This window comes from Methanolacinia paynteri, assembly GCF_000784355.1.
GTDB lineage: Archaea > Halobacteriota > Methanomicrobia > Methanomicrobiales > Methanomicrobiaceae > Methanolacinia > Methanolacinia paynteri.
Genome location: NZ_KN360928.1, coordinates 298,033 through 355,703 on the forward strand (window position 1 = coordinate 298,033; position 57,671 = coordinate 355,703).

A 57,671-nucleotide genomic window follows, 5' to 3' on the forward strand; every position below is an offset into this window, starting at 1 on the left:
ATGAGGGAGAACCTCGAGAGTTTCTTCAACGAGATCAACGATTATCTCTTTATAACGGATACCTCCGGCATCATTCTCATGACGAACTCATCGCTCCGGAAATATACGGGTTACGGGGAGAAAGATCTTCATGGGCAGCATATCTCCATGATCCACCCTCCCGAATTCAGGGATGAGACCGGGATCATCCTCAACGGGATTACGGAAGGAAACCTCGGATCGCATTTCATTCCCGTCATGACAAAGGAAGGAGAGATTATCCCTGCTGAGACAAGGGTAACATCGGGTACAATAGGCGGAAATAGAGTAATATTAGGAGTTTCAAGAAATATTTCAGCGCTAAAAGAGGCTCATGACAGGACTCTTGAGAGCGAAAGGCGAATGAGAGCGGTTTTTGACCAGTCCTTCCAGCTTGCAGGCATTCTCGACAGAAAAGGAAGGCTCTTAAATGTCAACAGGACCGCTATGAAGTATGTCGAAGGAGAACCTGAGGACTTTATCGGCAGATACATATGGGAAACCGACTGGTGGACAGAACGGCCGGACCTGCAGGACAAGATCAAAGATGCGGTGAGTATGGCCTCCGGGGGGGTAACGGTAAAATCCGAAACCGAAATCATAGACAGGGACGGATTTATGAAACTTCTCGACTTTTCCATAAGACCTGTAAGGGATGAAAACGGAGAGATCATCTACCTGGTCCCGGAGGCGGCCGATATTACCAGGAGGAAGAAGGCTGAAGATGCCCTGATTCAGGCCAACCACAAACTCCTGCTGTTGAACAGTATTACAAGACACGACATACTCAACAGGGTTACCCCGGTTCTCGGATTCCTCGAGATTGTAAAGGACAATGCATCAGATCCCGATCAGTCCGACATCCTTGAGAAACTGAAGTCCCAGGTTAAGGACATTGAAAATCTCATCAAATTTACAGGTTTGTACGATGAACTCGGGGCATCGGAGCCTTCGTGGCAGAATCCTGCCAGGATACTGAATTCACTGAATGTACCGAAAGAAATTGCAGTAAAGAACTCTCTGCCGGAGATTGAGGTCTATGCAGACACCATGCTTGAAAAAGTCTTCTCAAATCTTCTCGGCAACTCTCAAATGCACGGAAAGAGGGTATCGGAGATCTCCGTTTCGTGCAGAAGAACGGACAAAGGCACATCCATACTCTGGAAGGATAACGGGTGCGGAATTCCGGAATGCAACAAAGAAAAGATATTCCTCCGTGGTTTTGGTGATAATTCCGGCCTTGGTCTCTTCCTCTCAAAAGAGATACTATCCATTACAAACATCAGAATACGGGAATGCGGAAAAGAAGGGGAAGGTGCCGTTTTTGAAATAATCATACCGCCTGACGGCTGCAGATCCGTTAATAATCCGGAGGAAGAAAATATCGAATATCTTTAGATTTTAGTCCTCAATTCCTTCGATGTATTTCCAGGCTTCGTCAATTGCGGATATATCGAAGTACTTTTCACCAAAGAGAAGCCCGTCAGCCTTTACCAGTATCTCTTCGGCCTTCGTCTCTCCGACTATCGCCATCCTGTCGAAGTGCTTCAGATTTTTTAACAGCCAGGAAATGTCCTCGTAAAATGCCCGGACCGTCTCATACCTGCCGGTTTTGATTACAAAAAGCCAGCTGATTTTCCCGTATCTTTCTATAAGTTCGTCGAGCTGCGGGGTTATCTCACTGATATCGTTCTCACTAATCTCGCCTGAAGCTTCAATCCCGATAAAATTTCCATGGCTTCTTTCAAGAATTTTCAGCATAAAGGTCCCTCCGGAGAAAGATTATAGAGACGTATGATATAAAACCGTTTTGAGATGTTCAAAGATTGATTGCAGGATGCAATAATTGAAGCATAATACCGCATGATATTCAGTTTTTCTCTGTTTTATGCCCTTTATCTGTTTCCGGGTTGGGATCATGAATACGGCAGAATGATTAATTGAAAACTACAATGAATCATTACGCAGATCCCGATAATTGTCCTTGCAGCCGTACTTGTCCTTATCGCCGTGAGGAATGTGCTGCCGGTGCGGCTGAAAATATGGCAGATCATGGCCGGAGGAGCGCTGGCAGTGCTTTTTACAGGCGGGATCTCCCCGGTGGCAGCTTTAGCGTCGATTAACCCCGACGTGATGATCTTTTTATTCGGCACTTTCGTGGTCGGAGAATCCCTTTCCGAAAGCGGCGTGCTCGTCAGGGCCTCGGATAAAATATTCAGGAACACGGAAAACCCTTCTGCGATCGTCCTCCTCCTGGTATTCTGTGCCGGAATCCTCTCGGCGCTGATGATGAACGATACCGTTGCGATCATCGGAACGCCGTTCATCCTCTCGCTGGCGTTCAGGACACGGCTTTCGCCCGAGATGCTCCTTATGGCCCTTGCTTTTTCGGTCACCACCGGGAGTGTAATGAGCCCGGTCGGAAATCCACAGAACCTGCTTATTGCGATGGAATCGGGGATCGATAACCCTTTCATGGTCTTCGCCGCATATTTGGCGCTGCCTACGGTGATCTCACTCTTCCTGGCTTTTGCAGCAATAAGGATCTTCTTCAGGGACGAATTCGGTAAATCCTGCTCTTTTAAGGTTGACGAATGCTCCATTGACAAACCACAGGAAAGAATCGCCCTGCTCGGGTTCTTAACCCTTACAGGGCTTATCATGATCCGTATCGCCGCCGGCTTCCTTGGCTCCGGATCGCTCTTTCCTCTGACTACAATCGCACTTGCGGCTGCAATCCCGGTGATCGTTCTTTCGAAGAAGAGGGTGGAAATTCTGAAGAAGATCGACTGGCAGACCCTCGTCTTCTTTGCGGCTATGTTCGTCCTGATGCAGAGCGTATGGGACACCGGGATACCTGCAGACCTTGCTGAAGGTGCACCGGGGATCTTCTCGTCGGTGCCGCTCGTAATGTCGCTCGGGATTCTGGCATCCCAGCTGATATCGAACGTTCCGTTCACCGCCCTCTTCCTCCCGATGATTACGGCTACAGGGGCCCCGGAGAACGTCATGATGGCCCTTGCCGCCGGGAGCACGCTTGCCGGAAACCTGCTCATCTTCGGGGCGGCGAGCAATATAATAATCATACAAAACGCCGAGAAGACAGGACATACGATCGGTTTTCTGAAGTTCGCCGCCGTCGGTGTCCCCCTGACGATCGTGCAGACGGCGGTTTATCTCGTTTTTCTCGGGGGATTTTAAGACCGGATATCGACGGTCTCCCACCCACACCACTACAATTATCCTCATGGCAAGCCAAATTATAACGAATGGACTCATTCGAGCTTGCAATAAGAAATACAGTAGAGGTCGTAACCGAAGACGAACTCCGGGCAGTGATGGCACAGCCCGAAAGAAGTGTCTATGCCGGATACGAGCCCTCGGGCGAGATCCACCTCGGCCATCTCGTCACAATAAACAAACTAATGGACCTGAGGGATGCCGGGTTCAAGGTCGTCGTTCTCCTCGCAAATCTCCATGCATTTTTGAACCAGAAGGGGACGATGGACGAGGTCAGGGAGCTTTCCGACTACAACCGCCGGTGCTTCGAGGCAGTCGGTCTCAAGGGAAAGGGGGTCGAATTCGTCCTCGGGACCGACGTTCAGCTCACGCCCGAATACGAGCTTAACGTCCTCAGGCTTTCGCAGGCGATAACGCTCAATCGTGCGAAGAGGAGCATGGACGAGGTCGGAAGGAACATGGACGCACCCCGCGTCTCCCAGATGGTATACCCGATCATGCAGATGGTCGATATCCACACGCTCGGAGTCGATATGGCGCTCGGCGGAATCGACCAGAGAAAGATCCACATGCTCGCAAGGGAGTATCTCCCCACGATCGGCGCAAAGGCTCCGCTCTGCATGCACACACCTATCCTGAACGGTCTTAACGGGAAGAAGATGTCGTCGTCCGAAGGAAACTACATCTCTGTCGCCGACTCCGAGGATGAGATCAGGAAGAAGATGAAGAAGGCGTTCTGCCCGCCGGAGATCGAGGAGAACCCCGTGCTCCAGACTCTCAAATACCATGTCTTCCCGAGGATGGGCACAGTCACCCTGACGAGACCGGAGAAGTTCGGAGGCGACCGTGAGTTCGCATCGTACGAGGAGTGCGAAGCCGCATATGCCGCAGGAGAGATCCACCCCGCCGACCTCAAGGGCATGACGACAGAAGGTCTCATCGAGGTCCTCGCCCCCGCAAGGGAATACATGAACGAATGAATATAATCCTGTAAAACAATCCCTTTTTTAATAAACCGAGGCATTACGAATGAAGATCCTTGCAATAAACGGAAGCCCGAAGACAATCGGCAGTACGACGAGAAAGCTTGCAAAGATGGTGCTCGACGGAGCGGAAGAGGCCGGCGCCGAAACAGAGATAATCGACATCTGCGACTTCCAGGTAACACCTTGCACGGCCTGCGACGGGTGCACCCTCTCGGGAGAGTGCGTCTACAACGATGATGTCCCGTCCGTAATCGAAAGGATGAAGGAGGCCGACGGAATCATATTAGCATCCCCCGTCTATATCGACAACGTATCCGGGCAGATGAAGGTCTTCTTCGACCGCCTTGCCGATGCGATACACTACCAGGTCCTTGACGGAAAGTTCGGGTGTTCGGTCGTGACAACCCATACGTCCGGCGGGGAAGAGGTAGTTTCGTACCTGAACCACGTCCTCAACTACCTCGGCGTAATCTCGGTCGGCGGGATCAGCGTCGCAACCGGTGGAGATGCGGGGGAGCTCTACAATAAAGAGGACGAAGCCGCTTCTCTCGGGAAAAAGCTGGCCGAAGCGATAGCATCAGGATACTCCGATCCCGCACAGGAGGCCGAAATCTCCGAAAACCGCGAGTTCTTCAGGGATATCGTTATCGAAAACGGCGATTTCCGTACCGAAGATTACGAACGGTGGGTCAAAAAAGGCTGGATAGAATAAATATAATATCATTTTTGCCGTCCGGGAACCGGAGGGAAGAGAAAAATCTCTTCCGCGATCTAATCCGGCTTTAACTTACCTTAAAAATAAATTTCTAATCAGGCTTTGAGTTTCCTGATGGTATTGGCGATGAACTGGGCCTCTGCCGGAGATATGAACTGCACTGCATTCTTCTCCACGTGAGAGGCAAAATTCTCGATATTTCCCGGAGAAATCTCCGTGAATTTCGTCCCGGTCTTTCTCGCCATATCGTCCGCAAAGTCGCCGGCAGCCGGGCCGAGCTTCCTTGCAAGCGTGTTTATTATCATCTTCTGGTACCTGTTGTAGTCCGGCATCTCTCAGCTCACTCCCCGGTTATTCCTCGTCACGGTCCGAATCACGGTTCGCTTTCGACATGTAGTACTTCATGCTCACGATCATCCTCTGGAAGGACTCCGCAAGATCCCCGATCTCGTCCTCGTTTGCGATTTCGATCTCCGTATCCTCCATATCGCCCATGCTCACCCTGTCCGCCACGTCACGAAGCCTGTGAAGCGGTTTTGTAATCGAGGCGGCAAAGACAAACGAGATTGCTGTAACAATCAGGATCGTCAGGATCGTGATTATCAGGACCGTATTCTGGGTCGACATCTCCGAAGTCTTCACCGAGATCTTACCCTCGGCTTCGTCCAGCTTCTCCTGGATCTTCTCTTCGGTCTGCTTCGAAGGCTCGGAGAACTCATCCGTGTAGACGGTAGCTCCGATTCTCAAAAAGACGTTGTCTGCCGTCGGAGCCTGTGCAACAACGAAATACCCGTATTTGTCCCTAACATTGCCGTTTTCGTCGGTCCATGTATAATACCCGGAGGTATCGATATATCCCCAGCCGCTCTGCAGGAGCTTGTAGTATTCAGGGTTCGTATCCTTTTTATCGTGAAGATCGATCCCCTCGTCGGCGGTGTTCCTGTGGAACAGGATTACAAGGGTATCCGCATCCATGCCTGTAGTAAACCCGGTCTCTCCCACATCCTGAACTACAATCGACCTGAATTCCGTGTCGTTCCGCAGGTCGGCGATCGTCATGTCCGGGTGCTCTTTAATATATATCTCGACCTGTTTCGCAACGTCCTCCGCCTTAACCTTCATCAGTTCGGCACCAAGAGCCGTCAGTGCATCCGTGCTCTCTTCAATAGAGATCTCACCGATGCTCCTGGCTTCTCCGGCAATCTCTTTGCTCAGGTTGTTCGAGTCCTGGAGGGATATCATCCCGAGAACCCCAAGCGGCACTACCGAAAGAACAAGCATCACCGCGAGGAGTTTATACTTTATTGAAATTTTCATTAAACCACCAGTTCCGAATCTGCCACGAATTGATCGAAAAACCCCTTAATCACAAAACAGGCACGAATCAGTACTGAAAAATAATTTCCAGATTTAAAAAATATACTTTGCCAATGTAGAATATATTTTCTATGTTAACACCAGTAAAAAATAATTGAGAAACTTATTTTATTCAGTCGGGTTTTCTAAAATGATGAAGCTTGTACGAGACTTATCTTCATGGAATTATATATGATGATAGAGTCAATTCGTAAACAGGAACATCAGGACCGGTGAAGAATCTGGACAGGGATAAATTACTCGAGAAATTCGACCGCGAGGTCGAAAAGCTCGGCATCAGGCTGAAGGAGGCAGACGAGTTCAAGGTTATGGAGAACGTCTTCGACGACGTGACCCTTCTTGCGCTATACAAGCTCGTCAACAAGAAACATATCTCTCTTATCGGAGGCTCGATCTCGACCGGAAAGGAGGCAAACGTATTCTACGGCGAGGACTGGGAGGGGAAGCCAGTCGCGATCAAGATCTACAGGATACAGTCGGCAAGCTTCAAGACTATGAGCGAATACATCGCCGGAGATCCACGTTTTTCATCAGTTCGAAAATCAAGGAAGGAGATCATCTTCACCTGGACGAAGAAGGAGTACTCGAATCTCATGAGGGCGTACGAAGCCGGAATCAGGTGCCCGAAACCGCTCTATTTCGACAGGAACATCCTCATCATGGAGCTCATGGGCGAAGGTGAGACCCCATACCCGCAGCTGAGAGCCGTCGATCACGATGAGATCGACATGCAGGCAGTCTACGACGAGGTAATGGAATCGATCGACACGCTCTTCAACAAGGCGAATCTAGTCCATGCCGACCTCTCTGAGTTCAATATCCTCTTCGACGGGGAGCACCCGGTTATAATCGATATGGGGCAGGCAGTCACCCCCGATCACCCGAAGGCTATTAAATTCCTTGTCCGCGACATCCGCAATATAAACCGGTTCTTTAAGAGATTCTGTAATATAAAAGACGAAGAGGAATTCTTCAAAAAGGTCGTCGGCGAGCACAGGATGACGCCCTGAGCCTGCACCCGCCTGTACCGGAACGGGTCAGTCCCCGGCCCGCCTCCACGATCCCGGCGGAATGCCGATTTCGAATACCGCCCCTTCCCCTTCGATCCCGCATTCCCTGATCGTGATATCGGTAATCCCGAAAATTTCAGAGACAAGGAAGAGGCCGTAACCGTGAATTCTGCCGTAACCCGGTTTGAATATCAGTACTTTTTTATCCGTAGGGACACCGGAACCATTGTCTGCTATACGGATGACGAAATCGTTATCCGACTGCTCCCCGGAGATTTCCAGCCGGGTCATTCCTTCGGCATGGATGTAGGCATTAGAGATTATATTGCAGAACGCCTTTCCAAGCATAGGGTCCCCTAAAATCTGGATAGGAGGGAGATTTACAAAGACTTCAACCCCGGCCGGATAGTCCCTCACCGAGAAGCATTCAGAGATCAGCGGGGCAAGGCTCTGCCATGCAGGCGGTGAAACGCCCATCTCCTGGTAGTCGCGTGTAAACTCTATCTGCCTCTTTATCTGGTCCACCGCTTTAATTGCAGGGGAGAGCTGATCTTTTAATTCAAGATAGTCCTCCATTGCGACCTCGAGATGATAATTGGCGATCATTATCTGGTTGAGTATGTCGTGCCTCGTGATGCTCGACAGAAGAACGAGTTTTTTAATAGCCTTAGAAAGAGCCTCTTCCGCCTTCTTCCTGAGTTCAATCTCATCGTCCCTTTCTTTCAGGGCCACCTCGAGAGCGGAATAATTCCTTGCGTTCCTGATCGCAAGGCCGCATAACGGAAGAAAGAGACGGATGGTGCTCAGGTAGCCCTCGCAGTCTGACGGGGTGTCCAGTCCTTCAACCGAAAGAACTCCGACGATCTCACCCCATACGGATACGGGAAGGACAAACCCGTTCCTTGAGATCTTTTCCGATATCTCCGGCAGCTCTGCCCCGCGGAGTATATCCAGTCCCGACTCAGTTCCAACCCCCGGCTTAAGCTTCGATACCGATGTAACGATGCCTTCCGCAACTGCAACGTAGACTACCTGTTCAGGTGAGAACATCGTCGAAATCAACTCTATGGTAGCTTCAATTACGTTTTCTTCGTCTTTCAGCCCGACGAGAAGTCCGAGCATATCCATAGCCACAAGGGAATCGGAATACTTCCTGTCAAGTTCGTTCTTTTCGGCTTCGGATCTCTCTACCGTCTTTTCCATCGTCCTGTAGGCGGATTCGTACAGCCTGGATGCAAGATAGTTTTCAAAGAAATCGAGGCCCGTCCTGGAGATCTTTACCGGAAGACCGGTTATCTTTTCAACCTTATGAACGAACTCAGGATCAACCGCACCCGAGCCTGTGTCCGGGACGACTATACTGGTTATTTTCCCGTCTTTCATGCAGTAATCCCTGGCAGAAGAGAGATATTCCTCATTATCCAAAGATCCGGACGGAAGTACAGGGCAGCTGTCTCCTTCACCTGAACCGGAAAAAAGACCGGAGGGAGCCAGAAGACTCATACCCTGTTTTGTCTCAATCAGCCTTCCGTCGAGATCGTTCCCGGGAAAAGAATTCTCCTGGCATGAACATGTAAGAATGCAGAAAGAACCGTACTTTTCAAAGAGTCTTCCAGTCGAATTCCTGAAGACCGGACCACTGCAACATCCGGTGCCGCATTGCTGTGGAAAAACCTCTACGGGGAATGGAGAAAAGATCTCTTTCAGTAAAGCAGGTTCCACGGATTCATAGAGCCTTTCACAGATAAATATGCCCGTAGGCCGGATAATGCCCCCTTCATCAGTCTGCCTCATCCGGTTTCACTAGTTATATGATATTTTTAATTATTATCGACAATAAGATTTACTGCCGTGAAATCCTACTCTGATAAAAGAATGGATTTTTCAGGATTTCTGACCTTCACCCGGAAGTTTCGTTTGATTCGATTCCGGGAATTATAACCGGTCCGGGTCCCATGTAACGCCCGGTTGTGTTCACAGCACTTCAGAGGAAATCCTGGAGGTTGTTCTCAGAACTGCGGCGAAGGTTCTCGTAGACAAATATCAGGTCTTCCTTGTCCGTAGCCGCCATCACGTCATCGCGTCATCGAGACTCTTTATCTGCATCTCCTCAACGGTTATGGAATTGTTCAGGGCGTCCTGCGCCGTTGCAGAGCCGGAAGACGCCCGCAGGTTATTATGAGAGCGATTGTGAAAAAAAGCGGGATGATGAACTTTATTCTATTGATATTCACAGCTTTCATTTTACCTCTCATCCTGATCATTAATTTTAGTGAACATATTGGTTGCGGCACTATTTCCACTGAAAATATACAGAAAAACAGAAGGGATTTTATGAGCCGGTAATCCTGTCAAACTCCTCCTGCGGCAGAAGAACGGGGCCCGGTTCAAGTGCCGGCTGGAGAACACCAAGGTTCCTGATAAATGCACGAAGGTGGTTTTCAGATCCGTTTCTCAGGTTGCTGTACACAAGTACAAGATCCTGTTTGTCAGTCCCCGCGATCGCTTTGTCAAGATCCGTGATATCCAGCTCTTCGATATAGGCCGAATTAGTCAGGGCGTCGATCTCTGAAACCGAGCCTGAATTTACAAGATCGTTATATGCCGCCTGCAGGCTGGAGTTCGTAAAAACACCCCTTTCACCGGTCACAGGATCTTCCAAGCCGTATCTTTCTGTTAACAGCGCCATTGAATCCATATGTGTCTGTTCGGAGTTGGCGATGTTTGAAAAGACCTGAGACCCCCACTTGTCGTAATAGTACAGGTAGGCATCCCTTGCAAGCTTCTCTTCCTCGGCCATATAGAGAATCCACTCCTTCTCTTCGGCTGTCAGGCTGGTGAGAGGATAGGATGCAAGCTCCTGCGCGAGATATCCCGTATTCACCTGCCCGTAACCGCTTACGTTCTGTCCACCCTGACCCCCCTGGCCATACCCGTAGCCTCCGTAGCCCGCTGTCCCGGCGTTATCCGAATTCCCTGTCCCGTACTGCATACAGCCGCATGATCCGATAAGCGCTACTAGGACGAATACCATGAACGCCATTTTTGCATTTTTAAATCCCTTAGACATCTCGATCAATCCGATAGAGACGGCAGAGACTATATTATTTTTGCAGTCACCTGGATCATATTTCAGAATATTCAGAAATATCGGAATATTCATATTATCTCAATGCATAGATCATCATGATAGAGATGACAGGATATTCTGATTCATGCGAATGCTGCAATGAAAATGAACGATGCTGCATAGAGGCCGTGGTTTCGGTCGATTCAAGAGGACAGATTGTCCTCCCGAAAGAGATTAGAGACCGTGCAGGGATTGAAACCGGCGACCGTCTTGTCCTTATCGGATGGGAGAAGGACGGCGAAGTCTGCTGCCTCTCGCTAGTAAAGACAGATAAGATCACCGGAATGGTTGCCGATTACCTGGAACCCATGATGAAGAATGTCACCGGAAGAAAAAATGAGGACTAAGACAATATGACCGAAAAAGAAATAAAAAACCTGGTTCGCGAGAACTATGGAAAAGTTGCCCGGCAGGAGAAGAACAGCTGCGGGTGCAGCCCGTGCTGCTGCGGGGCGACGCAGTCGGCCGAAGAGTTGAGCATGAAAGCAGGCTACTCGGGAGACGAAATCTCCGAAGTCCCGGATGGTGCTAATCTCGGCCTCGGGTGCGGAAACCCGGTCGCGATCGCATCCCTGAAAGAGGGTGAGACGATCCTCGACCTCGGCTCCGGGCCGGGATTCGACTGCTTCCTTGCCGCAAACAGGGTCGGGAAGGGCGGCCGTGTTATCGGGGTCGATATGACACCGGACATGCTGAAGCGTGCCCGAGAAAACGCTGAGAAGGGCGGATATACGAATTTAGAGTTCAGGCAGGGCGAGATCGAAGATCTCCCGCTCGAAGACTGCTCTGTCGACGTGATAATATCCAACTGCGTAATCAACCTGTCGCCAGACAAACAGGCGGTATTCAACGAGGCGTTCAGGGTACTTTCTCCCGGGGGAAGAATCAACGTATCCGATATCGTCGTCACAGAGAGGCTTCCTGATTTCATCAGGGAATCCGGGACCGGATATACCGGGTGCATTGCAGGGGCCCTCCTGAAAGATGAGTACCTAGGGTGCATTGAAAAAGCGGGTTTCAGGGATATTGAGATCGTATCCGAAGCTGTCTTTCCTCTTGATCAGTTCACGAGCGATCCTGTCGTACAGGATATTCTCAAAGATGAAGGTATTACAAAAGAACGGCTCGCAGAGATAGAAAAGACAGTTCTGTCGGTTAAGGTTCGGGCCTATAAAAAATAACAGGACCTTTTTTGGAAATAATAAAATTTATCTTCTGAAATCAAATTTCCGTCTTTTGTTGAGATCAAGGGGATATCTATTTATTTGCGGATGATAATTTCATTTTCTGGTGTTTATGAGCGGATTATCAGGCAGATCCGGAATTCACATTGCAGGATCATCTGCAATTGTTATTATTATTCTTCTGGCATTTCAGGTGGCTACCGTTGCCGCGGGTGAAGCGGGGGATATCCAAATATCGCCCGACGGGCTCGGATACAGGTTCGAGCAGGACGGCTGGACTTATCTTCATACCGAAGGGTCTCCGTACGAAAGAGGTTTCCAGCACGGCTACCTCATGGCGCCCGAGATCGAAGAGATCATGAGCAGTCTCCGTTACCTGACATATTATAATACGGGAATGGAGTTCGACTTCTTCGCAGAAAGTGCAGTTGAGATGTATCTCCCCACTATCGATGAGGAGTATATCCTGGAGATGCAGGGGATAGCTGACGGGGCGAACGCAGCGGGCACGAACGTTACGTTCCAGGACATACTCGGCTGGAACTCCTACAAGGAGACGGTCGGATACTGGTGGCCGATTGTTAAATCGGGCGTTTATGCCGGGATGGAGGACGAGATGGACGGGTGCAGTGCATTCATCGCAACCGGGTCGGCCACCGAAGACGGGGACATCGTAATCGCACATACCACATGGACCCCGTATGAGCGTGCGAGATTCTTCCATGTAATCTCCGACTTAAACCCTGATACCGGAAACTCCATCCTGATGCAGACCGCACCCGGGCTCATAGACAGTTCCACTGATTTCCTCGTAACCGGCGCCGGACTGATGATAACGGAGACTACGATCAGCGGCTTCAACAAATACGAGACAAATAAAACACCCTCTTTCATGAGGCTCAGGAAGGCCGCCCAGTACGCGGACGATCTCGATTCGTTCGTAACGATTATGAACACGAACAGGAGCGGCGGGTTTGCAAACAGCTGGCTGGTCGGCGACGCGAAGACCGGCGAGATAATGAGATTCGAACAGGGCCTCAAATTCTTCAACGTCTCGAAGACGACGGACGGGTACTTTGTAGGGGCGAATTTTGTCGAAGACTCAAGGATCAGAAATTTCGAATGCTCCGGGCTCGACCCGTCAGAGATCAGGGGCAGCGTAGGTTCGAGAATGGTCCGCTTTCCGGAGCTGATGGAGGAGTATGCAGGGGAGATCAATACTGAGAATGCAAAGACGATACTCTCGGATCATTACGACTTCTGGCAGGAGGAAGAAATACCGTCATCAAGAACGATCGAGGGCCACTATGAACTCGACCCCATCCCGGCATACAACCGCGAACCCTACAAGCCTTCAGGCTCCTACGACGGAAAAACGGCCAACAGCAGCATGGCGATGAATATGTCGTTTATCGCCCGGTGGGGTGCACCTTCGGGAATTGCCTTCGATGCGGATACCTACCTCGAAGAACACTCGCAGTTCGGCTACCTTGAAGGGTACCTGGACTCCTTCCCGGTTTATTCGTGGGATGTCTTTGAGGCCGGGGAGAAAATTTAAACCTTTTTGAAAAAAATTTCCAAGCCCGATCAAAAAAAATAATAATGTAAAGCAGGATTATTAAACATGAAACAAAATTCTGGAATTTTGGTATTCAGTGCTTTTTTGGTGATTCTGGCGGCAGCATTCGTGCTTTCGGCAGGATGCACCGGAACATCCGATGAAGGTGCACAGGAAACAGTGGTTCAGACAACGGAGCAGACGGTCGTCCCGACCGAAACTGCAACCGCAGAAGCAACACCTGAAGAAGCAAGTGAACTCTCCGGAACAGGCAGCGGACAGGTCAGCACGGACCTTGACGCAGGAGTCCACCTTCTCGTATTCAGGCAGAGCACTCCCGAATCAGGCCACATAGAGATTTCAACTGAAAAAGACTTCATCTCACTGCCCTTCGGCTTCAACGAATCCGTAACTGGCATGGCAATGGAGGGCGGCATGTACGTCTGGAGCCAGGAGTTCATGATCGACGACAATGCAACTACTGAATTCAATGTAACTGCTCCTTCAGACTGCTCATGGGAGATCGAGGTATCCTTCCCGCAGGCGATAAACGGAATCGTGCCCCAGACATTTACAGGAGCAGGCAACCAGGCAACTCCGTTCTTCCAGATCAACGCAGGAACGTACAATGTCTCGATTACAACCGGAAACAACACGTATGTCGCTGTTCACCTGATCGACTTCTTCGGAAACCCGCTCATGGAAGATGAGATCGAGTACCCGCTCGCTTACCACGAGGGTACATATGACGGCTCGGTAATTGTCGGAGTCTCAAACGACAACAACTATCTCTTCAATGTGGTCTGCGACGGGGAATGGACAGTCACAATCGAAGAGGCAGCGTCTGAACTTTAGGTACTAAATAAAACCCTTTTTTTGGTAAAGATCAACTTTCTCCGGCTTTGTCTTAAGTTACTTCATTATACCGGAGTGATCCCCTAATAAAACATAACCGGGTATTTCGAACTTATCAATCCGGCGAAAAAAATGCAGGACTAAAAAGGAAAATTATCAGAATCCTGCAACCGGCTCCCCGTCGGTGCTGTAGTCTGTCCGGATATCCTTCACTGCAAACATAAGCACAAGACCGAGAATCTCCACGACCATAAGGAAGAAGAATGCCACATCAAAGGCCCCGGCCATATCCTGCAGCGGAAGCGTATGTGCGGACACCTCCGCCATCTTCGGCCCGACGGCGGCGGTTACGACAAGCATGACAAGGGCGACACCGAGCGAAGACCCGAGGTTCGTCATCATCTTGATCAGTCCCGATGTCGAACCGCGTGACTCGGGCGGGGATATTCCCATTACCGCACTGTTGAGGGGAGCATAGGCAAAACCCGTTCCTGCCCCGAGGAGGAAGAGGTAGATCTCTGCGTGGCCGACGTTCGAATTGGCGCCCAGTGTCGATATCAGAAGCAGGGCAACTGCCGCGACAGCGATTCCGAGAATAATGGGCTTCTTCGTCCCGATGACATCCGAGATTCTTCCTGCAATCGGAGAAGTAAGGATCATCCCGATCGGGAGTGCAAGAAGGATCATTCCGGCATTGTCGGTCGGTATTCCCTTGACAAGTTCGAGATAGAAAGGCATCAGCAGCATTACACCGGCCATACAGAGCTGGACGATCATTATGTCTATGTTCTGGATTGAGAATGCCCGACTGGAAAAGAGCCTGAAATCGATCAGGGGCTCCGGTGCACGGCGCTCCCTGATATAGAACAATGCCCAGAAGATGATGGAAACTACGAGAGCCCCTGTTGCCGCTGTAGCCGTTGCCCCCTGTAGAGCGGTCAGGCCGAATACCAGTGTCCCGAGTGCTATGAAGACCAGGGCGGCTCCGGGAGCATCGAGCCGTGCACCGGGTGAAGCAGGGTCGAGACGTGGGAGGACATGCAGACCCAGGAGTATCGCAATTATTCCGACAGGCACGTTTACGTAGAATATGTACTGCCACGAGAGGACTGTAGTCAGGAATCCGCCGACAACAGGGCCGAGAGCAGCCCCGAGCATCGTGAACATGGCGACCAGACCCAGTGCCTGCCCGCGGAGAGAAGAAGCGAGATACGAAGTGACCATGACCGACCCGAGTGCAGCGATGACCGCACCGCCGATCGCCTGGAGCATTCTTGAGAAAATAAGGATATCGATCGCAGGCGCAAGGCCGCAAAGAGCCGATCCGCAGGTGAATATTACGAAACCGCCGATAAAGATCTTCCTGTATCCCCTGATGTCCCCGAGCCTGGAGGCGGCAAGCAGCAGGCTGACAAGTACGATCAGGTATGCGTTTAAGACCCACGACACGGTCACGGTCGACACATCGAAGGCCTTGGAGATAGTCGGGAGGGCGATATTCACTATCGTTGCATCAAGACCCGACATAAATGATCCCAGCGAAATAACGAGGACGATAAGGAGCTCTTTCGGCGACATCTTCTGCCGGGCAGGAGATTCAGACATAATAAATCTTTAAATGTCGTTCAGGTATTTTAATCATTCATAAATACAGGACGAATAGAAGAGAAAGCAACCCGGGGCCGGTAATAACGGGTTTTAAGACCGGGGCGATATTCATCGCACCCGAATCCCTTTCAACCCTGATCCGCTGAACCGGGGCGGCGTTTCCAGACTCCTTTCGGTATATGTATCTCAAAAGAGGCTCCTTCACCAAAAACACCGTTTTCAGATATTTCGATTCCCGTAACCGACAGGAGTTCCCGGGAGAAGGCAAGGCCGAACCCTGTGTTCCTGCCGTAGCCATACGAGAATATCTTCTCTTTTTCTTCGTCAGAAATCCCGATGCCGTCGTCTTTTATTCTTAATATCAGGCTCCCGTCTTCCTGCTCTTCGGTAGAGATGACAATCTCTGTTATCTTTTTCCCATGTCTTATGGCGTTCTCGATCAGGCTGTAAAAAACCTTTTCAACAAGTGGATCTGCATAGATAAGGACCGGATCGATCTTCAGCCGGATTTGAACATCACCCCGGACCAGACTCTCTGCGGCACCGGAGATCTGCTCCCCGAGATCCTTCCACATCGGCTTTTCCAATCCGATATCATGATAACTCCGTGAAAATTCGATCTGTTTCATGACACGGTCAGTGATCTCGATCGATTTTCCGAGATACAGCTTCTCCTCCGGATCTTTCAGTTTATCATCAAGAAGGAAGAGATAACCGGACAGTGCAGTAATGAGGTTGCTGATATCATGCCGGGTAAGCTGCGAGAGCAGAGACAATTTGTCGTTTGCAACCCGGAGAGCATTTTCCGATGCCTTCCGCTCAGTTATATCCCTGACAATAAGCACGGCTCCTGAAGGATTCCCGTCCCTGTCCCGGACAACCGATCCTGAAACACTTATGTATCTTGTCGTTTTACCGGGGAGGCCGATTTCAAAATCGGATATTTCGCCCTTCTTTGTAATCAGATCCTTTATTGCTCCGTAATTCCCGGGAGAAACCAGCGATTCCGCAGATATGCCTGCAGGAGAGCTTTTCAGCGAAGGGAATATATTTTCCGCAGATTCATTGGCAGCAACGATATTACCTCCTGAATCGACAAGGATCAGGCCGTCAGGCATTGTCTTCATAATTTCAGGAACCGCCGTCTCGGGGCTCAGCACGAACAGCCCGTAATGCCTCATCGCGTATACTATCAGGATTGAAAGGAAGACAAAGCCGATAAAGACGAGATTCGGAATATAGATCCGAAATATCGGCAGCACGATTCCCGAGAGCATTCCAAAAAATATGGTGATGATAATGCCTGCAAACAAAAGACTGTTCTGCGTGTGTTTTATCCCCGGTTCAGTATACCTCCATGAGATAAATCCTACAAGAAAAGCCCACAGCATTATGAAAGCAGTATATGATATTCCCACCAGGCAGAAGGGATTTTCATGCACAGGAAGATAGTAATAACCAATTTCAGGGCTGAATGCTGCGGTATAAAGGCAGCCTGTAAAAAGGCCGATGACAGAGATCAAAAGAGCGGTGAGATAGATGCATACTATAATTATTGTATTTCGCTTCTTATTGATACCCTGCAATTCTCCGGTAAATTCCAGGATGAAATGCGAACCTATTGCTATGGTTAAAGGCCAGAAAGAACTGAATCTAAGCCAGAATTCAACTCCTTCAAGACTTGACGCCTGCCATATGAAAAACTCGCCCGTAGCCCAGTAAGTCGCCAGTACCATCACTGCCAGAAAGAGACGGTGCACATTAGACGAGGGTTTCAGGGCATAAACAAAAAATCCGATACCGCAGGTAATGAATGCTGAAATAAGGCAGAATCCGGCATTGAACAAAATGTCTGGAATTATCGGGGGCATGAACATTACCTTGTATGCTTCTTCCCGGGGCCGCCCGGGAGGTCGCCTTATTTTATTATTCCGTTTATCAGACTTAACAGATACCTGAATGCTTCCGGTATCCTGTTCTTGATTTTATAGTTCCTTAAGCCTGTAATATTTAAATTGTTTTAATGAGGTAATGCTTCAGGTATTTCGCCTGCATCAGCTGTTATCGCTGAAAAAACCGCTTTCCATATGTTTTTGCATCTGTTTCGAATCTGCTAATCGTCAAAAACGAAAAGCTCCTCGATCGTCGTATCCAGTGTCTTTGCAACGTCATGGGCAAGTTTGAGGGAGGGATTGTACTTGCCCTTCTCAAGAAAGACAATCGTCTCTCTCCTTACGCCGACAGCCTCTGCAAGCTGCGCCTGGGTCATATCTTTCTTCGCCCGGAACTCCCGGATTCTTGTCTCCATCCGTTATTCCCCCGGTCTCCGGCTCAATATACGTCACCCTTCCCCGAGAAGTACCACTGGAATACAACAGTGCTGAGGGGCATGAGCATTATCAGGATCCCGAGAGCCGCACTGGCATCGATCTTTACGATATCAAGATATGAAAGCCAGAACATCACGATGACCGCAAGAAATGTCAGATACCATGAATACGATATCGCCCATGTTCCGATTTTCAGCGAACGTTCGTCCCTTATGTCCGAATCCGCAGATTTCCTCAAAGATGCAAAGCAGATTATGAACAGTATTATTCCACCGGTGATAAGGCCGGACCCGGTTGGTTCACCAGTGACGGAGTACGAAAATGCACTTAAAACAAATCCGGCGACGATCATTATCCCGCCGACAACAGCACCTGCATAGTTGTACTCCTTCTTTTTCCCTGTTTTTACAGCGGTAACAGCTATAAGAAGCAGCACTATCATCCCGCCCCATACGACCGCATCCGCCGACAGCCCGCCTGTACTCAGGTATATCACAACAAGTGCGATTATTACCGCCACAATCCCGAAAATGTTTGTAAGGACAATTTTTCTCTTTCGATCTTCCATTTGCTTCGCCTTTCAGTCTTCAGTGTATTGTTAGAAATTAGCAACACTTTGTTAGATCTATATAACATGTTAGAAGTATATAACAGTTTTCAGATGACTCCTGAACAGTGCATTATAGTACCCGGGAAAATGTGATCTCTCTCCGCCATCTTATATTATATGACGAATGAAAGACAATTATAGAGCAGCAAAACAGCGGTAATCTGAATATGGCAACACAGGAGATAAAAGTCACCCAGGCGAGAATCGCCGTAATAATCGGAAAAGGCGGGGCTACAAAACGGAAGATCGAGAAAGAGACACAGACTGAAATATCTGTCGACAGCGAGGATGGCCTTGTCACGATAGAGGGGGAGGACGCCCCGCTGGTCCTCAAGGCCGCGGATATAATAACGGCAATCAACAGGGGTTTTTCGCCGAAAAGATCTTTCTGCCTCCTTGAGGACGAGGATATGATGCTGGACATCATCGACCTTACGGCCGCCTGCAAAAACCCGAAGCAGATGGAGAGGGTCAGAGGGAGAATCATAGGAAAGGCAGGAAAGGCCCGCGAACAGATCGAGGATATGACCGGTGCAGAAATATCGGTGCTCGGCAAGACAGTTGCGATCATAGGCGGAATCGAACAGGTGAAGACGGCAAGGCATGCAATCGAGATGCTGATAGACGGTATGCCACATGAAAGTGTCTTTACCTACCTCGATAAGAAAAAGAAGGAAGCAAAAGCAAACATCTTCGATTATTATTACTGATATGCGGAATCAAAATCATGGCACTATTTCCAGTGGAAAAAATTCCCTTTTCCCTTTGTAAATTTGATATAATAAACCTGAAAGACACTTTTCCACTGGAAGAGAAGGGGTCCGTCGGAGGGGCGGCCCAATGAAACTGGAAGAGCTGGGCCTCCCTGAAAAACTTGTCTCCTCCTGCCTGAAGAGAGGCATCTCCGAGCTGTACCCTCCCCAGGCGGACTGTGTCGAAAAAGGGCTTTTGGAGGGGAAGAATCTCCTGATATCCATACCGACGGCGAGCGGAAAGACGCTTGTTGCAGAGATGGCGATGCACCGCCATGTCGCAAATCGCGGGAAGTGCCTCTACGTCGTTCCGCTGAAGGCTTTGGCATCCGAAAAATTCGAGGAATTTTCGGGAAAGGGGCCGAGGACAGGCATTGCAACGGGCGACTACGACAAAAAGGACGAATACCTCGGCAGAAACGATATTATCATAGCCACCTCGGAGAAGGTCGACTCCCTCCTCAGGAACAACGCCGCGTGGTTGGGCTCCATAACCTGCCTTGTCGTAGACGAGGCCCACCTGATCGACTCCGAGGATCGCGGGGCCACCCTCGAGATGGTGATAACCAAACTCAGGCACAGGAATAAAGATCTCCAGATTATCGGCCTCACGGCGACGATTGGAAATCCGAGGGCTCTCGCATCATGGCTAGACGCCGATCTCGTCACCTCCGACTGGAGGCCCGTCGAACTTAAAGAGGGGGTCTTCTGCAGGGATACCCTCTACTTCGGCGAAGAGATAAAGACGATAGAGACACCAAAGAAGAACGACGACGAGAACCTCTGCATAGACTGCGTCAATGACGGGGGCCAGTGCCTGGTATTCGTCAACTCCAGGAGAAATGCGGAAGGGTGTGCAAAGAGGATGGCGTCCGCCCTGAAACTTGACGAGCCCGAACTCGAAAAACTTTCAGTGGAGCTTGAAAAAGCCGCCGAGACCGACATGGGCAGGATTCTTGCTGCCTGCGTCAAAAAAGGTGCGGCATTCCATCATGCCGGGATGAAGAGAGACCAGAGGGAGATTGTAGAGAGAGGTTTCAGGCAGGGTTCGATCAGGGTTATCTCATCGACCCCCACGCTTGCCGCCGGCCTCAACCTTCCGGCAAGGCGTGTCGTCATCAGGGACTACCTGAGGTTTAAAGGCGGAGAAGGAATGGCACCCATACCCGTAAGGGAGTACAGGCAGATGGCCGGACGTGCCGGAAGGCCGCATCTCGATCCGTACGGGGAGGCGGTCCTTATCGCAAAGGGCCCAGAGTCTGCAAACGGCCTGTATGAAGAGTTCATCAGCGCACCGGCCGAGGACGTGACGTCGAGACTCGACGACGAAAGGGTCCTGACAGGGCAGATCCTCTCCCTGATATCGACGGGCTTCGTGAAGACCGAAGAAGAGCTGCCAGAATTCTTAAACGAGACCTTCTACGTCCACATGAATAAAAGCACCGCGTATATCGGCCGGATAGTCGGTGAGGCGGTCGCATTCCTCGAAGAGGCCGGGATGATTACAAGGACCGGCGAGTATCTCTCGTCAACGGACTATGGGAATCTCGTATCACGCCTTTACATAACCCCGCAGACCGCGGAGATCATCACCGGTGCGCTGAGGGAGAGGAGCGGAAGAGAGACCGGGGCCGCACCGAAGGAGTTCAGCGAACTCGGCTTCCTGCAGGTGCTCTGCACGACGCCGGATATGTATACCCTCTATATTAAAAAGAGCGACATGGACGTTCTCGAGAGATTCTACTTCGAAAACGAGGCCGAACTCTGGAGAGAGATCTCCTTCGATTCGATGGAGGAGGGTTTCAGGGCCTTAAAGACGGCGATGCTTGTAAACGACTGGATATCCGAAGCTGGCGAGGACCTGATATGCAGCAGGTACGGGATCGGACCCGGGGATATATACAATACGATCGAGGGCATGAACTGGCTTCTCCATGCATCGTCCAGGCTGTCTTCGATGATGATCCCCGAGTTCGGTGATCCGGTCCGGGAAACCGCGATACGGGTTCAGCACGGAGTAAAGAGAGAACTCCTGCCGCTTATAAGACTGAAAGGCATCGGGCGTGTACGTGCGAGAAGGCTCTTCAACAACAATATCCTGGCACCGGAAGATCTTGAAAAGGCTGGATTCGATCGTGTCGCCGCCATTGTAGGCAAAAAGATCGCACAGCAGATCATGAAGCAGGCTGCAGGTGAAGGGAGTGCAGATGCAAAGAGGAGAACCCGTCCGGAAAATGAATACATATCTGACAAAGAAGACGAGGTTCCGGTGAACGGAAGAGACGATCCGAGCCGGCCGTCTCTTTTCAGCTTTGGAGGCGGACCCGAATGAGCATTGACTACAGGATTTGCCGGGGAAATTTTGAGATCGCCGATGAAAGATCTTTTCTTGCAGAGATCAGGAAAATTGCCGGGTCTTCATCGGCTTATATTATTTTTTTCGACAGGAACTCAATCGCAGGGTGCGATCATATAAGGGCGGCAGTTTCACTTGCTGAAAGGTCCTTCTTTGAATACAAAACGCCGATATCGAATTCTTTCGAGATGGAAGTCCTCCTGTACGCGTTCGGGACAAGGCAGACAGGCTTTGCCTCGGGATTCGGGATTCATAAAGGAATGAACGAATCCGTGATCGTGATATGCAGGAAAAATGATTCGATCTCAGGAGAAGACAGGGAGAAAAAAAAAGAGTCTTTCGATCAGGTTTTCAGGAGGGTGGTATCCGGGATCTCTTCTCTTGAAGGATGCACAGGAAAAGAGATTCATCTCCTCGGAGAAGAAGACTGCAGGAATATTGCAGAAGAAAGGTCCGGTGATAAGATCTCCAGGCTTGCCGAAATTTTTTCCATAACACCCAGGGAACTTGAGGTCTGTGGAGGAGAAAGGATAGAAGAGATTGTCATTGAAAGATGTGCTCTTCTTGATGTGAACAGATAGCTAAATTGCAGTTTTAACCCCATTTTTTTGGCAATTGAAGATATTTTTCCTTTACAAATTAATTATCCGGGCCGATGAATTCCCGGTGAATCGGGAAGAGAGTTCCTATGGCAACCTTTTCTAAAACAATTAGGATATTCCTTTTTTTCGCTTTTCTTTCCCTATATATTGATATTTTGTTTTCTGAGGAACATGTTGAAATGTCTTAGACCCCCACCCCTTTATTTCCACTGGAGATTGTATGATTGTGCATAGTGTAGAAAATTTGCAAGTTTGAAAAATTCCACGTTTTAATGAAGTTTGAAAAAAAGCCATCATGATCTAAGTAAGTAATAATATAAAAAAGAAGCTATTTGTATTTTTTAATAATAAAATATATAATACTTAATAAAAATAAAAAAGAGACTGACTTCCAAAATTTCCCTGAACCTGCCGAAGATGTGGAATTTCTGATTTTTATTAATTTGAGGGAAGATTTTTTCAAAAGGGAAAATCGCCAAAAATCCATATTTCTCAAATGCCGCTCATCATGTACAAAAATTTTCCAATGGAAACAAAGGGGTCCGGGTATCTGGTAAATAATATTTCAGTTGTTTACAATAAAACTTCAGAATCATTCAGTTCGTATCCCGTAAGCAAAGGGATTATTAAACAGTAGAAGTCAATTGTATATTCGTCACAGTGATCGAGTGGAAGAGCAGCTGTTTACACTGCACCAACTGATAACTGAATAAATTCAAAACAGGCTTCATTTTGTTTTGGGCACAGGACGGGGCCTGCATAAATAACTGTAAATAATCATGTTACTCTTGAGGGGAGGGTTTGTCAATAGATGGAAAATGAATCGGCTCAGGTTTCTTCAGATAAACCGGTCCGGCGTCTTGCCGGCGGTCTTTTTGATAAATATCTAAATAATAAGGGAATTTTTAAGAACAGGGAAGTATTGAGGCACTCACACAGGCCTCATACATTGCCGCACAGGAAAGATCAGATCGACTCAATCGCATCCATACTTGCACCGGCAATAAGAAACGAAACCCCCTCCAACATTCTTATTTACGGAAAAACGGGAACCGGGAAGACAGCTTCCGTGAAATATGTCGGTTCCGAGCTCGAAAGCGCATGCAGGGAGATGGGAAAGGCATGCAACGTCATTCACCTGAACTGCGAACTTATCGACACACAGTACAGGGTTCTCGCCCAGATTGCCAATGAGCTTGAAAATATCGATAACAAGCCCAGCGACAAACCGAGGACAAGCATCCCGATGACCGGGTGGCCGACCGACCAGGTGTATACCGAACTCCGAAATCTTGTCGAAGCGATGGGCGGAGTCAATGTTATCGTCCTCGACGAGATCGATAAACTGGTAAAAAAGAGCGGAGACGAGACCCTCTATAACCTCACCAGGTTCAATTCGGAACTTAAGAACGCGAAGATCAGCATGATCGGCATATCCAATGACCTGAGGTTCACTAACTTTCTTGATCCGCGTGTTCTTTCATCGCTTTCCGAAGAAGAACTTGTCTTTCCGCCTTATAACGCACCGCAGCTGTGCGATATCCTTCAGCAGAGGGCAGATGTGGCTTTCATGGAGAATGTCCTGGATGACGGAGTCATTCCGCTTTGCGCCGCTCTTGCGGCACAGGAGCACGGGGATGCGAGAAGGGCTCTGGATCTCCTCAGGATCTCGGGTGAGCTCGCCGAACGCGAGAACTCGCAGAAGGTCTCGGAGACGAATGTAAAGATGGCCCAGCAGAAGATCGAGACAGACAGCATGATTGTATGCATCTCGTCCCTTCCGACTCAGAGCAAGGCCGTCCTGTATTCGATGCTCCTCCTTGTGGACCTCAACAAACAGCTTTTTACGACCGGGGAAGTCGCTCAGGTGTACAGGGACGTCGCACACGTAATCGATCTCGACGTTCTTACCCACAGGAGAATAGCGGACCTGATCTCGGAGCTTACCATGCTCGGCGTCATCAACTCCCGCGTAGTCTCGAGGGGCCGGTACGGAAGGACCAAAGAGATGTGGTTTTCCACCGGAACCGCCGGCATAAAGGAGACGATCTTCAAGGACGACAGGTTCACCGAGGAGGATCTTGCTAAGATGGATCTCAGCCGGTACAGGGCACTCTTAAGATAAATGAAACCAAGACATTCCTATATCAGTTAACCGGCGGCATTAATTGTGCCCGATGCCCCGGGTACCGGTGAATCCAATGGATGAAAAAGATCGAATGCTTTTAAAGCTCCTTGAAGAGGACTGCCGTACAGCCGGCTCCGTCCTCGCCGACATGCTCGATCTTGACGAGGAAGGAGTCAGGAAACGCGTTCAGAGAATGGAAGAGGAAGGAATAATCAGGAGTTATTCCGCAAATATAGACTGGGAAAAGGCAGGGGACGGCTATGTTGCCGCAATCCTTGAACTGAAGGTGACCCCGGAGAGAGACTTCGGGTACGACAAGATAGCGGAGAGGATCGCACACCACCCCCAGGTAAGGTCCCTGAGGCTGATTAGCGGGGCATACGACTTCTCGATGCTCGTCGTCGGAAAGGATATCCACGAGGTGACGAGGTTCGTATCCGAACAGATCGCCCCGATGGAGCATATAAAAGAGACCGCAACGATCCTCATCATGAAGACTTACAAGGAGAACGGTTTCGAGATATTCGAAAAAAAAGGCCGTGAGAGGCTCCCTTATACATTTTAGGAGTGCATGCTGATGAGGGATTTTCGTTCGGACAGAGTCAAGGCGATCCCGCCTTCGGGTATCAGGAAATTTTTCGATATAGCCCAGGAGATGGAGGATATAATCTCCCTCGGCGTCGGGGAGCCTGACTATGACACTCCGTGGAATGTACGGGAGGCTGCGATCCGCTCGATCGAGCAGGGACAGACCGCATATACGTCGAACAGCGGCCTGCCCGAACTCCGGAGCCTAATATCGCGGTATCTTTTTGACCGCTTCGGTACGGACTACTCCCCGAAGAACGAGATAATGATAACCACCGGGGCCTCCGAGGCGCTCGACATAGCGATAAGATCTGTGGTAAATCCAGGTGACGAAGTCCTCGTGGCTGAGCCGGCATATATAGCATACACTTCCGGCGTAATGCTCTCCGGGGGAATTCCCGTCCATGTTCCCTGCCTTGAGAAGGACGGTTTCAGGCTGACACCGGATGCCCTGATGGAGAAGATAACCCCGAAGTCGAAGGTTCTTCTCTGCAATTTCCCGAACAACCCCTCCGGGGGTGTGATGAGCAGGGATGACTATAAGGCAATATCGGATATCATCGTCGACCATGATCTTCTCCTGATATCGGACGAGATATATAACGAACTGACCTATGAAGGAGAGCCCGCCTCCGCCGCTTCGGTGGAAGGCCTCCGTGAGAGGACCATTACCATCAACGGGTTCTCAAAGGCTTTCTCGATGACAGGCTGGAGGGTCGGTTACCTGTGTGCACCGGAGGAGATCTGCAGTGCGGCACTTAAGATTCACCAGTACGTCATGCTCTCCGCACCTACGGGTGCCCAGTACGCGGCAATCGAGGCCCTGAAAAACAGCTGGGATTCATGTAAGGCGATGGTAAACGAGTACCATGTGAGAAGGAACCTCTTTGTAAACTCCGTCAACCGTGCCGGCCTGCCCTGTCATATGCCGAAAGGTGCGTTCTATGCCTTCCCGTCGGTGAAGGATACGGGTCTTTCGGATGAGGTCTTCGCCGAGAGGCTCTTGAAAGAGCATCATGTGGCTGTTGTTCCGGGAAGCGTCTTCGGCCCGTCTGGCGAGGGGCACCTGAGATGCAGCTATGCTGTTTCGAGGGACGATTTGCTGACTGCTGTTGCAAGGATCGAAGAGTTCATTGGAAAACTTTAAGTCCTTTTTTTTCGGGTGTATCCCTGAAGGTGGATTCATACGATCCCTGGAATTCGTAAGACCACAAGACCCCTTTGTTTCCACTGGAAAAAAAACAATTACACCGTAATAAACCCAGTGTCAGACAATTGTTTGATAATATATATCCTGTTAATTATTTTTCAAATCCGCGCATCTCAGGTGTCTTTGCACATACAAAAAAGCAATAATTTATTCTCTCTTTAGTGGCGCGGGTATTGTTGCCCCTTTATCGGGAATGACCCCCTTGTTTCCATTGGAAAAACGCATCTCATTCGTTCAATCCCAGAACAAATCAGAATGAATTGATTTATCCCTCTCATAAATGGACAGGAGATGAAGGTATTGTTATCATTTTTTTAGTACTTTCAGGTATAGAGATTGGGTGGAGGATACTGGTTTTATGCAGTACCTGTCACTATCTTTCCAATCTCCTCAATATAATACTGGTACTCTCCGAGATCTCCATTGGCAAGAGCATCCTGTGCCTTGTAATATAGAGCCGTAATCTTCTGCAGCAGTTCGGAGTCCGCTGTTACTACAGTACCTGCCCCTCCGCTTTCAGCAGCATCAACTACTTCTTGTGCTACCGCTCCGCCGAATATGACGCCCAGGGCCTCGTCGAGTGTGTTCTGCATCGTCAGGCGGTCGTCGTATGCGACTATCACACGCTTCAGCTGCGGGAGCGTGCCTCTCTCGGTGGCCTGCAGGTAGAGCGGCTCCACATACAGGATCGAGTTCTCGATCGGGATTACCAGCGTGTTGCCTCTCAGGACCGACGACCCGGACTGCGACCATAGCGTGATGGCCTGTGAGATCTCCGTATCCTGGTCGATCCTCGCCTCAATCTGCATCGGGCCGTAGGTCAGCTCCTGTTTTGAGAACTGGTATACTATAAGGTCGCCGTAATCCGGAGTATCGGAGCGGCCCGCCATCCAGCCGATCATGTTCTCCTTTCCGATCGGTGTGAACGGGAGCATGAGTATGAACTCCTCGGAGTCCTCCTTCGGGAGCTTCATAATAACGTAATACGGCTGCATCTGCTCCCTGTCCTCCCTGTAGACCTCGTCAGGGATCACCCATTCGTCCTCCCTGTTATAGAAGACCACCGGGTCCTTCATATGGTATGTTGCGTACCTGTCCGCCTGTATCTCGAAAAGGCCCTGCGCATACCTGATATGCTCCTTAAGCTCTTCGGGCATATCCGAAAAGTCCCTGAAGAGTTCGGGGAAGATCTTCCTGTAAGTGCCTATTACCGGATCGTCCGGGTCTATCACGTAGTAGGTCACTTCGCCGGTATATGCGTCGACAACGGTCTTTACACTGTTTCTTAGATAGCTTGTTTTATACCCGTTTATGAACGAGGTACCGACCGGCTCCGAGTAGGGGTACATATCCGAAGAAGTGTAGGCATCGATTATCCAGTACAATTTACCATCGGCGACCACTACATAGGGGTCGTTGTCGTACGACAGGAACGGTGCGATTGCAGAGGCACGGTCCACTATGTTCCTGTGCATCAGTATCCTGCTCTCGTCATTGATCGATCCCGAGACGATCAGTTCTAACGACCCGAATTTTATGCCGTAGATCAGCCTGTTAATGATTCCCGAGAGTTTTACACCTGCGTCTCCCGAATAGGACGTATAGACGTTTGCCTCCCCGGAGGGGTAGTCAAGCTCTTCGGTGTCTGTATCGGTGACGATGTACTGGTTTGTCATCTCCCCGAAGTAGATCCGCGGATGGTCAAGTTCGATATATTCTGATGAAGGGGGTATGTCCTTTATGTAGAACTCAGGGAGCCCCTCCGATGTTACCTCGTCCACGGGCGTCATCACGACGCCGTAACCGTGGGTATAGACCAGGTGGGTGTTGACCCATGTCTGGGCGGTGGAGGAGAGGCTTCCGGTGTCCATCTCCCTTGCTGAAATCAGGACCTCTTTGTAACTCCCGTTGATTTCATATCTGTCGACATCAACGTCGTTGAATGCGTAGTATGTCCTGAATAGCTGGAGCTGTTCGTAGGTGCTCTTAAGAGGCCGCCAGTCCCACAGCCTGATATTTTCGGCGGTCAGCCTGTTGTCCTCGATATCCTGCGCCGTCAGATCGTAACTGACATTGAAGGGGGTTTCTTCGGCATCGGAGAGGCCGTAGGCTTCAAGGGTATATTCGATATTGTTTTCGAGGTACTGTTTCTCGAGATTGAGCTCGTTCGGCTGGACGATCAGGCCCTGGACTGCAAAGGATGCGAGGAGCCCGACCGCAGCTATTGCAATGAAGGCCGCAATTCCGTACTTGATGACCGGGATGCTCTTCAGTCTCTCGTTCACGAGGAAACCGATGCCTATTACAAGGGCGACTGCCGTAAGCAGGGTCAGTACAGGCAGTGTGACATGGACATCGGTGTATCCGGCACCGAATACCGCCCCGGAACGGGTAAAGAGAAGATCGTATCTTACGAGCCAGAGCTTTGCGGCTATCGCGGCAAAGAGAAGGAAGAGGAGCAGGTTTAACTGGGGGAGAAACTTCTTCAGGAGGCCGGACCAGTCGGGCCCTGCCTCTCCCGCGTTGACAAAGATCTGCCCGCTCTCGCTGAAGCTGATCCAGTCTTCCTTCAGCAGATACGATAATGCCGAAAGGAGTATCGAGAATACGAGAAGGCCGATTGCAAAGGAGGTTGCAAGCGAGTAGAAAGGAAGGGAAAATATATAGAATCCTATGTCCAGCCCGAATACCGGATCTTCAAGTGAAAAAGGAACCTGGCTGATGTACTTCAGAACAACCTCCCATGAGGACGATACCCACAGGGCGGCCAGGAGTCCGGCAAGTGCGGCAAGCGCCCCGGCGATCCAGAGATTTCCGCGGTTTTTGACTGCACCCCCCGATGCGGTCTTTGCGGCAAACCAGGCGTTTATGAAAGAGAAGGCGAAAAAAATCAGAAAAGCAGCTGCAAAAAGGGAGATCCTTGCCAGGATTATTGTTAAAAAGACCTCCTGGTAACCGGTGCTCCCGAACCAGAACCATTCTCCAAGGAATCCTGCCGTTACCAGGAACAGGAATCCTATGATGAGCAGCACCGCTGCTGCTATATGGGGTAATTTCATGGCATTCACTAATTAATGAGGTGTTTGATCTGCAAAAAAGGGTTTGGAAGATCTGCCTGTTGTATTATACCGGATGGTAAAAAGCATATTCAGGGGTATACGATTCCCGCATTTTGAAGAAGGGTTTCGATATTGCCCTGGAGGCCGGCAATGCCACATTCACGCCTGAGTTTTTTGAACATTATCGTAAACTCGTGGACCTCCTGCGGAGCAGGGTTGAAATGAACCGTGCCCCCGGGCAGACTCCTGAAGAGCTCATCAGGGGTCGAGAACTGGTTTATTCTGATATAATTTGTTGCAAGCTCTACAGGCGTATGAGCATCCGAACCGACGGATACGGGTTTGCCGAACCTTCCGGCAAAGACCTGCCCCATCCGGTTCTCCACTGAATCAGGTGTTCTTGCATTGTAGCCCTCAATTATATCGATTCTTTCCGCGATTCTGTTTAAGGCTCCGTTGTCTATGGCCGTGGAGCGGAAAGTGCAGAACGGGTGCGGGACGATCGAAATCGCACCCTGGTCCTCTATTATGTCGAGTGTCTCTTCTGCGGAGATGCCGGGGGCTATCTCCTCGTTCAGGAAGGCCCCGATGATCTCGCCGTCTGCCGTAAGTATCTCCTCTGCCAGGATGAGGGGGATGTCCGGGTCGGTTCTCCTGATCTCGGAATAGACCTTCTGCGATCCGGTGATGCTGTCATGGTCGCATACCAGCGGGAGTATCCCCGTCTTCTTCCAGGAGCCGACAATTGTCCTGATATCGATTATCGAATCGTTCGAATATGTGGAATGGACATGCATATCAAACATTACCGTTCCGGGCTCCTCTTCCCGTTCTCTATGGAAATTATCTATATGCGGCGTAGCATACATATATGAGGCAGGCATAAACATGTATTCGTTTATACATAATATATATTTTTGTTTTTGGACATATAAAATTGACAGATCGGGGTGTTCTGCTGTAACATAAAACCGGGGTGTCGGGTCAACAATATTCAGAACTACTGCTCTTCATTAAAAAAGCCGTAATGCTTTCTCAGGTAATCTATAATTTTGGTCGATTCGATTGAATCCCTGTCTAGTTGGGAGATGATATCGTTGATCTGGATAACCTGCTCACAGATTATCTGCCTCGAGGTGCTTTGGTTGATCTCGATCTGGCCGAGGATTATGGCAAGCGGGTTCCTGATCTGGTCGTTCAGGATGTACATCTTCGAGACGTTGTTTTCGATCTGGTTCAGGGCGGTCCTGTTCTCGGCTTCGAGCCGCCTGTTTTCGGTTATATCTACGGCAATGCCGAGTATATTCGAAGCCTCCCCTGGTTTTGAATTCATTGTCTGAAGCGAGACGACAACATAACGTACTTCTCCGTCTTTCCTGACCAGAGTCAGCGGGACCCAGTCGATACTGCCCGGAGTTGATATTAAATCCCGGATGCGGGATTTTAACTTTTTAGTCTCTTCATAGTCTGAAAGAAGCCGGCTCCAGATATCGGATCTGCCGAGAACCTCGCTCTTCGGGTAGCCCGAGATGTTCTCGGCACCTTTGTTCCATATGATTACCCTGTTTTCACTGTCCGATACCGTGACCATGACCCGGGGGTTTTCGATGATTCTATTCTGGAATTCCAGGAGATGCTCGTTTTCTTCCTGGTCCCCGCGGCTTTTCTCTACAAGATATGATACAAGTGCTGCTATGACAATGAACATCAGCATCCTGATGAGGGCTGAAGAGATGACGATTATATCGCCGGAAAAGAAGAAGATAACCGGAATTACATAAAAAAGAGAGATCCCTGCTGCAGCATATATTCCTTTTTTTGGATAGTAGTATGCCGAGATGAGTATCGGGATATAGAAAAGATGAGGAAAAACAAATGTTATGCCCATCGAAAGCATCTGGCATGAGATTACGAATATAAGAAGGGTGGAAAAGAGGATTGTATTATCGATTAGAAAGGATTTTTTCATGGATACGGCTCCTCTTCTAAAAAAAACCGGAAAATAGCTTTATTAAACAAATTCCTCACAAAGCATTCCCCATAATCCCGAGATTATATTCTTTAAATCTTCTTAGAAAATGTTTTTATTTATTCTTTCTTAAAGGGTTGGTCTGTATTTTTTGTTAATTTAACTTCAAAAAGTGTCACCGGATGCATCTCCTGAACATGGGGTCGTTTCAATCATGATACCTTTATGTCGAATGCTGACCTCATCATTAATGAAACATAAATGAGCTGTATAATAATAGTCGGTGGCTTTTTTGGAGATGAAGGCAAGGGCAAAATCGTTGCCCACGTTGCACATGAAGATAAACCCTCAATAATTTCCAGGGGCGGGGTAGGCCCCAATGCGGGACATACCGTTCAGGTCGGGGAAAAGGAGTACGGAATCAGGATGATACCTTCCGGGTTCGTATATCCCAAAGCAAGACTTATGATCGGCAGCGGCGTCCTTGTCGACCCCAATGTCCTCAAAAAGGAGATTGAAATGCTCGATGTCGACGACAGGGTCTTTATCGACAAAAGGTGCAGCATAATCGAGGAAGAGCACATAAAACAGGACAAGGGCAACGAGCACCTCTCGAAGACAATCGGGTCCACCGGGACAGGCTGCGGCCCGGCAAATGTCGCGAGGGTGAACAGGGTTGCAAAGCAGGCGAAGGATATCCCTGAGCTTCAGAAGTACCTGATCGACGCATCCTACGAGATCAACTCCGCACTTGACAGGGGCGAAAACGTTCTCCTCGAAGGAACCCAGGGATTCGGAATATCGCTCTATTTCGGAACATACCCGTTTGTCACGAGCAAGGACACATCTGCGTCGCAGATTGCCGCGGACAACGGTGTGGGCCCGACGAGGATCGACGATGTAATAGTGGTCTTCAAGGCATACCCCACAAGGGTGGGAGCAGGGCCGTTCGGCACGGAGATGTCGAAAGAAGAGTCGATGAGGCTTGGAATCCAGGAGTTCGGAACCGTAACCCACAGGGAGAGGCGTATCGGGTGCTGGGACGGGGCGATGGCAAGATACTCGGCCATGGTCAACGGGTGCACTATTGCGGCGATAACAGGCATCGATCACATCGATCCTGAGTGTTACGGTGCGACGGAGTACAGCCAGCTTACCGAAAAGGCTCTTGAGTTCATAAAACAGGCTGAAAAGGATATCGGCGCACCTGTAAAGCTGATCTCGACAGGGCCGGAGATGAACCAGATTATCGATATAAGATAAGGAGCAGCGTTATGAAGATGTCAACCTACGAGATCCTTTGCTGTCCCGTATGCAAAGGCGATCTCGAACTGAAGGTCGTTGAGAAGATCGTTCTTGAGAGCGGTGAAGAGGATGTCATAGAGGGGACTCTCCGCTGTCAAAAATGCGGTGTTGACTATCCGATCTCGGACGGAATCCCGAACCTTCTTCCGCAAAATAAATAAAGGCACAAAATAAGGGAATTAATATGTCGGTACATATCCGCCTGAACAGGAAGGGAATAAACTCAATAGAGATGCCCGAATCGGCTGACGTCGGGGTGGGGGAATCTCTTGTGCTGAAGATGATAAATCACGGCGCCCCCCTGCATCTGACGGTTTCGACAATAAACGGAAAGAGATTTACCCATTTCATTCATGAAAACATGTATGTTGACGACAGTCTCGTTCTCAGGATACCTATTCTCTCCGTGGCACCCCCCGGAAGTTTCCGTATCGAGATAATTACAGGATACGGAACAGTGAAAGAGGAGCTGACGGTGAACGTCCACGATCAGGAGATCGAGCTTCCCGAGGGAATGGAGGAGATCCCGGATATCGAGGAGAAAAAGAGTATAATATCGGGTAAAGACGCCCTGGTAATTCTCTGTGCCGTTCTCGCGTGGATCTCTTATGCGTCCGGATTCTTCTATCCGGGATTAATTCCCGTAATTGTTCCGATGGTTCTTCTTACAGCCGGTGTTGTTATCGGATGGTTCTTCCGGTCCTCATAATCTGGCTCTCTCTCCTTGCAGACAGGGTCGCGGGGGATCCGCCGAACAGGTACCATCCTGTCGCCTGGCTTGGCAGATTTATCGGTTGGTGGGGCAGGCCTGCAGTCTATCCTGAAAAAACCAGGAGATTTGTGGGATTTTTCATGGGCATCCTTACCGCAGTTTTATTTTCGCTGCCGTTTTTTATCCTCGATCTTTACCTGCCGGTCTGGGCTGCAATTGTCGTAGCACCGTTTCTTCTTAAGATCTGTCTTGCATGGAGGTGCCTTGAGGAGCATGTTGCAAGTGTGGAGAAGGCCCTCTCACAGGAAGGCGGCGGCAGGAGCGAGGTGGGAATGCTTGTTTCGAGGGACCCGGATTCGCTCTCAGAAGAGGAGGTTCTCTCCGCCGCATACGAGTCCATGTCCGAGAACCTGACCGATTCGATAGTGTCTCCACTCTTCTACTATTCCCTCTTCGGCCTCGGAGGTGCGGCCTTCTTCAGGGCCTCGAATACTATGGACGCCATGCTTGGCTACAGGGACGAGAGGATAAAGATCGGGTGGTTCCCTGCGAGGCTCGACGATCTCCTGAACTTCATCCCTGCCAGGCTCGCCGGGCTTTCCCTTGTAATATGGTTTGCAGCAAAAGGGAGCCTGGGTGACGCATGGGCCGTTCTGAAGCGCGACAGGAAAAAAAGGGCAGGCCCGAACGGGGGTGTGACGATGTCTCTTATCGCTGGCGGGTGCGGTATTGCGTTCATAAAACCCGGGGTCTATGTTATCGGTGATAAAAAGAGAAGCCTCATAGAGGCCGGAGCTGATATAAGAGACGCAGTCCGGGCTGCGACAATTATTTCAGCCATAATTTTAAGCCTTGTTCTTCTTGCTGCAGGAGGGATCGTTTTCAGGTTCCTTCTTTGCCTGTAGATCCTGTCTCTTTTTTTAGTTCTGAATGACGTTCTATTTTGCAGGTTTCCCGAGCATCTTCCTGAACTCTGCCTTATACAGCCTGAGCAGATCTATGAAAAACGCCTTGAGGTCCGGGATGATCGTGATCATCGCGAGGCCGACAATTATTACGGTCAGGAGCGAGAGGCCGAATTCGGATATTATATTATGCGACCAGAAATAGCTCTCGTAGCCCAGTTCCCCGTTTGACGCGATCCATGGCAGGAACGGAAACCACTGCTCCGAATACGCTATGATCACGAAGAGATTCCTGATCAGGTTCATTATGAAGATGACGGGGACGATAACTGCAAATGTAAGGGCCTTCTGCCGGAGTGTAGACGGGACAGACCAGGCTATTCCGAGCATGAGAGCCATCGCCTGTATGCCCGTGCACCCGAGTATAATCCGTACGCTGTAGATGTCATGCATAAACAGGTTCCATTCGGCGAGGGTGTAGCTGAAGCCGATGAAGCCGAAGATGGATTCGAGTATCGATATATTCACCCCGATAAGCCAGTCCCCGAGCGGCTCTATATAGGCGAACGGGGCGAAGACCAGGAATCCGATTGCCGCCGCCCTCGTCATGCAGAAGACGACGCTGTTCTCTTCGTTGAGTTTTTTTATCGTAACCCAGAGTGCCGGAAGCGCAAGAAATGCGATCAGGGGATATATTATGTTGTTCTCTGCAAAGTATTGCGGAAAGTTCGCGAAGAGAATCCCCACGAGTGCGGTCCAGCCGACCGCCGCAAACCATTTTTTATATGGCAGAGGCAGCAGGAATCCCAGAAAACCTGCAAAAGACAATCCTGCTACGATGGCTTCCAACATTATTCTATATCGTTTCTGTTTCCGGGCAAAAATGTTTACTGCAACTCTGTATGTTTAAGGTGGTCCCCTACCGATCCGGGCTGATCATGTAATTATCCGTTTATGCATTCGTTATGGGAATTGTTATGTCCTAATAAATGAAAAGATCAAACGATTATTCATGGATGTGCAGATTGAGGAGAGTAAGAGGGAACTGTCCAGGGTTCTTGAACTTTTGAAGGAAGAACCGAGGGGACTCAGTATTACGGATATTTCCCGTGCCCTGAAGCTCAACCGCAACTCAGTCTCGAAATACCTGAACATGCTTCTGATATCAGGCCATGTCGAACTGCGGAGCATCGGTGTCGCGAAGGTCTATTTTCTCTCCAAGCGTGTCCCGATATCTGCTATGCTCGACTACTCCTCCGATGCCATAATTGTCCTGAATCACAATATGGAGATAGTAGTGGCAAACGAATCGTTCCTCAGCCTTACAGACAGCGAGTTCAGGGACATAATAAAGATGAAGATTGCCGGATCAGGTATACCTGTCATCACGGACCCGGGGGTCTATAAAGAGATTGTAAACGGTTTCAAGTCGGACAGCAGCTCCTCGGAGATGGAGTGGGGGGACGGTTCAGGCGAATACTTCTACAGGATAAAGTTTATTCCGACCGTTTTCGACGAGGGAAGCCCCGGTCTTACGGTTATAATCGAGGATATCAGCCAGATAAAAAAGACTCTTCTGGTAAAGGAGAGGATGCTCGAGGAGGTCCATATGAGGGTCAGGAGCAATCTTGCAGTCGTAAACAGCCTCCTGAACATACAGTCGGGAAAGCTCCGCAATCCCGAGGCGGTGGATGTTCTTGCCTCGACACAGAGGCGTATACAGGCGCTTGCCCTCGTTCACGAGAACCTCGGGCTGTCCGAATCTGGATATATTCTCAGGGTGGAGGATTATATCAGGGAGCTTTCGGCGGATCTTGTTGAGGGGCTTGGTATAGGCAAAGGGAATATCGTTGTTAAAACCGATGCGATAGACGTTGACCTCTATCTTGACGAGGCGGTGTACTGCGGGTTCATAATAAACGAACTTTTGATGAATTCGTATATGCATGCATTTCCTGAAGGTGCGGCCGGGGAGATCTCGGTCTCTCTCGGGGAAGACGACGGCATCTACAGGTTCAGTTATGCAGACAACGGCAGGGGTTTTCCTCCGGGTATGAACCTTGAATCGCCGGAATCAACCGGCCTCATGATTATAAGGAGGCTTGTTGAGGATCAGCTCGGTGGAATTATTGAGATTCACCCTGGTCATGGTGTGGCATTTGAGATTGCGTTTGGAAAGTAGGATTTTGTATGAGCGGGGATGTTGAAAGAAGTGCGGATGATCCCGTAAAGATACTGATTGTTGAAGATGACGCCATAATTGCGATGGACATGGAGCAGGTCCTGAACGGGAAAGGCTACAAAGTGGTTGGAAGGGTCGACAGGGGGGAGAAGGCTCTTGCTGCGGTTGAAGAGAAGAAGCCGGATATCGTGCTTATGGATATCAACATAAAAGGAAGCGTAAACGGCATTGATGTTGCAAAGATGCTCCTTAACGATATTCACATAAAGGTGATCTACGTTACGGCATATTCCGATGTCAATATGAAGGAGAAGGCGTTTGAGACCGAACCGGTAGGCTATCTTATAAAGCCTGTTCGCGAGACCGAGCTTATAGACATGATAAGGCAGGCGACCGGCGGGGATTCGTGATCCGGCGTTTAAAGAACTGAAAACCAGAAAAATTGCTTTTTCGGGCGAGATATTCGTAAGATCTGAACTAAAAGGGGCATTTACCCTTTTCGGGTCTGCCGTCTTTCGAAGGAATTATCGGGGGGGGTTGTATGAGTTTTGAGGTTTTATGTGGAATTTCACTTTTCTTCGGAGGTTTGAAGTTTATGAGTTGTTTTCTTTATCGGTAGTGTCATCGGAAGGAATCTGGGCGCTTCCTTAACACTCTGATCAATAGGTTGCCTGCAGGGTATATAAATGAAGAAAATACAGTGGATTATTTCATTTAACCGCCGGGTTATACGATAGAATGAGACCCTTCCTGAACCGGCAGGCTGTAAAATTGAAATTTATTACTTTAATTTTTGTTGAAATTTGAATTAAAAGGGGCATTTACCCTTTTCGGGTCTGCCGTCTTTCGAAGGAATTATTGGAGGTTGTATGAGTTTAGAGGTTTTAGGTGGTATTCCTCTTCTCTTGGGGGGTTGGAGTAGTATGAGTTGTTTTCTTTATCGGTAGTGCCATGGGACGGGAGTCTGGCCAACTCCCTAACACTCTGATCAATAGATTGTCTCCGGGGTATATAAATGAAGAAAATACAATGGATTATTTCATTTAACCCTCGGGTTATACGATTGAATGAAATCCGTTCTTGAACCGGCTGGTAATAAATTTGAAATTCGTCCTTTATCCGAGAGTTCCGGAGATGAACCAAAGCCCGAATCCTATTAAGAATATCCCGCACGCGAATATTACGCCCCTGTACATTCTCTCGGGCATAACATTCTTTCCTTTGGAGACTCCCGCTGATACGAAGGTGAACCACCCGAGATCCGAGAACCAGTGCCCGATCATGAATGCAGCGGCGAATATGATTCCTCCCTTCAGCCCTTCGAGAAGAAAGCCTGCCCCTGTCGTAAGCCACCAGATCCAGAAGTAGGGGTTCGTAGCCGATGTTATGATCCCCGCAAGAAAAGGTGCTGTTCCCGCCTGAACGCTTCCGCTTCTCCCTATATTTATATTTCGCGACGAGAGTATGTTCATCAGCCCGAAAATGACGAGTACTGCACCCCCGGCAACCGCAATTTCGCTTGTGTATTCGGAAAGAGCCGCGGACATTCCGAATATTACGGCTATTGCTATTGCAAGCTCTATTGCAATGTGCCCTGATGTGACCCTCGGCCCTGCGGTCCAACCGGACTTCAGGGACTCGTTGATCGTCGCGACAAGGGTCGGACCGGGAACGAGGGCGCCGGTCAGGCCGATCAGGAATGAAAGCACAAAGAATTCGGGGAGTGTGAACATGAATCCGGTCCTTTAAGTGGAGAAATGTATTCTGAAAAGAGGTGATAAAGGTTGGTAAAGGGGAGATTGTCCTGTTCAGACAGGGATCACTATCGGGCTGTTTTTGAATGTCTCTACATGGACGTCGACACCGTAGACTTCCCGTATCGATTCCGGAGTTATAATATCAGGCCCGCCTGCAGCGAATATCTGTCCGTCCTTGAGAAGGACGAACTTGTCCGAGAACCGAAGCGCCGTATTGATGTCGTGCATTGTCATAACGGCAGAGACCGAGTGGCCTCTTACGACCGCCTTTATTATTCTCAGTATCTCCTGCTGGTTCTTAAGATCGAGGCTGCTCGTAGGCTCGTCGAGCAGCATGAGTTTGGGTTCCTGGACGAGTGCCCTTGCGACACTTACCTTCTGGAGTTCTCCGCCGCTCATCTCGTCGATATATCTCATGGCAAGGTCCTCCATATGAAGGCGTTTGATAGCCGCATCGACGATCTTCAGGTCGTTGTCACTTGTATTCCAGGTGATATGCGGCCTCCTGCCGAGGAGGATTGCATCATATGCCGTAAGCCGCCCCTTTTCACAGTGCTGCGGGACATAGCCGACTCTCTTCGCCACATTGAGAAGATCCATCTTCATGATATCCTCCTCCTCTATCAGGATCGAGCCGGCCTTCGGGTGGTGGATCTTGTTTATGCATTTCAGCAGAGTAGTCTTTCCGACACCGTTCGGCCCGAGGATTGTCATTATTTCATTTGGCTGGACATCGAAGGAGACGTCTCTTAAAACATCCCTGCTTCTGTAGCTGAATTCAATTCCGTTTATACTCAATATCATCTCTTATACCCCTTCAACAGCAGGTATATGAACACCGGCGCACCGAGGAACGCGGTAAGAATCGCAACGGGGAGGACATGCGGTGCGAGGATGAGCCTGGCCGCGGTGTCGGATGCAAGGAGAAGCACCCCGCCGAATACGATCGTTGCCGGTATCAGGAACCTGTGATCGTCACCGACTATTCTTCTTGCCATATGCGGGCATACAAGGCCGACGAATCCGATTACTCCGAGGAAGGAGATGACGATTGCCGAGAGAAAAGATGCAACAATCATCCCGACGAGACGGACTCTCTCGACATTGACACCGAGGCCTTTCGCCGTTTCGTCGCCTGCGTCGATTGCATTGTAATTCCACATGTTCATGACAAAGTAGATCGAACAGACTATCGTTGCAACGCCCATGAGAATCAGTTCGGTTCCGTGAGCTCTTGCAACATCGCCGAAGCTCCAGAATACCACAGCTGCGAGCTGTGTGTCGTCGGCAAAGTACTGCAGGAACATGGTTCCGGCTGTGAAGAGCGATCCTATCGCAACTCCGGCAAGGACCATGATCTCGGGAGAAGCACCCCGTATTTTTGACAGAAGAAGGATTACTCCTGTGGCGATCATCGCGAAGATGAAGGCGATTATTGTCGTAATGTATGGATTGTCGATTACGACCGCATCGGCACCCGTGCTGTGCATGGTGCCGGTTCCGAGAACGATAACAGAGAATGCCGCCCCGAATGCTGCAGCATTCGATATACCCAGGGTGTACGGAGATCCGAGGGGATTCCTGAGGATCGACTGCATCGCTACGCCGGCGACTGCAAGTGCAGCGCCTGCGATTATTGCGGAGATCGCCTGCGGGAATCTTATGTTCCAGATGATCGTATCCCACTGGGTATTGAGATTCGCACCGAAAAGGGTCTTTGCCACATCAAGAGGCGGTATACCCACGGCGCCTACCGATATCGAGATTATCAGGAGAATGAACAGGAGGATAATTCCTGCAATAATGAAAGTGATCTTCTTTCCAATGTATCTGCTGTAATTTTCCGGGATTTCCCCGCCGTTAAGATGTATCTCTGCCACTCTCCTGAAAAAATTTAGAGTTTTATCTGTGTGAAGCCAAGATTATCGTAATATGCGTTAAGTTCGTCGAATACCGGTTCTCCTACGAGGAACGTGTAGATCTCATCCGCCTTTTCGGCAGGATTGATATCGGCGAACTGGTCGGGATAAAGAACTGATCCTACATAGTATGCATCCGCAAGGACCGATCCGTAGTTGGATGAGTAGTAGTTGTACGGGAGCACTCCGTAGACTTTGTCGGACTTTACGGCGTCAGGAGTCTGGTAGGACTCGTCTGTCTTCAGTTCATCGATTGCGGAGGGTGTTGTCTGTAACGTTCCGAGATCGACAAACAGGACTTCGGGGTTCCACTCTATTATCTTCTCCTTTGCAACGTCTGCATGCTCCGTTCCCATCTCCCCGGCGACGTTATAGGCGTTTACGAATACGAAGGGCGGGTACGACGGTTCTGTCGACTGGAACCCGTGCGGTCCCCTGTACGAGATTCCACCGACATAGGTGCTGATCTTGTCATCTTCTGCTACTGATTCGGTACGTGTGTTGAGGTCCGCGATACTGCTGTTGAAGAACTCGATTACATCTTTTGCACGATCCTCCTTGCCCATGACCTCTCCCATTATGGTGAGGGACTGGTACAGGTCTGATCTTTCTACACTAAGGCTTCCGTATGTAAGTGCAACTACAGGTATTCCAGTCTTATCCTGGAGTTCGTCGATTTCACTTGCGGACGTAGGATTGGATTTGAATATGACCTGTGGGTTGCACGCGATAATCTTCTCGGGATCGTCGGCTCCGCGGTACTCACCTATCAGCGGGTAATTCTTTAACTGGGGATTCGCTATCGCGTAAGGTCTTCCTTCAAGCTGCTGTTCTTCGATCTCGATATCGTCGACACCGACTATCTTGTCCTGTGCCTCCAGGTATACCAGAAGCCTGAGAGTTCCTGAACCGGAGCATACAACCGATTCGGGGTTTTTAGGAACCGTAACCCCTCTTCCGAGCGAGTCGGTAATCGTAATGGTCTCTGAGACAGCCGAGCCTCCGGTTGTTTCACCCGCGGTGCTGTCGGTACCCGTGCACCCTGCAAAAAAGGCTGTTACTGCCATTAATACCAGTAATACTGATAATATGACGATTTTTTTAGACATTTTTCAATCACCATGAAACACTTTGTTGAATTAAAGACTTGTGCTTACCTGTAATAAAAATTTTTTATTGTGTCTGAAAAAATTATTAAATCAATCAGAGATATTCTATTTATTGGGTTTTATTTTCATGATTCAATTAAATAATAATTAATTTTTTTGATAGTTACAACCTGTTGGAAACGGTTTGTATAATTTTAATAATAGATATTATGTAAAAAAAGTGAATTTCAGTTATTGTTCTATTCGATTACCCGGGACCTCCCACCACATTACAACGGCATTCATCGTCTCCCTGAATATGCTGTCTTCTGCATGAGGTGCGATCAGTTCCCGGATCTTTTCCACTCTTTCTTTGTCGACTTCGACAAAACGGCCGATAAAGGATGCGATGGACCTGACTTTTTCGTCGATTGTCATCGTATTCGAGTATGAAAAGTGGCTGACATTCGGCAGCCTTCCCCACTGTCTGATGATTACATATGCGAAATAATCTGCATCGGGCTCGAATTCACCGCCGTATTCCTGCCCTGTAATCGCAGTGAATACGTCCTTTACAAGTTTGTCCCTTCCTGCGGGCTGGACTATGGCGCAGTATCTCCTGGAGGCGTTCTCCATCTTGTTTATGTGCTCTTCAAGGTCCGGGATCATCCAGAGGAAGTGGGAGCAGAACACGAGGTCGTAGCTGTTTTCCAGTTCGGAATCGTCCATCCTGAGCCAGTTTTTGTTTATCACTTCGACATTCGTGCATCCTTTCTCCGCCAGGTTTTTTCTGAGAAATTCGATGTTCCTGAGTGAAAGGTCGATTGAAGTTATATTTTTTACCAGTTTGGACAACGGGACCGTCACCGTTCCCGGGCCGGGGCCGATCTCCAGGACTTCATATGACGGTTCAAGGAAATCAGAGAAGATCTCTGCTGTCTTTCTTCCGTATTCGAAGTCGCCTTCGGAGATTTTCTTTGAGAAATCGGCAGCTTTTTTTTCTTTTATTTTAGGATCGAAAGAGAGCTTCGGCCCCTTGAATCTCTCGTCAAGTATGGATTTTCTTGCATCCTGCCAGTTTATTTTGTATTTAAGATCTCTTTTCTCTGGTTTCATAGAGTATTTTAGCTCCCCTGTTAAGTTATAGGTATTTATAAGATCCGGGAATAAATCCAATCCTTTTTACAGGGATCTGCCTTTATAGGATGATTGGCGGAAACGGAGATCCCGCACCGGATTTTTGCGGCCCGCTTCGGTAGGTACTGTTAACTTGCGGAACGTTTTTGCACGTTAAAACCGGTATTCGAAGAATTTTTGTTTTTTCGGGAATCCGGCTGATATCCCACTCATTATTATAAAAACTAAAAAAGGTATTACTGGGTAATATTAATTACAAATTAGTATTAACATACAACTATGGGGCGATTCAAGTTACGAGTCCGTATGGCTCTTTGTTTGGCGTTATTATGCTTATTTTTTGTTACCCCGGGTCTTGCTTTGTATGATTTCGAGGGAATACCCCTGGATATTGCCGGCCAGGGGGAGGTTGAAGGATCGATATACTCTGCCGGTACTTACGGGCTCACGGAGCCGCCGGTTGCGTGCTCGTTCACTCTCCCCGGCGAACCCGTCTGGGCGAAGGTGTACACCGGGGTATGGGGAGGGACGGAAAAATACTCCGGAACCGCTGAAATCTCGATAAATTCTCTTAAAATATTCAAATATTCACTCTACGGCGAACAGGATATGAATGAGAATGTCTACTGCACCGGCCACGGGGTGTACTGGATCTCGCAGGATGCAACGGATCTCCTTCACAGCGGGGAAAACCGGGTGGTCGTGAACACTAGCCGCGGAGAATCGGGCAGCAGGATGGACGGAAGGGTCTATGCGGTCTTTGTCGTTGCGGCTGTCAAGGATGATAGCGGGTATATTACCCAGTACTGGATTGCCGAAGGGAACGAGAACCTGCATGGCGAAGGCTGGTCGGGGAGCAACCCGACGGTTCATGATACTTCCTCGTATACCTTTTCGGGTGCGGATCTCACCGGGATGCAGTCCGCCGAACTCACGACCGTTTTGCTTGCCGGGACAAGGTACCAGCCGGATTATATAACCTTCAATTCGAATGACCTCGGGCAGCCCGAGACGGACACCAGCCATTACCCGGAGGGCGCTACCGATATAGGCGATGAGATTTGTTTCGACGCCGAAGGGGGCTCCGGGACGGAGAGCAGGTATGTAGACGTGGAGTCGTTCGATGTTACCGGTTACGTAAAAGATGATAACACGGTCGTATTCGAGCGGGGGAGGGACAGCAACGGAGACGGGGTTATAGATCCGTCCTCCACGATCTCCGAGGGGGAGGATTATATACATCCCTGCCTGGCTGTTCTCTCCGTAAAGAAGAAGAAAGCGTCACTTCTGCAGGATATGGGTATTGCAGGAATTACAACCGCCAATATGTACGCGAGGGCAACCGGGACACTGACTGCCGAGGTCAGGAATTACGGGGGGAATACGGGTTCTCAGTCAGTAGTTGCATTCTATGTCGACGGGGAGAAGATCGGAACCGCGACCGCTGATACCGGCAGTTCGGGAGTCGGCTATGCCGTCATCGAATGGGCTGCAACAGGCGGAGAGCACGAGATATCCGCAAAGATAGAGTCCCCGGCCGATTCCGTATCGTCCAACGACGAGTATTCGCTTGTCTGTAATATAGAAGACCTGCCCGACCTCTCTCTTAAGGTGTCCAGCCCGGTAAGTGCAGAGAGCGGAGAGGCCGCCGTAAAACAGAGCCCTTCGTTTTTCATGATCCCTGTGCTGGGTGCTGCCGGAGCAGCGGCAGTGTGGGGGAGGAGAAAAAAATCCGGAAAGATAATGGCCGCGACTCTTGTGTGCATGCTGGTCTTATGCCCGGTTCTGGTACAGCCCTCCTTTGCCGCCGGCCTCGAATACCGGGAGTACGTTCTGCCGGTCGAGGTTTTGAATGAAGGGGGAGCAGTGGATCCCGGCGTCTCGCTGACGGTCTATCTCGACGGCGAGAAGGCTGCCTATACGACTCTTGAAAACAGCATAGACAGCGGTGATTCGGAGAGCGTGGAAATATCGATATTTACTACACCGGGCAGCCATAAGGTGCGGGTTGTAGTCGATGAAGAGGGCTCGGTGGACGAACTCGATGAAGGCAACAACAGTTTTGAGGCAGTGTATGAGTTCCCGTAACCTTCTGCCTTCAGCCGCGATCATCTTTTTTTTGATATTCGCTGGTACGGTCTCGGCTTCGTATTCCGGTGACGAGCCCCTTTCCCCGGTTTTCTATGACGAGCTGAACGGAGGGTACGTATTTTCAACGGGGGACAGCATCTACAGCGGGCAGATGAACCCCGGGGATTATTACAACGCATCGTTTGACATTGCGATACCCTCCGATGCAGTGCCGGTGTTTTCAAGGCTGTACGTATACTGGGCATGGAGCAATCTCGAAAAAGCTGCGATATACCCGTCGATCACGGTCTCCGCGACTCCGGCGGGCAGCCATGAATTCACGCTGGCGGAGAGGTATGTCGACAGCAAGGGTTTCGTAAGCTCGTATGACTTCTTTTCAGGCACGGATTCGTATGAGGTGACGGGCATCGGATCGGGAGAGAATTCTTTTTCAGTAACTGTCGGCAATTCGGCGGCCGACAACAGCACATTTGTCATAGAGGGCCTGGGGCTGCTCGTTGTCTACGAGAGTCCGTCTTCGCCTTTGATGCAGATCTGGGCGGACGAAGGATGCGATATGCTCTACAACGATTACGGGATTACCCCCGAGATGGCGACCGCGACTGCAGTCTTCAACGGCACTGTCGATACAGGGAGTGTGAAGAGCGCCAGAATTGAGCTAGTTGCCCCTTCGGGCGGGTACACGAGGTCTGATATCCCGGACAAGAACGTCATCCTGTTCAACAGGGATACGGACGGGAGCCTCCCCGGGTTCCTTGAGAGCCTGATCTCGGCGATCTTTCCCGGGTATAACGGGAAGGAGTGGATCGACTGTTTCGATTCCGACGAGCTCAGGCAGGTCGGGATCGAGTCCAGGGATGTCGGCCCGTACCTGAAGGGGAGCAACAATATCGTGCGTGTCCGGGACAGGGGCGATTACATGCTGTTTACAAATGCCATCCTCAGCATCGAAAAGGAGGAGGAATGAGGAAATTATGAATCCAATTGTCGAAACCAGCGGCCTCTGCAAGAGGTACAACGAGAGTGTTTCAGCCCTTTCGAACGTTGATGTATGTATAGAGAAGGGAGAGTTTGCAGCAATCGTCGGAAGGAGCGGGAGCGGAAAGAGCACGCTTATGAATATCATCGGCTGCCTCGACAGCCCGACTTCGGGGACCGTCAGGATCAATTCGTGCGATATAGACTACAAAGACCCGGCCTCGCTTGTAAAGATCAGGAGAACGGTGATCGGCTTCGTATTCCAGCAGTTCAACCTGATCCCGAACCTCACGGCGAGGGAGAACATCGAGTACCCGCTCCTCTTCAATTACCACCCTCCTGCAGAGCGCCTGGAGAGGGTGGACTATCTTCTCGCACAGGTGGGGCTCATGAACAGGGGAGATCACTACCCGCAGGAGCTCTCGGGAGGGGAGCAGCAGAGGATCGCCATTGCACGTGCACTCGTAAACAAACCTCTTCTCGTCCTTGCGGACGAACCGACGGGAAATCTCGATTCCGGGACAGGAGAATCTATACTCGGGCTCATAAAAGACCTGAACAGGACGCAGGGAACGACCTTCGTCATAGTCACCCATGATTCGGATCTTGCGTCTCATGCGGACAGGACGATCAGTATTTCGGACGGGATGGTGGTCGGATAATGGGAAGATATGCTGATTATGCCCGCATCGCGTTTAAGCAGCTGATGAGAAAGAAGGGCCGCATAATCCTGACCGCACTGGGCATTGCAATAGGTGTCGCAGCCCTTGTCGGTATTGTCTCGCTCGGGGAGGGGATAAGGTCCCAGTCGATCGACATGATAAAAGAGCAGTCCGACCTGACGTTCATCGAGGTGACTCCGGATATCAGGGACGGGACGGTAATACCGCTTACTGACAGCAAAGTGAAGGCCCTGTCCGGGATTCCGGGGATCGTAACGGCCGTTCCTGCGGTTAAGGCCTCTTTTGCAACTACGCGGCAGACGTACCTGGGAATCGTCGGTATGGAGAGCGGAGGTTTTGAGGAGCTGCTCGAACCAGAATATTCGAGCGGGGGGCCGTATGACGGTAAGGGGATCGTCCTGGGCCATGATATCGAGGAGAAGCTGAGGAGAAACGAGGGCCTGAGGGAAGGCGACGACCTGACGGTCCTTATACGGGACTACGGCGAATCGGGTGCACCCGAGGACCGGACCGAGGTCTTCGCGGTGAACGGCGTGCTCGGCGAGAGGGATGACGAGTTCGACAACCTCGTGCTTATGGATATCGATACCCTGATGGAGATTAAGGGCTACGGCGACAGCTACGACCTGGTTTATGTCCGTGTCGATTCGCCGGACAATGTCCTGGAGGTTGCGGAGAGCATCAAGAAGATGGGCCTCGGGGTTTCAGGTGCCTTCGAGGAGATAGAGTCGGTCAATAAGCTGATGGACACTGTTATTCTTGTTCTGTCGTTCTTTACCGGGGTCTCGCTCATCATCGGCGCCCTGATGATAGTCAATACGATGGTTATTTCCGTATTCGAGAGAACGAGAGAGATCGGGATTACGATGGCCGTCGGTGCTTCGAGGAAGGATGTTATCTTCCTCATTCTTCTCGAATGCCTGTACCTGGGAATAATCGGCGGAATAATCGGCGATATTCTCGGGATCGGCCTCTCTGCCGGGATAAATATCGTGGGAAAGCCTTTCATAATATCCCAGCTCGGCGAAGGCTTTTCTTCTTTTTACGATTCGGACATAACTTTGATTACCGGATGGCTGCTCCTCGAGGGGCTGGTGATAGCCGTGATATTGTCGGTTCTTTCAGGAATATATCCTGCACTGAAGGCGGCAAACCTGAACCCTGTCGATGCGATCCGTGCGGGGAGATGACAGTCTTTGATCGTGGTGGAAAAATGAGAGAGAATACTATGGAACTGAAAAAAACCTATCTGACTGCCTGTATTTTAGGGGTTATCCTTTGTCTGCTGGTGGTCTCCCCGGCATCAGCCGACCAGTACGTCGGCGGGGAAAAGCCTGAGACCATACAGAGCGGAATTGTGTCGGGGGACCTGTGGTTCGACTCATATTACGGTTTATCCAGCGGGATGTCTGCTGAAAAAACTTTTAAAATCCCGGATTATACCGAAATTCAGTGGGCACGCCTTTATGTAGTCGTTTACTGCGGTCATATGCAGAATAATTATCAGGGGCAGGCGACAGTCTCATTTGACGGCGGCCAGGGCAGCAGGAATATAGGTTCTGAAAAACTGAACAGGGGATATGTTTTTGAGGTTGACGGAGGCGTGACACCTGTTTCGGTTAACGGTCATTGCAACAGGGTCACAAGCGATTACCTGATGTGGTATGATGTAACTGAAAAGATCAAGTCGAGGGATGTTTCGGCAAAGGTCATTACGGATCCGCTTGATGATAATTTTGACGGCAGGATCAAGCTGATTACGCTCGTGGTGGCCTATGACGACGGGGATATGGACGAGGTGTATTACTGGGTAAACCAGGGCCATGACGTACATTCATATAAAGTCGAGGATGAGTCGTACATCGGAAAAACCGGTTTCAGTACAAAGGATCTGCCCGATGATTTCAATATCGATTCCGCGACACTCAGTGTAGTTCACCTTGCAAGCGAAAATGGTATTTACACCTTCAACGAGGAATTGCTGGACACCGAACCCTCTACCGGAAGCTACAGCGGTTACCAGCAGTGGGATGTCACGGATTCGGTTAATCCCGGCATCAATAGCGAGATGACCTATACCCGGAACCTGGATATTGAAGGCAGCGGCGACAGCTATCTCGGGGCTTATTATAAGATTGTACTGGCTTTTCTCACGGCAAAGCAGGGAGAGATGGGCATCAGCGTAGAGTCCAATCCCCGGGGGGCCGAGATATATATAGACGGTGAAGACCAGGAAAAGGTTACAAATTCTCTCATCAATCTTCCGGAAGGCAGTTATTCGGTTTCCGTCCACAAGGACTTCTATTACGATCCCGACCCCGTCTACGTTGATGTGGACGAAGGTGAAATAGCGACGGTCAGCTTTAACCTCGAACCGAACAGCTATGAAGGCAAAGAATTCGAGGTGTATAAGAAAGGAACCGTCAAAGGCGGTGTTGCGATTGCAAATGCCAGCAAATATTCCGGGATCCTGAAGAGGGGGAAATCGACTAAATATTCGCTTGATCTCTCTCTTCCTGAAAATTCGACAGTTGAATATGCCCGATTGTACATCTATTCGGCGGAAAGCTACAATACCTCCGGCAAGGAGGACGTAGTGCCGGAGATGGAGGTCAGGTTCGGCAGTAGGGAGCTGGACGGTGAAAAATCCTACAGGGACCTGAAGGTCGACGGGGGATATAAATACACTATCGAGACTACGTGCTACGATGTCTCGCGGGATGTCGGCGGTTCCGGGAAGTACGATCTTTCGATAAAAAACAGCGGAGATAACGCCGATGATGTATTCGCTCTTTACGGATCTTCTCTTGTGGTTGTATACTCAAACCCGGACTCGCCTTCGGCTTCTTACTGGATCGCCGAGGGCTGTGATGCCATCATGGCGTCCGATGAGTATGAGATTGATACTGAGGACGGTACGACCACCGTAGCTTTTACCGGTGATTCCGATTCGGTTACAAACGGCACCCTTTATGTTGTCTCCACCGGAGCAGACGGTCTTGATGACGAGGAGAACAGGATAATTTTCAACGACTACGAGGCGTTCGATCTACTTAACGCCGGCTCTTCGGATGTGAGTACCGTCTCTCTTGATGTGAAACCGTACCTGAAGAGCTCGAAGAACGAACTGTCGATCCAGAGCTATCTCTCCGGCGAGAAGGGCGATTACATGGAGAACAGGATTGCGGTTCTTGTCCTCGAGCATCCCGACACGAGTGCAGCCGAAGAAGAGAGCTATGGCTATACTGGAAAGGAGCTCGAGGTCTATGATAAGGGCAGTCTCAACGGAGGTGTCGATGTCGTAAATGCCAGCAGCTATACCGGGCTTCTTAACAAGGGAGATTCCACGGAATACTCGCTCGATGTATCCCTGCCGGAGGGTTCCGAGGTTGAGAATGCAAGACTGTACCTGTACTCTACCTGGAGCCACGATACGGTGGAAAAGGAGGGTGTAAGCCCGAATATTGAAACCGAATTCAGCGGAAAAGAGATATCCGCCGAAAAATCCTACAGGGACAGGAAGGGAGAGGGGATATACAACTATATTCTCGAGACGACCTGCTACAATGTCTCGGATGAGGTCGAAGGCCCGGGAAAGTACAGCGTATCCGTGAAGAATACGGGAGGAACGGATGACGCCTTCGCTCTTTACGGCCCTTCCTTGGTGATCGTATATTCAGATCCCGGTTCGCCTCTGACCTCGTACTGGATCGCCGAGGGCTGCGACGCACTTCTCGCCTCCGATGAGTTCGGTACGGATACCGAAAACTGCACTACATCGGTAAAGTTCAGCGGGGGTGTAAGTTCGGTTGCGTCCGGCACCCTGTATATGATCTCGACTGCGGCGAGCGGGCTGGAGGGCGACGAGAACCGCCTGGTCTTCAACGATTACGAAGGCTTCAATCTCCTTCAGGGCGGCTCTTCGGATATCAGTACGGCTGTCCTGGATGTCGGGCCTTACGTCAGGGATTCGGGGAACCGGCTGTATGTCCAGAGCTATGTCTCGGGGGATAAAGGGGATTATATGGAGAACCGTGTCGCAGTTCTGGTTCTCGAGCATTCGGGCGGCACCGGTATGACCGAAGAGGCGGGGGATGAAGAGGAGTCCGGTGTCCTGTCTCCGGGCCAGACATCGGCGACGTATCCGCTGTCTCTTTCCGGAGGACGGACCGGTGCCGAACATATCGTCTTCGGCAACGGAACAATTGTACTGCTGATATACGAGGGCTCTTCACTGACCGATTCGTCGGGAATGCCTGTGGACAGCATTATGATAAAAAAATCGGATGCAGGGAATTTTTCGTGGGCCTACACGATCGGCCCATCGGGTGCAAAGAGCGATATTCCGGTTCTTATAGAGGCCGCCGTTCCTGAATCCGGGGGCAGCGGAGATCCGGAACTTGTGTACTATGACGAGGAATCCGGGAAGACCGGGGATACAGGGTCGACATACGACGGGGAAAGCGGCACCCTGTCTGCAAGGATCTCCGAACTTGGGACATATGCCATTGTATATTCGCAGGGAAATTCAGGTTCATCGGACCTGATCTTTCCCCTGAATATAATTGCGGATGTGATCTCCTCTTTCCTCGGGGGCGGTGAGTCCGGTGCGGAGATTCAGGCTGAGCCTGGTGCGAATCTGAATACTACCCCCGCAAATCCGACAGAATCCGTCGCGGAAGTTTCCGCGAAACCCGAGGTAATCGAGATAGACCCAACCCTGAGCGATTTTGAAGTCCGGATATCTTCAAGCCCGTCTTCTGCAAAGATATTCCTGGACGGTAACTATACAGGGAAGACAACGCCTGCAGTTTTTACCCTCCGCGGCGGGGATCACCTGCTTGAGCTCGAGCTTGAGGATTTCGATCCATACAGCGAGAAGTTCCTTCTGTCCGAAAATACGACCTTAAACGCCGATCTCCAGACAGGCATTAAACTGGTAAAGGAAAGGAAATATGACGGCTTTCTCGGGGTCTCGGATCTCGAGGGCATAGGAGGCGTATACGTAACGTCGTACCCCGACGGTGCGACCGTCTACGTTAACGGGTATAACACGGAGATGGTGACCCCCTGTGTGTTCTATGGGCTAAAAGAGGGACTCAATACGATAAAGGTCAAGAAGACGAATATCGAATACTCCGAAAGCTCGAAGAAGGTCTGGGTCGACTCCGGCTCCGTAATGCCGGTGAGCTTCGATGTTCTGCCGTCTTCGGGTAATAGTGCCGATATCGATTCGATAGAGTACGACGGTTATTATTTCACTATCAACGGTCATCTTCCCGAATACGAGCTTCCGAAGGTGGTATCCGTCGGTTCGTCGAACGGCTTCATTACGTTTTATGAAGACGGGAAATATCTCTCACATAACATTCATGCTTATTCCGATAAAGAACTGAACGATATCAGGCCGCGGGATTACAGGTTCGGAAAGATCTTCGTAGAGTCGGACCCGGACGGGGCCGAGATCTATGTCGACGGCTATGATACGGGGTACAGTACACCGTATGCGATAGACGGACTTTCCGACGGCGCCCATTATATCGAGGTTTCAAAGCCCGGCCATATAAGAAGCGGGGAGGAGATCCTCCTGACTCCCGACGAGGCGGAGTACGATGCAAAGCTTAAGATCGATCTCGAATCCTATATCTACGGCTCGCTGGAAGTGACGAGCAATCCTTCGGGAGCGAAGATCTACCTGTATAACAGGGACACGGGAAAAACTACGCCTTATACGTTTAGGTATATGGACATCGGCGGAATCGACGTGAAAGTAGTCGGGGAGGAGAGCACCGAAACCGTCGAGGACGTAATTATAAATCCGCTGGAGACGACTTTATGCCATGTGGACCTGGATTAATCTTATTTTTCTCCCCGGCTCTTTTGTTTTCCAGGCTAAAGTAATAAAAAAATAGTAATTATTAATACTATTTAGAACGGATATAATAATTGTAACACTTTTTAGTATAAGAATTATTTTTGTAATACCTAATTATACTAATGAAATATTTTTGAAAATCTTTTGTGAAAAAAATAGTATTAAGTAATATGAGGATCATGCTTTTACATGCTCAGGAGATGTTAAGCCTGGGCGATCCTATCCTTTCAAAAAAGGAATGGGGGCTTTAAGAAATGAAAAAGCATGGAAAAGAATTTATTGGAGTGTTAGCCGTCCTGTTTCTGGCAGCATTAATTGTGATGCCAGCCGCGGCTGACGACTATTGGGTAGGTCTTCCACCTGTAACTGTTATACAGGATTCGGTTGAGGGTGATTTTGACGTCTATATGGTAGACACTTGGACATCACCTGATAATATCGGAAATGAATATGCAGAAGCTGAATTTGAAGTTCCTGAGGCAGCTGCAGAAGATGCAGTTTTTGCACGACTTTATGTAGTTGTTTACAGCGGGAATATGACAGCTGATTATACAGGAAACCTCACTGTAGAGATTAATGATAATACTCTTACAAATCTCTATCCACTGGATCTTCACTATGTGAACACTACTGGAATAGTGTATGATTCAAATCTTCCACAGGGCGATTTCATTAATCTCTCACGTACAACCAGTGATTATCTTGCTGTTTTTGATGTAGTGGATTACATTGATAGCGAAGATATCACAGTAGAAGTAACAACGACCAATGAGAGCGAAAAGTTCGATGGTAGAATCAAGAAAGTAGAACTTGCCATCGCCTATGAGAACGAAGAAGGTTATACAACAAAATACTGGGTAAACGAGGGGCAGGATCCAGCAACATATTATGATAACGGTTACGTAGGTCAAACCTGGTTTAATGGTGTAACCTATAGCGGTACACTACATAATGTGACGGTATGGGCTGATCCAATTGCCTCAAGCTATTCGAAAGACGGTCAATACGACTGGAATGGAGCTAACATCACAGCTAGTAAGATACCAGTAGTAGGTATTACTAACCAGGCAGGGCTTGATAAGTGGTATCTCGGTTCGGGAGACTTGTTAACTAATAATTACCTATCTTATCAGAGATCGGGTAGCTGGTACAAATTACCACTTGCATTTATGAAGATTCGGTTTTCGTGATCATTTCTTCATAAATCAATCTCAAAAAAAGTGGGAATTGAGGGGATTTTAACCCCCTTATTTTATTAGTTTATTATATTTTGAACGAATTTTGTTATTCAGAATTTGAATATTGAAATAAATAGTACTTTATTTCTTTATTGATTCTTTAAGAATAAAATGGTCTATTTTCCCGTGGAGTACACAGGTAGTAAAGGTCTAAATGGTTATAGTACTTTGTTTTCTGAAAACAAACATTTGCAATTTTAATTAAAGGTTATGTGTATTCATCAAAATTTTAGTCATATTTAATTGTACTTTTCTTTAAAAAATTTGATCAAATAATAAATATAAAAATTTATAATGTAATTGATATTACATATTTTAGTTTAGTATTACTATTGCTATTTAGAGGGTGGTTTTTATTTATGGATGGAGATAATTTCAAATTTCATGCAGGAAAATGCAAAAAAGTGAGTGGATTTGTGATTGTAATGATCGCAATGGTGTGCCTGTTTATGGTTTTGCTTGCTACACCTGTTGCGGCGAATAGTACATCTGCTTCAACAGTACAGCTGGATGATATGCAGATTCCCTTTATTTTGAATCAGGGTCAGCAACATGAATCAGTGAAATTTTATGCCAACACTTTTTATGGTATGACTTATGTCACGGATAAGGATTTGACTTATTCGATTGGTCTGATTAGGGGTAATAATACCGAAATGGTTGTACTGAAAGAACAGTTCATCGATAATGCAAGTAATGCAATCTCTTTTGCTCCTGTAGGTGAAGAAGAAGCTTCAGTTCAGATCTCTTATTTTAAGGGCAGTGATCCTTCAAAGTGGCAATCTGGACTTCCGGTCTACAATCTTGTCTGTCTTGGTGAAATTTATTCTAACATAACAGTGAAAGCAAGGACTCATAGCGGAAACGTGGAAAAACTTTTTTTTGTTGAACCGGGTGGCAATCCTGATGAAATAAAGGTGAGAATCAAGGGATCGAATAGTCTTTCTATTCTTGAAAATGGGAGTCTCTCTCTCGGAACAGTTTATGGCGAAGTAATTATGTCAGCTCCGAAAGCTTATCAAAATGGAGATGAAATTCCTGTCAAATATATCATAATCGATGAAAATACTTATGGGTTCATTATTGAGAATTTTGATTGCAGTAAACCACTTTTAATCGATCCTTCGCTTGATTATAGCACCTTTATTGGAGGTAGTGAGAGGGAGTATGGAAAAGGAATTTTTGTAGATAACAACGGAAACATTTATGCAACGGGATATACTGCTTCTTCTGATTTCCCTATAACTACTGGTGTCTATCAGAGCGCATTGGGTGGAAATTATGATCTTTATGTTTTGAAGTTGAATTCAGAAGACAACATTCTTGATTATGCAACATATCTTGGGGGGACTGGGAATGATTATGGGTATAGCTTAACTGTTGATGATGACGGGAATGCCTATATCACAGGGAACACAGCATCTTCCGATTTTCCCACCACTACAGGTGCTTATCAGACTGTTTACGGTGGAGATGATTATGATGTCTTTGTTTCAAAGCTGAATTCAGATGGCACCGCACTTGATTTTTCTACTTTTTTGGGAGGGGAAAAAGATTATGAATATGGCTATGGTATATCCGTTGACGATGACAGGAATGTCTATATTACAGGATATACAAGATCATCAGATTTTCCAATCACCGCAGATGCATACCAGATCGAATTGTCAGGTACCTCTGATGCCTTTGTTTCAATTTTTAACCCGGATGGCAGTAACCTTGTTTATTCTACATATTTCGGAGGTAGTAACTATGAATATGCATATGGAATTGATTTAGATAACGAAGGCAGCTTATATGTAACAGGAAGAACGAAAAGCAATAATTATCCTGTTACCGCCGATGCTTACCAGAATTCATTGAGCGGTTCATATGATGCCTTTTTATTTAAGATGAATATAGCAGAAAGAAGCCTTACTTATTCTACTTATCTTGGGGGGACTGGGAATGATTATGGATATGGAATATCTGTTGATGATGATGATGATGCTTATATAACAGGGTATACGAAGTCTCCGGATTTTCCGGTCACGGTAAATGCCAACCAAGATGCTTTGGGCGGCGGGATGGATGTCTTTGTTTCAAAGCTGAATTTAGATAGTAGTAGCCTTGATTATTCGACCTACCTCGGAGGGTCTGGTGATGAAGAAGGGTCCGGCATCGTTTTGGACGGCAATGGAAACGCCTGTATCACAGGTTATACCGATTCTTCCGATTTTCCAGTTACCGCAGACGCCTACCAAAGTGTTTTGGGTGGTGATGATGACGTCTTTGTTTTAAAGCTGAATTCAGACGGCAACAGTCTTGATTATTCTACTTATCTTGGTGGATCTGGTACCGATCAGGGATCAGGTATTTCTATTGATGATGCTGGTTCTCTCTATGTTACCGGATATACAGCAGATTCCGGTTTTCCTGTAATATCAGGTGCTTACCAGAATGTACATGGTGGAGGAACGTATGATGCCTTTATTCTTGAAATTGTAGATCATCCTCAGGTCACTTTTACGATATCTCCACAGAAGGGTAATGCCCCTCTAGAGATAGTATGCAATGGAACCACAGTCGATTCTTCAATCACAGGGTACATGTGGGTCTTTGGCGACGATCTATCACAAGTATACTCCGGGCAGAATATTACACATACATTTTCGATTCCTGGTAATTATGATGTCCGCCATGCCGTCGTCACCGCTGATGGTACTTATTGGAAGAACGAGACTGGTTCTATTACCGTAGGAGATCCAGTAACCGTGAATTTTACGACTTCCGAAGTCGAAGGTTACGCCCCTCTAAGCGTTTCCTTCAACGACACTTCGGAATCAACCCTTGAAATTACAGGTTATGAATGGATCTTCAGCGATGATCCTAGTACGGTTTTTACTGGGCAGAATGCAACTCACGTCTTCGAATCTGCAGGTATCTATGATATCAACCACTCGGTTATGACCGCTGATGGTACTTATTGGAAGAACGAGACCGGATATATTACCGTAGGAGATCCAGTAACCGTGAATTTTACGACTTCCGGAGTCGAAGGTTACGCCCCTCTAAGCGTTTCCTTCAACGACACTTCGGAATCAACCCTTGAAATTACAGGTTATAAATGGATCTTCAGCGATGATCCCAACACTGTATTTAGCGAGCAAAATGTAACTCATGTCTTTGAATCTGCAGGTATCTATGATATCAACCACTCGGTTATCACCGCTGATGGTACGTACTGGAAAAATGAGACTGGCTACATTCTAGTCGAATCAGCTGAAATCACTGCAAATTTCACTACTGACAAGACCTCTGGTAGTGCACCTCTTACAATTCAGTTCAATGACACTTCTACAGGAAATGTAACGGAGTGGGCATGGGACTTCGAAGATGATGGAATTATCGACTCCGATCTTCAAAATCCCTCGTTTACATATACTTCTGCCGGGGATTATACTGTCAACCTTACTTTAACAGGACCCACTGGTTCAGATACCATTGTGAAAAAAAATCTTATCAATGTTTCTTTGGGCATAGATCTCAGTGTGGCTTCTGTCAGTGATCTTACACCAGGAATATCCAATACCGTCACTGCAACAATCACAAATAACGGGACAGATAATGCCGGTGCTTTCAAGGTGAATTTTACATTTAACGAAACTACGACCATATTTGAGATAGACGGGATCGATGCGGGAGATACCACATCTGTGTATGTCATTGATACGTTGACAACCCGTAAGTATGGCGATATCGTTCCATTAAATATAACCATAGATACAGAAAACAGCATTGTCGAGAGTAATGAGGCAAACAATGAGTACAATCTATCAGCAACAGTTGCTAGGGGTGGTACATATTACTTCGGTGGTCGGTATTATACAGGGTCCGACATTGAGACTGGTAATTACACTGAAGGAAATATTTCAGTTATTTATTCTCTTGGTGATTCGGGTTACCAGACGGGTGGTGGCTGGTACTCCACAACAGTCACATGGACAGGCAGTGATCTTCCTATACCTGAAGGTGCGACGGTAAAGGCAGCTCGTCTCTACCAGTCATATACCTGGAATGGAGAACCCGGATTCACAGTTTATTTTAATGGAAATGTGGTTGATCCTGCTGCAATGTACTATGACGGCAATGTCGACGATTTATATATGAATGGTCAGGGAGTGTATGATGTAACTCCTTACTTCAATACATCAGGCAACACAGCACAAATTAATGCTGAAACGGCTCTTGGAGGATTATATGGCACAGTACTTGTCGTTGTATACGAAGATTCGAATGAACCCTATAGGTGGATTTGGCTTGATGAGGGTTGTGATACTCTCTACTACAATTCAATGGGAGCATATCCTGATATGTATACAGGATATGCCATTTTCGACAATTTAAAGACAGAAAACATCGGGGAGGCAAAGATTATCACAGTCCTGCCTTCTGGCGGTGATAATACTCAGGCTACTGTTCTTTTCAATAACCAGAGTGTACCTATCTCAGGTGGAGACAACAGTAGAGATCCTGC

At 48.9% G+C, this 57,671-nt stretch carries 46 protein-coding genes (2 of these 46 only partly in view); 28 read left to right on the plus strand and 18 right to left on the minus strand.

The window, feature by feature from the left end:
- Positions 1-1,416, plus strand: partial view of a PAS domain S-box protein gene (locus tag METPAY_RS04865; protein ID WP_048149660.1) — the 3' portion only. It extends 1,404 nt beyond the left edge of the window; only the last 1,416 of its 2,820 coding nucleotides appear in the window; the start codon falls outside the window, past its left edge; it ends in the stop codon at positions 1,414-1,416.
- Positions 1,417-1,419: 3 nt separating this feature from the next.
- Here METPAY_RS04865 and METPAY_RS04870 read toward each other — a convergent pair whose 3' ends face one another.
- Entirely contained in the window at positions 1,420-1,779 is a 360-nt protein-coding gene (locus METPAY_RS04870) for a SpoIIAA family protein (protein ID WP_048149662.1), read from the minus strand.
- Positions 1,780-2,046: 267 nt separating this feature from the next.
- On the opposite strand from METPAY_RS04870, the gene METPAY_RS04875 reads away from it, so the two are divergent.
- The 3 genes from METPAY_RS04875 to METPAY_RS04885 all read left to right on the plus strand — a co-directional run bounded on the left by METPAY_RS04875 (position 2,047) and on the right by METPAY_RS04885 (position 4,956).
- Entirely contained in the window at positions 2,047-3,219 is a 1,173-nt protein-coding gene (locus METPAY_RS04875) for an SLC13 family permease (RefSeq protein ID WP_306413908.1), read from the plus strand.
- A gap of 68 nt (positions 3,220-3,287) precedes the next feature.
- On the plus strand, positions 3,288-4,238 hold the full coding sequence (locus METPAY_RS04880; RefSeq protein ID WP_048149665.1) for a tyrosine--tRNA ligase: 951 nt from the start codon (positions 3,288-3,290) through the stop codon (positions 4,236-4,238).
- A gap of 49 nt (positions 4,239-4,287) precedes the next feature.
- Entirely contained in the window at positions 4,288-4,956 is a 669-nt protein-coding gene (locus METPAY_RS04885; RefSeq protein WP_048149666.1) for a flavodoxin family protein, read from the plus strand.
- Between the two features lie 98 nt (positions 4,957-5,054).
- Here METPAY_RS04885 and METPAY_RS04890 read toward each other — a convergent pair whose 3' ends face one another.
- Both METPAY_RS04890 and METPAY_RS04895 read right to left on the minus strand, forming a co-directional pair.
- Positions 5,055-5,291: a hypothetical protein gene (locus METPAY_RS04890; RefSeq protein ID WP_013330723.1), complete on the minus strand. Its 237-nt coding sequence runs from the start codon at positions 5,289-5,291 to the stop codon at positions 5,055-5,057.
- Between the two features lie 19 nt (positions 5,292-5,310).
- A complete protein-coding gene (locus tag METPAY_RS04895; protein WP_048149669.1) occupies positions 5,311-6,276 on the minus strand; it encodes a HAMP domain-containing protein in 966 nt (321 codons plus the stop codon).
- 272 nt (positions 6,277-6,548) lie between these two features.
- On the opposite strand from METPAY_RS04895, the gene METPAY_RS04900 reads away from it, so the two are divergent.
- On the plus strand, positions 6,549-7,346 hold the full coding sequence (locus METPAY_RS04900; RefSeq protein WP_048149672.1) for a serine protein kinase RIO: 798 nt from the start codon (positions 6,549-6,551) through the stop codon (positions 7,344-7,346).
- Between the two features lie 27 nt (positions 7,347-7,373).
- On the opposite strand, the gene METPAY_RS14120 is transcribed toward METPAY_RS04900, so the two are convergent.
- Both METPAY_RS14120 and METPAY_RS04910 read right to left on the minus strand, forming a co-directional pair.
- Positions 7,374-9,140 (minus strand): sensor histidine kinase, encoded by a 1,767-nt coding sequence (locus METPAY_RS14120; RefSeq protein ID WP_052418672.1) that lies wholly within the window; start codon positions 9,138-9,140, stop codon positions 7,374-7,376.
- 538 nt (positions 9,141-9,678) lie between these two features.
- Positions 9,679-10,509, minus strand: coding sequence for a DUF2202 domain-containing protein (locus METPAY_RS04910; protein WP_052418673.1), 831 nt, complete (start codon positions 10,507-10,509; stop codon positions 9,679-9,681).
- A gap of 32 nt (positions 10,510-10,541) precedes the next feature.
- On the opposite strand from METPAY_RS04910, the gene hgcC reads away from it, so the two are divergent.
- The 4 genes from hgcC to METPAY_RS04930 all read left to right on the plus strand — a co-directional run bounded on the left by hgcC (position 10,542) and on the right by METPAY_RS04930 (position 14,073).
- Positions 10,542-10,823 carry an HgcAB-associated protein HgcC gene (gene hgcC / locus METPAY_RS04915; protein ID WP_048150000.1) on the plus strand — a complete coding sequence of 94 codons (282 nt, stop codon included), beginning with the start codon at positions 10,542-10,544 and terminating at the stop codon, positions 10,821-10,823.
- 6 nt (positions 10,824-10,829) lie between these two features.
- Positions 10,830-11,657, plus strand: a complete 828-nt coding sequence (locus METPAY_RS04920) for an arsenite methyltransferase (protein ID WP_048149674.1) — start codon at positions 10,830-10,832, stop codon at positions 11,655-11,657.
- Positions 11,658-11,772: 115 nt separating this feature from the next.
- Positions 11,773-13,218: a C45 family autoproteolytic acyltransferase/hydolase gene (locus METPAY_RS04925; protein ID WP_052418674.1), complete on the plus strand. Its 1,446-nt coding sequence runs from the start codon at positions 11,773-11,775 to the stop codon at positions 13,216-13,218.
- 66 nt (positions 13,219-13,284) lie between these two features.
- Positions 13,285-14,073 carry a hypothetical protein gene (locus METPAY_RS04930; RefSeq protein WP_157199000.1) on the plus strand — a complete coding sequence of 263 codons (789 nt, stop codon included), beginning with the start codon at positions 13,285-13,287 and terminating at the stop codon, positions 14,071-14,073.
- A gap of 156 nt (positions 14,074-14,229) precedes the next feature.
- On the opposite strand, the gene METPAY_RS04935 is transcribed toward METPAY_RS04930, so the two are convergent.
- The 4 genes from METPAY_RS04935 to METPAY_RS14125 all read right to left on the minus strand — a co-directional run bounded on the left by METPAY_RS04935 (position 14,230) and on the right by METPAY_RS14125 (position 18,579).
- Entirely contained in the window at positions 14,230-15,678 is a 1,449-nt protein-coding gene (locus tag METPAY_RS04935) for a DHA2 family efflux MFS transporter permease subunit (RefSeq protein ID WP_048149679.1), read from the minus strand.
- Positions 15,679-15,809: 131 nt separating this feature from the next.
- Positions 15,810-17,552: an ATP-binding protein gene (locus METPAY_RS04940; RefSeq protein ID WP_048150006.1), complete on the minus strand. Its 1,743-nt coding sequence runs from the start codon at positions 17,550-17,552 to the stop codon at positions 15,810-15,812.
- A 242-nt stretch (positions 17,553-17,794) separates the two neighbouring features.
- Positions 17,795-17,989, minus strand: a complete 195-nt coding sequence (locus METPAY_RS04945; RefSeq protein ID WP_048149682.1) for a helix-turn-helix transcriptional regulator — start codon at positions 17,987-17,989, stop codon at positions 17,795-17,797.
- Positions 17,990-18,012: 23 nt separating this feature from the next.
- On the minus strand, positions 18,013-18,579 hold the full coding sequence (locus tag METPAY_RS14125) for a hypothetical protein (protein WP_052418675.1): 567 nt from the start codon (positions 18,577-18,579) through the stop codon (positions 18,013-18,015).
- Positions 18,580-18,788: 209 nt separating this feature from the next.
- On the opposite strand from METPAY_RS14125, the gene METPAY_RS04955 reads away from it, so the two are divergent.
- The 6 genes from METPAY_RS04955 to METPAY_RS04985 all read left to right on the plus strand — a co-directional run bounded on the left by METPAY_RS04955 (position 18,789) and on the right by METPAY_RS04985 (position 26,194).
- Positions 18,789-19,331 carry a KH domain-containing protein gene (locus tag METPAY_RS04955; protein ID WP_048149683.1) on the plus strand — a complete coding sequence of 181 codons (543 nt, stop codon included), beginning with the start codon at positions 18,789-18,791 and terminating at the stop codon, positions 19,329-19,331.
- 130 nt (positions 19,332-19,461) lie between these two features.
- Positions 19,462-21,705 carry an ATP-dependent DNA helicase gene (locus METPAY_RS04960; protein WP_048149685.1) on the plus strand — a complete coding sequence of 748 codons (2,244 nt, stop codon included), beginning with the start codon at positions 19,462-19,464 and terminating at the stop codon, positions 21,703-21,705.
- Entirely contained in the window at positions 21,702-22,310 is a 609-nt protein-coding gene (gene cgi121 / locus METPAY_RS04965; RefSeq protein WP_048149688.1) for a KEOPS complex subunit Cgi121, read from the plus strand. The genes METPAY_RS04960 and cgi121 overlap by 4 nt, the downstream gene beginning before the upstream one ends.
- 832 nt (positions 22,311-23,142) lie before the next feature.
- Positions 23,143-24,456 carry an ORC1-type DNA replication protein gene (locus tag METPAY_RS04975; protein ID WP_048149692.1) on the plus strand — a complete coding sequence of 438 codons (1,314 nt, stop codon included), beginning with the start codon at positions 23,143-23,145 and terminating at the stop codon, positions 24,454-24,456.
- A gap of 76 nt (positions 24,457-24,532) precedes the next feature.
- Positions 24,533-25,024, plus strand: a complete 492-nt coding sequence (locus METPAY_RS04980; RefSeq protein WP_048130405.1) for an Lrp/AsnC family transcriptional regulator — start codon at positions 24,533-24,535, stop codon at positions 25,022-25,024.
- A 12-nt stretch (positions 25,025-25,036) separates the two neighbouring features.
- Positions 25,037-26,194 (plus strand): aminotransferase class I/II-fold pyridoxal phosphate-dependent enzyme, encoded by a 1,158-nt coding sequence (locus METPAY_RS04985; RefSeq protein ID WP_048150012.1) that lies wholly within the window; start codon positions 25,037-25,039, stop codon positions 26,192-26,194.
- 419 nt (positions 26,195-26,613) lie between these two features.
- Here the strand turns inward: METPAY_RS04985 and METPAY_RS04990 are convergent, their stop codons facing one another.
- The 3 genes from METPAY_RS04990 to METPAY_RS05000 all read right to left on the minus strand — a co-directional run bounded on the left by METPAY_RS04990 (position 26,614) and on the right by METPAY_RS05000 (position 31,285).
- Positions 26,614-29,316: a UPF0182 family membrane protein gene (locus METPAY_RS04990; RefSeq protein ID WP_052418676.1), complete on the minus strand. Its 2,703-nt coding sequence runs from the start codon at positions 29,314-29,316 to the stop codon at positions 26,614-26,616.
- 89 nt (positions 29,317-29,405) lie between these two features.
- The gene (locus tag METPAY_RS04995; protein WP_048149694.1) at positions 29,406-30,200 is read right to left on the minus strand and encodes a PHP domain-containing protein; all 795 of its coding nucleotides are present in this window, start codon (positions 30,198-30,200) and stop codon (positions 29,406-29,408) included.
- A 116-nt stretch (positions 30,201-30,316) separates the two neighbouring features.
- Positions 30,317-31,285 carry a PAS domain S-box protein gene (locus tag METPAY_RS05000; RefSeq protein ID WP_048149695.1) on the minus strand — a complete coding sequence of 323 codons (969 nt, stop codon included), beginning with the start codon at positions 31,283-31,285 and terminating at the stop codon, positions 30,317-30,319.
- 261 nt (positions 31,286-31,546) lie between these two features.
- Between METPAY_RS05000 and METPAY_RS05005 the strand changes: the two genes are divergently transcribed.
- From METPAY_RS05005 to cbiB, 4 genes are read left to right on the plus strand one after another with little or no spacing between them, the layout of a single operon-like run.
- Positions 31,547-32,548, plus strand: coding sequence for an adenylosuccinate synthetase (locus tag METPAY_RS05005; RefSeq protein ID WP_048149696.1), 1,002 nt, complete (start codon positions 31,547-31,549; stop codon positions 32,546-32,548).
- A gap of 11 nt (positions 32,549-32,559) precedes the next feature.
- The gene (locus METPAY_RS05010; RefSeq protein ID WP_048149697.1) at positions 32,560-32,751 is read left to right on the plus strand and encodes a methytransferase partner Trm112; all 192 of its coding nucleotides are present in this window, start codon (positions 32,560-32,562) and stop codon (positions 32,749-32,751) included.
- Between the two features lie 23 nt (positions 32,752-32,774).
- Positions 32,775-33,299 carry a DUF7524 family protein gene (locus tag METPAY_RS05015; RefSeq protein WP_048149698.1) on the plus strand — a complete coding sequence of 175 codons (525 nt, stop codon included), beginning with the start codon at positions 32,775-32,777 and terminating at the stop codon, positions 33,297-33,299.
- On the plus strand, positions 33,278-34,207 hold the full coding sequence (gene cbiB / locus METPAY_RS05020; RefSeq protein WP_048149700.1) for an adenosylcobinamide-phosphate synthase CbiB: 930 nt from the start codon (positions 33,278-33,280) through the stop codon (positions 34,205-34,207). Before METPAY_RS05015 ends, cbiB begins: the two co-directional genes overlap by 22 nt.
- A 33-nt stretch (positions 34,208-34,240) precedes the next feature.
- On the opposite strand, the gene artA is transcribed toward cbiB, so the two are convergent.
- The gene (gene artA / locus METPAY_RS05025) at positions 34,241-35,059 is read right to left on the minus strand and encodes an archaeosortase A (protein ID WP_048149701.1); all 819 of its coding nucleotides are present in this window, start codon (positions 35,057-35,059) and stop codon (positions 34,241-34,243) included.
- Between the two features lie 160 nt (positions 35,060-35,219).
- Between artA and METPAY_RS05030 the strand changes: the two genes are divergently transcribed.
- Positions 35,220-36,389, plus strand: a complete 1,170-nt coding sequence (locus METPAY_RS05030; RefSeq protein ID WP_048149703.1) for a sensor histidine kinase — start codon at positions 35,220-35,222, stop codon at positions 36,387-36,389.
- An 8-nt stretch (positions 36,390-36,397) separates the two neighbouring features.
- Entirely contained in the window at positions 36,398-36,799 is a 402-nt protein-coding gene (locus tag METPAY_RS05035) for a response regulator (RefSeq protein ID WP_048149705.1), read from the plus strand.
- 705 nt (positions 36,800-37,504) lie between these two features.
- Here METPAY_RS05035 and METPAY_RS05040 read toward each other — a convergent pair.
- The 5 genes from METPAY_RS05040 to METPAY_RS05060 all read right to left on the minus strand — a co-directional run bounded on the left by METPAY_RS05040 (position 37,505) and on the right by METPAY_RS05060 (position 42,269).
- Complete coding sequence (locus METPAY_RS05040) at positions 37,505-38,122, minus strand: LysE family translocator (RefSeq protein WP_048149707.1); 618 nt, start codon at positions 38,120-38,122, stop codon at positions 37,505-37,507.
- Between the two features lie 75 nt (positions 38,123-38,197).
- The gene (locus METPAY_RS05045; protein ID WP_048149708.1) at positions 38,198-38,950 is read right to left on the minus strand and encodes an ABC transporter ATP-binding protein; all 753 of its coding nucleotides are present in this window, start codon (positions 38,948-38,950) and stop codon (positions 38,198-38,200) included.
- Positions 38,947-40,017, minus strand: coding sequence for a FecCD family ABC transporter permease (locus METPAY_RS05050; protein ID WP_048150018.1), 1,071 nt, complete (start codon positions 40,015-40,017; stop codon positions 38,947-38,949). Before METPAY_RS05050 ends, METPAY_RS05045 begins: the two co-directional genes overlap by 4 nt.
- Before the next feature lie 23 nt (positions 40,018-40,040).
- Positions 40,041-41,174 carry an iron ABC transporter substrate-binding protein gene (locus METPAY_RS05055; protein ID WP_048149709.1) on the minus strand — a complete coding sequence of 378 codons (1,134 nt, stop codon included), beginning with the start codon at positions 41,172-41,174 and terminating at the stop codon, positions 40,041-40,043.
- A 231-nt stretch (positions 41,175-41,405) separates the two neighbouring features.
- On the minus strand, positions 41,406-42,269 hold the full coding sequence (locus METPAY_RS05060) for a class I SAM-dependent methyltransferase (RefSeq protein ID WP_048149711.1): 864 nt from the start codon (positions 42,267-42,269) through the stop codon (positions 41,406-41,408).
- A 381-nt stretch (positions 42,270-42,650) separates the two neighbouring features.
- Between METPAY_RS05060 and METPAY_RS05065 the strand changes: the two genes are divergently transcribed.
- The 7 genes from METPAY_RS05065 to METPAY_RS15625 all read left to right on the plus strand — a co-directional run.
- Positions 42,651-44,378, plus strand: a complete 1,728-nt coding sequence (locus METPAY_RS05065) for a DUF3344 domain-containing protein (RefSeq protein ID WP_048149712.1) — start codon at positions 42,651-42,653, stop codon at positions 44,376-44,378.
- Positions 44,365-45,348, plus strand: coding sequence for a DUF3344 domain-containing protein (locus METPAY_RS05070; RefSeq protein ID WP_048149714.1), 984 nt, complete (start codon positions 44,365-44,367; stop codon positions 45,346-45,348). Before METPAY_RS05065 ends, METPAY_RS05070 begins: the two co-directional genes overlap by 14 nt.
- Before the next feature lie 7 nt (positions 45,349-45,355).
- Positions 45,356-46,021: an ABC transporter ATP-binding protein gene (locus METPAY_RS05075; protein WP_048150024.1), complete on the plus strand. Its 666-nt coding sequence runs from the start codon at positions 45,356-45,358 to the stop codon at positions 46,019-46,021.
- Entirely contained in the window at positions 46,021-47,232 is a 1,212-nt protein-coding gene (locus METPAY_RS05080; RefSeq protein ID WP_048149719.1) for an ABC transporter permease, read from the plus strand. Before METPAY_RS05075 ends, METPAY_RS05080 begins: the two co-directional genes overlap by 1 nt.
- A complete protein-coding gene (locus METPAY_RS05085; RefSeq protein WP_048149722.1) occupies positions 47,229-51,899 on the plus strand; it encodes a DUF3344 domain-containing protein in 4,671 nt (1,556 codons plus the stop codon). The genes METPAY_RS05080 and METPAY_RS05085 overlap by 4 nt, the downstream gene beginning before the upstream one ends.
- Before the next feature lie 272 nt (positions 51,900-52,171).
- The gene (locus tag METPAY_RS05090) at positions 52,172-53,107 is read left to right on the plus strand and encodes a DUF3344 domain-containing protein (protein ID WP_048149724.1); all 936 of its coding nucleotides are present in this window, start codon (positions 52,172-52,174) and stop codon (positions 53,105-53,107) included.
- Between the two features lie 563 nt (positions 53,108-53,670).
- On the plus strand, positions 53,671-57,671 hold the 5' portion of the coding sequence (locus METPAY_RS15625) for a PKD domain-containing protein (protein ID WP_449405392.1). 6,313 nt of this gene lie beyond the right edge of the window; the window shows 4,001 of its 10,314 coding nt (coding positions 1-4,001); the start codon lies at positions 53,671-53,673; the stop codon falls past the right edge of the window.

Excerpts from the sequence above, each read along its gene's own strand:
- METPAY_RS04870 (WP_048149662.1), bottom strand. The coding sequence starts at position 1,779 with ATGCTGAAAATTCTTGAAAGAAGCCATGGAAATTTTATCGGGATTGAA.
- METPAY_RS04880 (WP_048149665.1), top strand. The coding sequence starts at position 3,288 with ATGGACTCATTCGAGCTTGCAATAAGAAATACAGTAGAGGTCGTAACC.
- METPAY_RS04885 (WP_048149666.1), top strand. The coding sequence starts at position 4,288 with ATGAAGATCCTTGCAATAAACGGAAGCCCGAAGACAATCGGCAGTACG.
- METPAY_RS04890 (WP_013330723.1), bottom strand. The coding sequence starts at position 5,291 with ATGCCGGACTACAACAGGTACCAGAAGATGATAATAAACACGCTTGCA.
- METPAY_RS04895 (WP_048149669.1), bottom strand. The coding sequence starts at position 6,276 with ATGAAAATTTCAATAAAGTATAAACTCCTCGCGGTGATGCTTGTTCTT.
- METPAY_RS14120 (WP_052418672.1), bottom strand. The coding sequence starts at position 9,140 with ATGAGGCAGACTGATGAAGGGGGCATTATCCGGCCTACGGGCATATTT.
- METPAY_RS04910 (WP_052418673.1), bottom strand. The coding sequence starts at position 10,509 with ATGAATATTCCGATATTTCTGAATATTCTGAAATATGATCCAGGTGAC.
- hgcC (WP_048150000.1), top strand. The coding sequence starts at position 10,542 with ATGACAGGATATTCTGATTCATGCGAATGCTGCAATGAAAATGAACGA.
- METPAY_RS04920 (WP_048149674.1), top strand. The coding sequence starts at position 10,830 with ATGACCGAAAAAGAAATAAAAAACCTGGTTCGCGAGAACTATGGAAAA.
- METPAY_RS04925 (WP_052418674.1), top strand. The coding sequence starts at position 11,773 with ATGAGCGGATTATCAGGCAGATCCGGAATTCACATTGCAGGATCATCT.
- METPAY_RS04930 (WP_157199000.1), top strand. The coding sequence starts at position 13,285 with ATGAAACAAAATTCTGGAATTTTGGTATTCAGTGCTTTTTTGGTGATT.
- METPAY_RS04935 (WP_048149679.1), bottom strand. The coding sequence starts at position 15,678 with ATGTCTGAATCTCCTGCCCGGCAGAAGATGTCGCCGAAAGAGCTCCTT.
- METPAY_RS04940 (WP_048150006.1), bottom strand. The coding sequence starts at position 17,552 with ATGCCCCCGATAATTCCAGACATTTTGTTCAATGCCGGATTCTGCCTT.
- METPAY_RS04945 (WP_048149682.1), bottom strand. The coding sequence starts at position 17,989 with ATGGAGACAAGAATCCGGGAGTTCCGGGCGAAGAAAGATATGACCCAG.
- METPAY_RS14125 (WP_052418675.1), bottom strand. The coding sequence starts at position 18,579 with ATGGAAGATCGAAAGAGAAAAATTGTCCTTACAAACATTTTCGGGATT.
- METPAY_RS04955 (WP_048149683.1), top strand. The coding sequence starts at position 18,789 with ATGGCAACACAGGAGATAAAAGTCACCCAGGCGAGAATCGCCGTAATA.
- METPAY_RS04960 (WP_048149685.1), top strand. The coding sequence starts at position 19,462 with ATGAAACTGGAAGAGCTGGGCCTCCCTGAAAAACTTGTCTCCTCCTGC.
- cgi121 (WP_048149688.1), top strand. The coding sequence starts at position 21,702 with ATGAGCATTGACTACAGGATTTGCCGGGGAAATTTTGAGATCGCCGAT.
- METPAY_RS04975 (WP_048149692.1), top strand. The coding sequence starts at position 23,143 with ATGGAAAATGAATCGGCTCAGGTTTCTTCAGATAAACCGGTCCGGCGT.
- METPAY_RS04980 (WP_048130405.1), top strand. The coding sequence starts at position 24,533 with ATGGATGAAAAAGATCGAATGCTTTTAAAGCTCCTTGAAGAGGACTGC.
- METPAY_RS04985 (WP_048150012.1), top strand. The coding sequence starts at position 25,037 with ATGAGGGATTTTCGTTCGGACAGAGTCAAGGCGATCCCGCCTTCGGGT.
- METPAY_RS04990 (WP_052418676.1), bottom strand. The coding sequence starts at position 29,316 with ATGAAATTACCCCATATAGCAGCAGCGGTGCTGCTCATCATAGGATTC.
- METPAY_RS04995 (WP_048149694.1), bottom strand. The coding sequence starts at position 30,200 with ATGCCTGCCTCATATATGTATGCTACGCCGCATATAGATAATTTCCAT.
- METPAY_RS05000 (WP_048149695.1), bottom strand. The coding sequence starts at position 31,285 with ATGAAAAAATCCTTTCTAATCGATAATACAATCCTCTTTTCCACCCTT.
- METPAY_RS05005 (WP_048149696.1), top strand. The coding sequence starts at position 31,547 with ATGAGCTGTATAATAATAGTCGGTGGCTTTTTTGGAGATGAAGGCAAG.
- METPAY_RS05010 (WP_048149697.1), top strand. The coding sequence starts at position 32,560 with ATGAAGATGTCAACCTACGAGATCCTTTGCTGTCCCGTATGCAAAGGC.
- METPAY_RS05015 (WP_048149698.1), top strand. The coding sequence starts at position 32,775 with ATGTCGGTACATATCCGCCTGAACAGGAAGGGAATAAACTCAATAGAG.
- cbiB (WP_048149700.1), top strand. The coding sequence starts at position 33,278 with ATGGTTCTTCCGGTCCTCATAATCTGGCTCTCTCTCCTTGCAGACAGG.
- artA (WP_048149701.1), bottom strand. The coding sequence starts at position 35,059 with ATGTTGGAAGCCATCGTAGCAGGATTGTCTTTTGCAGGTTTTCTGGGA.
- METPAY_RS05030 (WP_048149703.1), top strand. The coding sequence starts at position 35,220 with ATGGATGTGCAGATTGAGGAGAGTAAGAGGGAACTGTCCAGGGTTCTT.
- METPAY_RS05035 (WP_048149705.1), top strand. The coding sequence starts at position 36,398 with ATGAGCGGGGATGTTGAAAGAAGTGCGGATGATCCCGTAAAGATACTG.
- METPAY_RS05040 (WP_048149707.1), bottom strand. The coding sequence starts at position 38,122 with ATGTTCACACTCCCCGAATTCTTTGTGCTTTCATTCCTGATCGGCCTG.
- METPAY_RS05045 (WP_048149708.1), bottom strand. The coding sequence starts at position 38,950 with ATGATATTGAGTATAAACGGAATTGAATTCAGCTACAGAAGCAGGGAT.
- METPAY_RS05055 (WP_048149709.1), bottom strand. The coding sequence starts at position 41,174 with ATGTCTAAAAAAATCGTCATATTATCAGTATTACTGGTATTAATGGCA.
- METPAY_RS05060 (WP_048149711.1), bottom strand. The coding sequence starts at position 42,269 with ATGAAACCAGAGAAAAGAGATCTTAAATACAAAATAAACTGGCAGGAT.
- METPAY_RS05070 (WP_048149714.1), top strand. The coding sequence starts at position 44,365 with ATGAGTTCCCGTAACCTTCTGCCTTCAGCCGCGATCATCTTTTTTTTG.
- METPAY_RS05075 (WP_048150024.1), top strand. The coding sequence starts at position 45,356 with ATGAATCCAATTGTCGAAACCAGCGGCCTCTGCAAGAGGTACAACGAG.
- METPAY_RS05080 (WP_048149719.1), top strand. The coding sequence starts at position 46,021 with ATGGGAAGATATGCTGATTATGCCCGCATCGCGTTTAAGCAGCTGATG.
- METPAY_RS05085 (WP_048149722.1), top strand. The coding sequence starts at position 47,229 with ATGACAGTCTTTGATCGTGGTGGAAAAATGAGAGAGAATACTATGGAA.
- METPAY_RS05090 (WP_048149724.1), top strand. The coding sequence starts at position 52,172 with ATGAAAAAGCATGGAAAAGAATTTATTGGAGTGTTAGCCGTCCTGTTT.